Genomic DNA, 41,475 nt, shown 5'->3' with positions numbered 1-41,475 from the left:
AAATCAATATGAGGCGGACATGAAGAAATTGAAAAAAGTAGCTTAACTGGGTTGGTCAATTTTGGTTGACCACGTCAACTCAAACAAATAAATGTTAAAGTTATTTCACGAAATTGTGATTAGGGAATGATATGGACTTTCTTTTTAATGTTTTGATTTGGGTAGGCGTGGTTATTTTTGCCATATTTTTTATTGGATTTATGGCCGCTGCTAAGCTGAATAAACGCCAAGAAGAAAAACGCGCCAATCAGACGTCTGCAGAGCCTACTCGTGAAGGCGAAAAGCCGAGTAACCAAAATAAAAGTTAACCTTTCGTTCATTGTAAAACGTCAACGTTTAATAAAAACGTTCATATTTTTCACCCCTTTATATCAGTTCCCCCGTTTAGTGAAAAAGGGGGAACATTATGCAAACAACAATTTTACCAAACGCCAACCCAAAGCACTTAACACACCAAAGTGTACTACCGTTTAAAAAAGCGCCTTTCGTAAACGAGGTAAGGGCGGTGAAACTCGCTCGAGCCTCGATTACGAACAGTATTTTAGGAATGACTTATTTGTCTAGATCGTGCGCCCTAAAGGCATTTGGAAGTAACTCACCAATGGTGGTTTCGAATGTCTCGCCGTTTTGACTTACCATGGTTACGGGAGTTTCATCTGGGGCGAATTCAGCAATTTTCTGTCTGCATCCACCGCACGGAAAGCAAAACTCGTCGTTCGGGCTCGCAATAACGATATGCGAGATACGTTTGTGTCCCTGTGTGACCATATTGCCAATAGCCGTGGCTTCAGCGCATTGGCCTAATGGAAAAGCAGCACTTTCTACATTACAACCAGAGAAGGTTTCGCCACTTGGAGTAAGCACCGCAGCACCAACTTTAAAGTTGGAATAAGGTGAGTGTGAGTTTTTCTGTGCGTCAAAAGCAAGTTGTGATAGTTGTTCTAAATTATTTTTCTTCATAGCTACCTGTGTTAACCACCCAATACGCTTTACTTTTATCATCAAATGCGAGAAGGTTGGCGGCATTAGCGCCGCAACAAGCGTATACTTAATACTCAGGCGGTTTTTTCTTTTTTTATAGAATGCTTTTTTACCATGTGCAGAAACGTTAGTCTCATCTTTTTTTCTCTATTCGCTGCTATTTTAACCGGTTGTGCGCAAACACCAACTGTTTCAGAAAGACCACAAATGGGAAACCTGCTTTTAGCCGAACCTGCGCCCATTAATCCTCGTTCCGAAATGGCTATTGCTCGTTACAATCAGGTGCTTACCAGCCCTGCGTTATCAGATGAAGACAAAGCTGAACTGCACTTTCAACGAGGCATGTTGTACGACAGCGTGGGCCTATCGGGCTTAGCGCAGTTTGATTACACCCAAGCCATTAATTTAAAGCCAGATTTGGCTGAAGCCTATAATTCTATGGGTATTCACTATATTCAACAGAACGACTTTATTCAGGCTTACGACGCATTCGACTCTACGCTGGAAATCAACCCAGAGTACGATTTCGCGTTCCTAAATCGCGGTATTGCGCTTTATTACGGTGGGCGCGCCGAACTCGCGACCAACGATCTAAACCGCTTTTTTGAAAAAGATGACAGCGATCCATTTCGCGCTCTGTGGGCGTACTTTGCGCATCACGACGTGTCAGAGCTTGAAGGACAAAAATACTTAGCTTCTATTCGACCAACGCTGGACAACCAGCACTGGGCTACTACGCTGGTGGATTTGTTTTTAGGTACTGTTGATGAGAACGATGTACTTAACTCATTGTTAGACGGTGTGAAAAGCCAAAAAGCGTTAACAGACAGGTTGTGTGAAGCGTATTTTTACTTAGGTAAATTTCATACCCAGCGCGGCAACAGCGGTATTGCATCAAATTACTTCAAGCTTGCATTAAGCACCAATGTATTTGATTACGTTGAACACCGCTACGCACGAATGGAACTTAACCGTTTGCGTGAACTAGCTAGCAGCGATCTGGTTAGCGAAGAGTAAACAGCAAGCGTTATGCGAGGCTTATTTTTAGCAGTGTTCGCACTGCTCATAGTTGCGGGCGATAGCGGACGCTATGTCCCGCAGCTAATTGCTAATGCAAGCAAGGTGCTTGCGCCGGCAAGCCTAGTGTCAGATAGCGACCCAACTGAAAAGGCGAGCTCTGCTTCAGTAAATACTGCCGACGGCATGGCACAGGTTAGCGGACAGGACAGCACAGAATCTTCTCCCGACGCTCAAACTTCGGCTAATACCGAACGTTTCAATTATTCTAACTATCACCTTAAGCATGATGCACTAGCGCTACTTTGGTTAGCTGCAAAGCAGGGCAGTGAAAATGCACAGGCACGCTTGCTCGGTGAATTTGAGCGTGCGTATAACGCAGGCTTCATTGCTACTGACTATATTGATGAAACCACTGCAATCTATTTTCTAGAGAAGCTAGTTAATCTTGAAAACGCAGACGCTGCATGGCTGCTGTACCAAATATTAGGTGAAGAAGGTGCGTCACAGCGCTTTATGCGCTTAGCGGCGCTCGGCGAGGTCGCAGAAGCACAGCTTGCGTTTGCAATGTCTACCGATTCGCCAGAAAAACGTGAGAAGTGGCTGGTACGCGCGGCTTCACAAAACTACGTACCCGCACAGGCTGCATTGGCCGATTGGTATCTTCTACACGGGCAACAACAATTAGCGAAACCGCTGCTCGCAGCAACGGCAACCTTAGACATGCAGAGTGCATTTAAGTATGCTCGCCTTCTGTGGGACGAAGGGGAATTTTCTGAGGCCAAGCAGCATTTTAGCTTTGCCGCGAAGAAAGGGCATCTTCAAGCTGAAAAAGCCTTAGAGGCCATCAATCTCTACACGCCGTATTCTATAGAGCAAGCACTAAAGCAGTCTCCTTCATTTAACTGGGAGAATGAAGGGAAATGCCTTCAGCGTATTCAGCCTTTTGCTACCAGTTTAGCTACTATCATGCGTGCTCATAGTCTTTATAACTCATTCAATGACGACAAGCGCCTGCAGAACCTTTCTATTTGCCTGGCCCCGCCTATTTGGCTTAAACCCGATGTACTAAGCTGCGATCCGGATTATAAGAACGCTGGGATCTTAGGCTGTAGTATTACTCCTTTGGCAAGCATTGCGAAAAAGCAGAAATTTAGTCATGCAGTAGTAGTGGCAGAGCAGGGTAAGGCAAATGTTCAAAACGGCGTAATGTACTTAGACATCAGTGACGCTTATTCAGTGTTTGTTCATGAGCTAGCGCACTTCGCAGGCTTCGCTGACGAATATCCTATTGGCAAGGGCATGGCGAATAGGCTGTGCGATGAAGATGGAATAAGCGATTTTGCACCACCAAACCTAATCGTAGATTCTGAGTACTGGTATGCACCTCACAAAACGGTCGAAAATTGGCTAGAGATAGATCCTGCAACCATTATTGCACGCGCCAAAACGTGCACCGTATTGGGGGAAAACAGCTATAAGCCCAGCCGCAGAATTACCTTTATGGAACATCACGATAGCGGCGTGATCCCGCCTTTATATTTGGTACTGTGGCAGCAGCAGCTGGAAAAACAAAATGCCCAGCGACCTATTTCAATGAATTTCTTCCAGGCATTCCACAATAGCGGCAACCAAAAAGAAGCCGCACACTGGTTAGCTGAATACGAAGCGTTTACTGGTGGCAAATAACCATAGCTGTCATTACTAAAACAATACACTCGCCACTATTTAGCGAGTGTATCTTTAAGCTCTCTTACCCACATAGACGTTGCACCACAAATTGCTACGGGCATAACGATAAAGTTAACCACGGGAACAAGTGAGAATATATTCACCATCATTCCGAACGTCATCGCTTTCCCTTTGTGTTCGCCAAGGTGCAGGCGCATGCGCGTAAAATCTATTTTGTGGTTGTCGTATGGGTAATCGCAGTACTGAATTGCCATCATCCAGGCGTTAAATAAGAACCACAAGACTTGCCCAATAATGGGCAGGAAAAAGAACAATAACAAAAAACCAATAGCGCGAGGTAAATACCAAACGAGCTTTGTGAGTTCGCGGCCTACTGTTCGAGGAATGTCTTTAACTAAAGACATCACGCCCTCGTCACCTAAATCTTGACCCGTTAAATGACGCTCAACCTTTTCTGATAACACACCGTTAAACGGCGCTGCAATCCAGTTTGCGAGTGTACCAAAGATGAGTGCGAAAATGAGCAATACGCTGATGACTGCTAGGGGCCACAAGAAAAAGCTGATCGCTGTTTTGATCCAGCCTAACCATTCAGGTACAAGGTCAATCACATAAGCGATGCCCATTTCTATTTGGCCAAATAAGAAGTAAAAAGCCACAGAAAAAAGCACTAAGTTTATTGTTAGGGGTACAAAAACAAAACGCTTTAATCCTTTGGTTTTTATAAGCGAAAAGCCTTCAAAGAAATAATGTACACCGCCTGAACTCATTCGTACTCCTTCGCGTTTGAAACGCTGTGTTTGTTAACTATCTGTTCTATCATACGCGCTTGGCGTATTCTCTGCCTAACTCAGTGAAATGGTAATTGTTACAAGCTGTTAGATTTGGTAGAGTCGAAGCATAATAACAAAAGAATCTTCCGTGTGATTGCATCATTTCTACATCAACTGCTATTTCAGCCGATGGTTAGCTGGTTTCTGGCTAATATCAAGGCGATACCGCGTGCAGCTTTGTGTTTAAGAGGGATGATGTGTGAGGCTTAAAAAGATTAAGCTCGCGGGTTTCAAGTCCTTTGTTGAGCCAACTACCATTCCATTCCCCGGCGAAATGACCGCCATCGTAGGCCCTAACGGCTGCGGCAAGTCGAATGTCATTGATGCTGTACGTTGGGTTTTAGGTGAAAGTTCTGCCAAAAACTTACGCGGCGATGCAATGACCGACGTGATTTTTAATGGCTCTTCGTCTCGTAAGCCAGTGGGGCAATGTAGCGTTGAACTTGTTTTCGACAACAGTGCAGGGCGGATAGCAGGTGAATTTGCCAACTACAATGAGCTATCTGTTAAACGCTTAGTTACACGGGACGCCACCTCTACCTATTTTCTAAACGGCACTAAATGTCGCCGGCGTGATGTCACCGATCTGTTTTTAGGAACAGGGCTAGGCCCCCGGTCTTACGCCATCATTGAGCAAGGTATGATCTCTCGGCTTATTGAATCTAAGCCACAGGATTTGCGTGTATTCATAGAAGAAGCCGCGGGTATCTCAAAGTACAAAGAGCGCCGCAGAGAGACAGAGAACCGTATAAGGCACACGCAAGATAACCTTGAACGCTTGAATGATGTGCGCGACGAATTAGGCAAGCAGCTCGAAAAATTACAGCGTCAGGCAGCCGCGGCTACTCGTTACAAAACGCTACGTGCACAAGCCAGAGAGCTGAAAGGCCAGTTAGCAGCCCTTCGTTTTCTGAAAAATAGTGAACATATTGAAGCGCTGCAAAAACAGCAGCAATCACTCCAGTTAGAAGTGGATGACTTAGTTGCCCGGCTACAGGGCGACGAAGCTGGGCTTGAGTCGTACAAAACTAAGCAGCTGGAAACAAAACAAACGATAGATGATCTTCAGCAGCAGCTGTTTACTACCAGTAACGCAATAACGCGACTAGAGCAAAATGCGCTGCACGCAAAACAACGCAAAGGTCAGGTAGAGCAAGAGTTAGCACGAATTAGCGAGCAACACGAATTGCTTAACCACTCTATTGATGAGGCACAGGAAGCGCTTGCGGTATCAAACGAGGCGCTTGAAAACATTGAGCCTGAATTTGCCCTTAAGGAAGCAGAGTTAGAGCATGCCAAAGAGCGTTTTGAAGACGCTGAACAAGCGCTAAGAGAATTTAACGCACAAGCGCGAGCGCAAGAACAAACCTACAATCAACTTCGTCAGAATGTTCAGCAATGCCATAGCCAAATTCAGTCAACGATGAGCATGCAGTTACGCACTTCTCAGCGTATCAGCGAACTACAAGACGAGCTAAAACAGCTAGATGAAGAAGATTTTGCCAGTCAGATAACACTTTTAGAAGAGCAATGTAGCGAACTCGATTTTGACATTGATGAAGCTAAGCAATTACTTCAAGAGTCCAATCAAAAGGTGTCGCAGCAACAAGGCGAAGTCAACGCTATAGAAGCGAAGCGCCGTGATGCCCAGGGCCAGTTACAAACTGCACTGTCCACAAAAGCTGCGCTAGAAGCGCTTCAACAAGATGCCTCAAATAATGAAGACGTAACGTTAGACGGGATAGAAAAGCTGTGGCAGCAGTTTAGCTCTAACCAAACTCTTGCACCTTGCGTAGAATCGATTTTACAACACGCAAAAGACCCCGTTGTTGCCAAAAGCCATGACATACAGGCATTGCTTCAAAACCAAGATAATTTGCCAAGCGGCATTAAAGTGTTTACCGATAAGGCGTTTGTAAGCACTGCCAGATCGGGTTCATTAGCACACGCTCTATTAACTGAATCTAGCACTAATGAACCGTCAACACAGCGTGTTCCCGCATTTTTTAATGACATTTACCTTTGTAGCAACGATGACGAACTTGCGGAAACGATTGAAAGTGCTTTTGTAAGCGTTCTTGATAAAGAAGATGAACCTGAAGGCATAGCCAAGGGGTTTACTAGCGCAATCTCGCCTTCAGGGTTGTGGGCAAGTTCACAGTGGGTAGTGAAACCTGGCGAAGCAAGCGACGGTGCTTTGCAGCGGGCGAACAAAATTAAGGGGCTAGTAGACAGCATTGAAGAAACTGAAAGCCTTATAGATGAGATTGAGCATTCATTAGAGTGCGCCAAACAGGCACTTGAACAGAGCGAAGCGCAAAAGCAGTCTATTCAGAGCGCCTTGGGTGAAAAAGAAAACCAGCGCGCACAGATTAAAAATAAACTTTCTTTGCTTGAAATGCAGCAAGAGCAACAGTCAACACGCACTGCCAAACTTAATGACGAGTTAGCAAAGCAAGAGTTAATGTTAGCGAAAGAAGAAGAGCAACTAGCCCAACTTTCGGAAAAGTTAGAGCTTCAAGAGGCACAAATACTTGAACACGAAGTGCACATTGACGATGTGAACGCTAAGCGTGATGCAAATGAGCGAACTACATCAGAACTACGCGCGTTAGTTGATACATTAACATCGCAAAATCATGAGCTTGCACTTAAGAAGCAACAATTAGAGAACCATCAGAATTTATACAGTCAACAGGTTACGCGTAACCTTCAGCAGCGTGAAGAGTACATAAAAAACAAAGAAAGATTACAAAAAGAACTTACACAGCTGACGTCTCCTGAAGAAATTCAAGAAGCAGAGCTTCAGTCGCTGTTGGAAAACAAAGCGGAATTAGAACAACTGAAAAGTGCTAAGCAAAGTAGTCTTGAAGATATAGAGCAGTGGTTGCGAGAAGCCGAAAAAGGGCATCAAGCTCTGGGTAAAGACATTCAAACGCGACAGGCAAACATCGATAAACTTAATATCGATATTGAAGGCTACCGGGTACGTGCGAATACGATTTTAGAACAGCTTGATGAAACGCAGCAGTCGCTGAAGAGCATTCTAGAAACCTTACCTGAAGATGCCGAAGAGAAGCGCTGGCAAGAAGACCTTGAAAAAACGCAGGCTAATTTGCAGCGCTTAGGTGCAGTGAACTTAGCCGCAGTTGAAGAGTATGAAACCCAGTCGGAAAGAAAGTCACATTTAGATACACAGCACAACGACCTTACTGAAGCCTTGGAAACGCTACAGTCGGCCATTCGTAAAATTGATAAAGAAACCCGCACGCGCTTTTCTACCACCTTTGAACAGGTTAACGAAGACCTTAAATCGTTATTTCCCAAAGTGTTTGGGGGCGGTTCGGCGTATCTTGCGCTTACCGATGACGATTTGTTAGAAACTGGGGTGACGATAATGGCTCGCCCCCCTGGTAAGAAAAATAGTACGATTCACCTCTTAAGCGGTGGAGAAAAAGCACTAACCGCTTTATCATTGGTGTTTGCTATTTTCAGATTAAATCCGGCTCCATTTTGTTTGCTGGATGAAGTAGATGCACCATTGGATGATGCAAATGTAGGGCGCTTTTGTAACTTAGTGTCAGAAATGTCACAAACAGTGCAGTTTATTTATATCACCCACAATAAAATAGCGATGGAAATGGCCAGTCACCTCACCGGTGTTACCATGGCGGAACCGGGAGTTTCGCGCATGGTGGCGGTAGATGTGGACGAGGCTGTAGCCTTCGCAGAAGCATAACAAAGGGCGAAAGAAATTAAATGGAAGATCAATTACGTCTATTTTTACTCCTTGGAGGCACGGTTTTTATCATCGCAGTGCTTGCCCATGGTATTTGGAAAATTCGTAAAAACAGTAAGCCTTCGGAAAAAGAGCGCTTAGAGCCCCGTCAGTGGCAAGATGATAACAATGATTTCGAGTCTGACGAGCAAGAAGGCTTTGACGAGCTTGGCATTGGCGCGGTGCGCGTGGTTAGCAAATCACAAAACCAAGAGCATGAGGCTGCAAGCAACGTATCAACGAATACGGCAAATGGCCCTGCACATCACGACATCAATGAAAAACATGCTTACAGCAGCGAAGAAGCTGATGACGACGATAGCTTGTCTCAACATGCCACGTCAAAAGAGCACGGTGATGGAAAAGAGGGCGCACACGGTGAGCATGCGGGTAAACGCCCAAGCAGCGTTGGTAATTCAGCTATGCCGTCTGACGGGAAAGAAGAAGCTGAGAAAGCACCAAAGCTCTATGGCTCTGTGGTTACGAATCCGAAGCCACACATGAAAGGGCAAGCTCGTCCCGACGGCGCATCAACAAAAGGTGCTAACAGGGGCGACGAAAACCTTGCCGCGTTCCCTGAACCTCCAGGCTTCTTACTTCGTGAAGGCGAAGAGCAAGAGGAAACGTCTTTAGCGTCGCATGCTCAGCGTGAAGAAAGCGAACAGCCAAATACTCCAAGTAATCAAGAGAGAGCGGATAACGCGCAATCGCATGACCCAATTCAGAGTCAGGCGGGCGGTCATCAAGAAAGAGGGCGTGCAGAGCCAGTTCGTCCTGCACAGAAGTTTTATATCGACCCAACGCTGGAGGAAGAGCCTGAAACAGTGCAGCCGCCGGCTAAAAACGAAAGAGAAGTTGCTGATTTTAGTTTAGATGCACCCGGAGAGTCTGTTTCATCCAGCGATGTTCATGAAGAAAATGAACAGCCGCGACGTTTTGCACGTAACAAACGAAGCAAAACGCCAGTGAGAAGACGTGAAGAGCCGAATTTTGGTGACGATCAAATGCGTATTGATTTTGACACCAGCGAAGCAGCTAGCGCTGATTTTGGCGATGAAAGCTTTAGTGCTAATGAATCAGGCATTGATGGTGCTGGAAGTACACCAAAGACCGCTAAGTCGTCGATTGAACCCGAGGTTTTAGTATTAAATGTAAGAACGCCAGAAGGCGAGCCCATTTCAGGCGCTGCACTATTACCTATGCTATTAACATTAGGGTTTAAATTTGGCGATCAAGACATCTTCCACCGCCACGTAAACTCAAATGGCAAAGGGCCAGTATTGTTTAGTCTTGCTAACATGTTTAAGCCTGGGGTTTTCGATATTGATAACCTAGAGAACTTTGAAACCCAAGGTATTTCACTGTTTATGATATTGCCTATTGAGGGTGACCCTCATCAAGTGTTTAACATGATGCACAATGCAGCCCGCAAATTGGCAGATGAGTTCGGCGCACAAGTACTTGATGGGCGCCGAAGCGTATTAACGAAGCAGGGCTTACAGCAATACGTCGAGAAAATTCGTGAGTTCGAGCGCAAGCGTATGATTGCGCGCAGCTAGCGTTAATTTATCACTTGCGCCTCAATCTTGTGGATTATTCATGTAGGTGCAAAAACAAAAAAGGACTTGGCTCATACCCAGGTCCTTTTCTGTTGATTAGGGTCTATTGATCTTTGATGTATAACAAGGGCTAGCAAGCCATAGCATTGTAGCGTGGCTGTTCGTTTCACAACCTGACTGAAATAGATCAGATTTTTGCAGCCCATTTGAAACATACAGCGGCTTGGGCGAATAGGCCTTGGCAACGAATTGTAATACTTTTAACTATTTAAACGGCGTGACAACAACTCCATGTCAGATTCTTTAGAACAAGCAAAGCAACAAATAGCAACACTTCGCAACACACTTAATGAGTACAACTATCAGTACTATGTGATGGATGACCCTTCGGTTCCTGATGCAGTATATGATAGAGATATGCAGGCGCTTATTGCGCTAGAAAAACAATATCCTACGCTTCAAAGCCCAAATTCTCCCAGTCAAAAAGTAGGGGGCGCAGCGTTATCGGCCTTTGAACAAGTTACCCATGATGTTCCTATGTTGTCGCTGGATAACGCCTTTGATGAAGAATCACTGCTTGCCTTCGAAAAACGTTTAAAAGACAGACTAAAAGATTCGGCAACGTTAGATTTTAGCTGCGAACCCAAGCTAGATGGTTTAGCGGTAAGTATTCTGTATGAAAATGGCGAATTAGTGCGTGCTGCCACCCGTGGTGACGGCCAGGTAGGCGAGAATATCACGGCTAACGTGCGTACTATCTCAAATGTGCCGTTAACGCTTCGTGGTGAGCATTATCCTGAGCGCGTAGAAGTGCGCGGTGAAGTGTTTATGCCTCGTGAGGGCTTTGCAAAACTTAACGAACATCAAAAAGAAACGGGTGGTAAGGTTTTTGCGAACCCTCGTAATGCTGCGGCTGGCAGTTTACGACAGTTAGACTCTAAAATTACGGCCAAGCGCCCGCTGATGTTTTATGCTTATTCGCTAGGCGTTGTTCAACCCGAAAGTTTTGAACTGCCCACAACACACAGCGAGCGCCTTAAGCAGTTGGGTAATTGGGGGCTGCCGCTGTGCCCTGATATTGACACCGCCGAGGGCGGTAAGGGCTGCTTGGCATACTACAACCACATTTTGGAAAAGCGCGACAGTTTGCCGTATGACATCGATGGCGTTGTGTTTAAGGTCAACCGTATTGACCTGCAAAATGCCCTTGGATTTGTGGCTCGAGCGCCTCGCTGGGCCATTGCGCAGAAGTTTCCTGCGCAAGAAGAAGTGACTAAGTTACTGGACGTTGAGTTTCAGGTAGGAAGGACTGGTGCGATCACGCCGGTTGCCCGCTTAGAGCCCGTGTTTGTAGGCGGAGTTACAGTATCTAATGCTACTCTTCACAATCAGGACGAAATTTCCAGATTAGGCGTTAAAGTTGGCGACACCGTGGTAATTCGACGTGCGGGTGACGTAATTCCTCAAGTGGTATCTGTGGTAGAAGCTAATCGCACAGGTAGCGAAACTGACATTACCTTCCCAAGCCAATGCCCAGTGTGTGACTCGCAGGTTGAGAAACTAGAAGACGAAGCGGTTGCCCGTTGCACCGGTGGGTTAATTTGTGCAGCACAACGCAAGCAGGCGCTTAAGCATTTTGCTTCGCGTAAAGCATTCGATATTGATGGTCTGGGCGACAAGTTAGTCGATCAGTTAGTTGACGCTGATCTTGTGCATAGTCCCGCCGACTTTTTCACGCTTTCGTTAGGCGATGTTGTTGGGCTGGAACGCATGGCTGAAAAGTCTGCCAGTAAGCTACTGGCATCGCTTGAAGCTTCAAAGCAAACCACGCTTGCCAAGTTCCTATACGCATTGGGGATCCGTGAGGTTGGCGAAGCTACTGCGGCAAACTTGGCTGCGCACTTCGAAACCTTGGAGGCTATTCGCGAGGCGTCGCTTGAAGCACTGGTTGAAGTCCAAGACGTTGGTGAAGTGGTGGCTACCCACATTTTCAATTTCTTTAACGAGTCACACAATACCGATGTTATTGATGCGCTATTAAAAGAAGGAATTAATTGGCCAGCTATTGAAAAGCCAGATTCGGATAATTTGCCTCTTGAAGGCAAAACATGCGTTATTACCGGTACGCTTAGCGAAATGGGGCGTTCTGATGCGAAAGCCCGTTTGCAGTTACTTGGTGCAAAAGTGGCAGGCTCGGTAAGTAAGAATACCGACTTCCTAGTTGCAGGAGAAAAAGCGGGTTCCAAGCTAACCAAAGCACAAGAGCTAGATGTGGAGGTATGGGACGAAGCTGCGCTTATCGCTTTTTTATCAGAGCATGAAAAGTAGCCTGTCTGGCTTAAATTCAATAACAGAGCTCGGCGTAATGGTTTTCCTGAATAAATTAACGCCGAACTCATATTGATTGTTACCAATAAAAAACGCCACTTCTACGAAGTGGCGTTTTTTGTAATTCTTGCTCTGTCTTTTACGGCGTACTTTGTACTGAACGTTGTAAGGGGCTTGAGAAAAGGTAAACATTTCTACAAACCCTCAAGTGTAGGGCTCTCACGCTAGTGGGCTTCTTGATTCCGCATTTGTCTGCGTCTTTCCCAGGCTTTTTTCACTTGAAAGCGCCAAACCCAGTTCAAAGAGAAATAACCCGCTAGTCCAAACACGACCGAGCAAATTCCACACCCGACTAAAAATGCAGGGCCGATAGTATTAATACTTTCTACAACCCACTGCCAACTAAACTGAAATTCAAAATGCTCAGGCTTGGTCCCAAGTACAGTAGTACCAACCTTGTAAGCCCCATAGAATATAGGCGGAATAGTAAATGGATTAGTCACCCAAACAGTTGCAACAGATAAGGGCAGGTTTGCTCGAAATGGAATAGCTAAACCGGCAGAAAGCCACATTTGAAACGGTACCGGCCAAAACGCGAAAAATAAACCTATGCCAAATGCACCAGATGCAGAACGACGGTTTAAATGCCAAAGATTGGGCTCGTGCAATACGCTACCAAAAATTTTTAAAGCTTTGTTTTGCTTAATGCTTTGGTGATCTGGCAAAAAACGTCGGATAAATTTCTTAGGCATAAATATCAATGCATCTCGAAAATAAAATCAAAAAAGACAGAAAAAATAACAGTAAACGGAATTGCGCAACATGAATTTGCACCACCCACATTCACTCACTGTCAATTGCTACGTGAAAACATGGTCAATCGTATCACAATTTGCTTAAGCTGTTTTTGCGCCAGCGCAATAAGTGCAGTTTTCTGGCAAAAACTTCCAAGTACTCACAGCATGGCATTGATGATTGCCATTTTAATTACATCTGTGACTATCATTATATTCATTTCGACGACAAAACCCGCTGAACATCATGTATTTCCAGAGGAGCTGCTATGTTGGGCAGTGAGCGGACTGCTGTCTGGAGTACTTTGGGTGGCGAGTGTAGGGCATTTTTACTACGCTTGGCAACTGCCCCAAGGGAAAATTCAACAAGATGTCACAATTTCAGGTAGAGTTTTGTCGGGGGGATGTGTCTTCGGCACAGCTAGGGTACCGGAAGCGACTTATCAGTATGTTGTCGCTATTGAGTCGGTCAACCGTGAAAGCACAGCGACATTTTTAGAAAAGGGTATACTTTCCCCTTTGCCTAAGCGTGTTTTAACTAGCACGTTTAATTTCAAAGCTCGTCTTACTCACCAACGTTATGAATTCCCAAATGATCGAAAAAGCCAAGGCTTAGCCAACAAGAAAATCGCATATGCTCAACAGGGGACTATAGGCGTGCGGCCTCAATCAGTTTCTCCGTCCCAGGTGAAATTAAATTGTTTGCACAACGGCGATACCTTCACCGCAATTGTAAAACTTAAACCTGCATACGGTACGGCTAATCCTGTTGGAGCTAGCCGACAACAGCAGTTGGTTAGCCAATTTATTCATGCAACTGGCTATATCAAGTCGATAGAGCACGATAAAACAAAACATAATCACTCAGTGCGTTATGAACTTGCTACAACATTGCAGAAGCTAGACCTTGTTCATGAAAAATGGTGGCGCGCATTGCTGCTAGGGGATAAAACGGGCTTTACGTTGGGTGATTGGACGCTGTTACAACGCACCGGCACTGGGCACATGTTTAGTATATCAGGCATGCATCTATCACTTATCGCTGGGATCTGCTTATTGTTTTTTAACCCTGTTATATTTTTACTCACGCATGTTACTAGCCTATTAGGCAGAGCGAAAGATTGGTTAGTACGTTCAGCCTCCATCAACTATCCGGCAACAGGTCGAAAGAACAGAGAGCAGCAAATAAGTAAGATGTTTCAAACCAGCGCGCCCATTAGAGCCTCTGTGCTTTGTGTGCTTATCGCTGCTTGTTTTTGTTACGCGTTGCTTAGTGGAAGCGCATTGCCGGTTGTGCGTGCGCTGATACTGGTAACTATGGGGAGCGTGCTGTCTCTTTCTCGACATGCATGGCGGCCAGTAAATGTTGCGCTCACAATGCTTACTTTGAGCTTGTTGCTGTTTCCTCTCTCTATATTAAGCGCTAGCTTTTACTTGAGCATAGGGGCTGTACTGTGCATTTGGTTTTTAGTTGTTGTTTGGGGGCTACAGCGAGCACCATGGTATGTGTCTTTGTTTAAACTACAAGTAGCACTTACCGTAATAATGATGCCGCTAACCCTAATATGGTTTGGTAGCGCCAGTTTTGTTGCAGTTGTTACCAACTTAATCGCCTTGCCCGTCATATCGTTACTTTTACCTATTTGTTTAATTTCGTTGTTAGTCCTTCATTTTGCTGAGTTGCCTTTCGCACAACAAGTTACGGGCATGCTTATGCATTACAGTGATGTGTGTTTAGGGTATTTGTTATCGCTTTTGAACGTTCTTAGTCAGTTTTCTGGGAGCGCTATCAATTTTTACGTAAGTAGTGGTGCGGCACTTTGTCTAATTGTCGCTTTGTTTATTTTTCTTTTGCCAACATGGCGGTACAAAGCTATCTGCGTAGCACTTCTCTTGCTCCCATCGCTAAGCATTTTTCAAAAGTGGTTACCTATCAATGAATCGATATGGGCGCTGCATGTATTTGATGCGGGCCAGGCCAGTGCTATTGCAGTGACTGCGGGAGGTCGGGCTATGATTATTGATTCTGGCGCTCAGTTTAATGGCAATGCTCATACTGCAACGAAACACCTTTTACCTTTTTTAGAAAGTAAGCATATTTCGAATATAGATGTTGTAGTTCATACGCATAGTGACAACGATCATGCAGGTGGCGCAGTAGCCATTGAACAACACGCCTTAGCTAAAAAAGCTACTTTCTACACACCAACATTAGGTTGTGAGCGAGGAAAGCGTATACGCTGGCAGAATTTAACAATCTATTTTCTATGGCCGCCAAATGGCAACAAAGAAGACAACAATGCCATGTCGTGTGTGGTTAAAATAACAAGCGACTCTGGTAGCGTGTTAATTCCTGGTGACATTGAGAAAACAAGCGAGTACGCGTTGATAACCCGTGAAATCAAGGATGGTTTTTCAGAGAGCGCTTCAATGGATACTTTAGCGAGTTCTACAAATCTAACTGCCGACATTCTTATTGCGCCGCATCACGGAAGCAAAACGTCTTCTACTAATGTTTTTATAGAACACGTTGCACCAAAAGCTGTGATTTTTACGCAAGGTTATGAGAATCGATGGCAGTTTCCTGCGTATGTTGTGGCTAAACGTTACGAGCGTTTAGGCGTAACGCAATATTTAACAAGCTATCACGGATATATAAGCGCAACCTTCGATAAGGATTCTTTCCATATAGATTCCCAACGTGGAACGTTGAATAAACGCTGGTATTTACCAGGCATAGCACCGCGACACCTCAAAGACTAAGTAATATCGCCAAATGCCAAAAATATTAGCTTGTAACGAAACGAAGATGTGCACGAATACCTTTAAATAGGTATGAAGTGGCCACACATTATTCACTTAGTTGGCAGACTAACCAATTTTGCCGCTATATTAGTGAATTAGAGCGAGAACGAGTACAATACTTCCAACGCGTTTTTGTTAACGTTTCAAACAGGTTAAAAAAACTACATGCAACAAGCCGACAACTCGGATTATCAAATTAAACGCTTTTTACAGTACCTTAAAGCGTATAAAGTGCCTTTCGTTTTTGCCATCATTGGTATGATTGGTTATTCCGCGGTAGATACCTTCGTATTTTCCCAGCTTCAGCCAATGATTGATGAATCACTGGGGAAAAACGACCATGACTACCTGCGTCTAGCCGCATATGCGATTGTGCCGCTCTTTTTGTTACGGGGTGTTTTCAACTTTTTAGGTAGTTACACGCTAAGCTGGATTGGTGCTCAGGTGGTAATGCGCATGCGCCAGCAGTTGTTTGAAAAATACATTCATCTACCAGTGGCATTTCACGATAATCATGCGGTTGGCGGGCTTATCAGTAAAGTCACCTACGACACAGAGCAAGTGGCTAATGCATCTGGTAAGGCGCTGCTAACATTGGTGAGGGAAGGCGCACTGGTCATCGGTTTGCTGTGTGTCATGTTCTATTACTCATGGCAGCTTTCTCTCATATTTCTTTTAATTGGCCCGATTGTGGCGGTGATTGTTTCTATCGTCAGTAAGCGTTTTCGCGTTGTAAGTAAAAACATTCAACAATCAATGGGCAACCTAACATCGTCGGTAGAGCAAGCGGTGAAAGGTCACAAAGTTGTGATCATGTTTGGCGGTCAAGAAATAGAGCAAAAGCGTTTCGAGCAGAAAAACAATCACAACCGTCAACAGTCAATGAAGTTGAATGTCACCTCTATTTTGAGTGTGTCTTCAATACAAGTAATAGCGTCAATTGCCCTCGCTGTCGTTCTGTTTATTGCCAGCACGCCCGGTATGCTTGAAAAGCTTACAGCAGGCGTATTTATTAATGTGGTCTTTTGTATGGTGATGCTGCTTAAACCTCTTAAACAGCTCACTACCATTAATAACCAATTTCAAAAAGGTATGGCAGCCTGCGCCAGTATTTTTGAAATTCTTGATGAAGCAGACGAAGAAGATAAAGGGAAAACCAAAGTAGAGCGCGCAACAGGAAAAATTGAATTTGACGACGTTACGTTCTCTTATCCAGGAAAACAGACGCCCGCGTTATCGAATGTGAGCTTTATCGCAAACCCTGGGCAGTCGATTGCTTTGGTAGGGCGCTCGGGAAGTGGTAAATCGACCATCTCGTCGCTGCTTACACGCTTTTATGTACCGCAAGAAGGTGAAATTCGCTTGGATGACACGGCGCTCAACGATATTGATCTTAAAGATCTGCGGGCGCAGTTTGCCGTGGTATCGCAAAACGTTACGCTATTTAACGATACCATAGCTAACAATATTGCTTATGGTGCGCGCCAAAACGTATCACGTAAAGACATCGAGAATGCGGCAAAGATGGCGCATGTTGAAGAGTTCTTATCAAACTTGCCTGAAGGGTTAGATACGGTTATTGGTGAAAACGGCTTAATGCTTTCGGGTGGTCAGCGTCAGCGTATTGCCATTGCAAGGGCGATACTCGCCGAAGCGCCCATACTTATTCTTGACGAAGCGACATCTGCCCTTGATACAGAATCTGAGCGTTTGATCCAAGACGCATTAGAAACGCTGCAAAAACGATGCACGAGCATTGTTGTGGCGCACCGCTTGTCTACCATCGAAAACGCAGATTGCATTATGGTAGTGGAGCAGGGGCGCATTATTGAAAAAGGTAAACACAACGAATTGCTTGAAAAAGGTGGTCACTACGCGCAACTGCACGCGTTGCAATTTGGTGAGACTAAGTGAGTCAATCACAAAGCAAAACCAAGCACGATAAATGGTATTTCGGCCATCCTTTAGTGTGGCTGCTCTCACCATTTGCGCTGCTGTTCTACTTTATTTCGGCAATTCGCCGGTTACTTTTTAAAATTGGACTCAAAAAGGCCTTTAAGGTTAACGCTCCCGTGATTGTCGTTGGCAACATATCAGTGGGCGGCAACGGAAAAACGCCAGTCGTATTAGCTTTAGCCGATTATTACCAGAAGCAGGGCATTAAGGTCGGTATTTTAAGTCGTGGCTATGGCGCTAAATCACCAGAATACCCGCGATTAGTGAAAGGCGAAGATGATGCGTCTGAAGTGGGTGACGAACCTCGTTTACTGGCCATTAGAAGCCAGTGCGACGTTGTTATCGATCCAGTCCGCGCACGTGGAGCCGCGTACTTAAGTGACGAATTACACTGCGATTTAATTATTTGTGATGACGGCCTTCAACATTACGCACTTCATCGCGACGTTGAAATTGTGGTGATGGACGATAGAAAAGTAGGCAGTGGTTATTTGCTGCCAATGGGGCCACTTCGCGAAGGACAATGGCGCCTTGGTACCGTTGATGCGCTAGTACATAATAGCCGTTCAATGCCGACATTTAGCCATGCTGTAGCGCCTCAATATCTAATGACCTTAGTAGCTGGGGACTTCACCTCTGTTTCAAACAGAGTAAGAACCAGTCCCCTTGAAGAGATACAAAAAGTGCCGTGCAACGCAATTGCTGGAATAGGTTCACCTCAGCGTTTTTTCTCTCAGCTTAAAGAAATGGGTATCCAGCTTTCTTCAGCTACACCGCTGGCGGATCACCATGCGATCACACGGTCAGACATACCGAATGGCAGAGTATTAATGACAGAAAAAGACGCCGTTAAAGCTGCACCTTTTGCTCATAACGACTGCTGGTTTTTACCTGTTACCGCGCATTTAGCGCCAGACTTTTTTAATTTAGTAAATGTGAAACTTGCCAAGGCAGGTTTGAAGATCAACCAAGACGGACAGGAATAATAACAATGGCCTTTGATAAAAAGCTTTTAGAAGTTTTGGCTTGCCCAGTGTGTAAGGGAAAATTAGTTCTGAGTGATGATAGCACCCAGTTAGTGTGTCGATTTGATAGATTGGCTTTCGATATTAAAGATGGCATCCCTGTACTTATCGAAAGTAAAGCAACAGCATTGTCGTTAGACGATGTTGACGCGACACGGTAATAAAACGTTAAACTAAGTGGTAAATAAGGGCGAAATAAAGTTATGTCATTTACAGTTGTGATCCCTGCTCGATACGGCTCAAGTCGGTTTCCTGGCAAACCCTTAGCGCTTATTGATGGAAAGCCGATGATTCAACATGTGGTTGAACGTGCTAAAGAAGCTGGAGCGGATAACGTCATTGTTGCCACGGACGATGAACGTATTCAAAACGTCGTGCTAGGTTTTGCTCAAGTATGCATGACGTCTGTCAACCACCAATCTGGAACAGAGCGCATTGCCGAGGTTATCGAAAAAGAAGGCATTGCGAGTTCTACTATTGTGGTTAATGTACAGGGGGATGAGCCATTTATTCCCGCCGAAAACATCAGGCAGGTTGCAGATAATCTTGCCAATGCGCCTCAGTGTCAGATGGCTACGTTATCTACGCCTATTGAACGTGTTGAGGATGTGTTTAACCCCAATATCGTTAAGGTATTGGTAAACGAAAAGGGTGAGTCTATCTATTTTTCACGTTCTCCTATTCCTTTTGAACGCGATCACATGATGGCAAAGCCGCAATCTGCAAATACGTCGCTGTACAAACGCCATATAGGTATTTATGCCTATCGTGCTGAATACGTTAAGCAATATGTTGCTTATGCGCCTAGCTCTCTGGAGCAAATTGAATCCTTAGAACAGCTTCGAGCCATATGGTATGGCGATAAGATTCACTGTGAGGTGGCGATAGCGCCACCGCCAGTTGGAATTGATACCCCGGAAGATCTAGAACGTCTTTTAAAGACTATAAGTTAATAAGAAATGAGTGCTGAAATAGGGCTGACGCCTTGTAGTAAATTAGCAACAAGCCTTATCTAAACAGCCAGTTCTTATAAAAGGTGAGTGAAACCTTTTAAACGCATACACATAGTAACAAGGGAACCGTTATGAACGTAGTTATTACCGGTGGCAACAGAGGCATAGGCCTTGCGCTCACCAAGCAATATAAAGCACGTGGTGCGAAAGTTTATGCTACCTGTCGAAACAGTTGCGACGAGCTAAACAGTGCTGGTGTGACAATCATCAAAGGTGTGGACGTATCCCAACCAGAAATGTTGGCTGAAAAGCTTGCACCTTTAATGGACGTTAACATCGATTTGCTCATTAATAATGCCGGAGTGCTCGGACGAGAGAGTATTGACGATTGGGATCCAAATACCATCGATTATCAATTTAGGGTTAATGCATTAGGTCCATTGTTAGTTACTCAAACACTATTACCCGCAATGGCAAAAGACGGTAAAATTGCCATGATAACCAGTCGCATGGGTTCAATGGCAGACAATGGGTCAGGCGGCTACTATGGCTACCGAATGTCCAAAGCCGCACTAAACGCGGCGGGAGTTTCCATGGCGAATGATTTGAAACCCAAGGGGATTGCAGTAGGTATTTTCCATCCTGGATTCGTTCAAACAGAAATGGTGAATGGAGCGGGAGATATTGATGCTGATACCTGTGCTGAGCGTTTGTCACAACGCATAGATGAGCTAAATGTATCTAACGCAGGTCGCTTCATCCATTCAAATGGTGATGAGTTGCCTTGGTAGGGAACTTCAAACTCTTGCCGCTTTAAAGCAATAAAAAACCTATCAGCGACGAGCCTATAGGTTTTTTATTTCTTCACGTAAATAAGTGGCGTGTTAAGATTGATTTTTAAGCTGCCTTGTCAGGCCTACTATTAGTTTGCTGAATCAGCGTCTTCTTCGTCTTGGTCTTCAGACAATACTGCCCATACGTCGTGTTCGTTAGCGTGAATAACTTCAGCCCATACACGATCGCCAGGTTTTACGTCATAAACACCGTTTAAATGAACCAGACCATCAACTTCCGGTGCGTCGGCATAGGTACGGCCGACGGCACCTTCCGCATCAACGCTGTCGATAACAACTTGATATTCGTTACCGATTCTCGCTTGAAGTCGCGCTGCGCTTATTTCGCCCTGTACTTCCATAAACCGTGCAAGGCGAGCTTGTTTCACTTCTTCTGGCACTGGGTCAGGGAGGTCATTTGCTCTTGCACCTTCAACAGGGGAATAGGCGAATGCACCAACACGATCAAGCTGCGCTTCGCGAAGGAAGTCCAATAACTCTTCAAACTCTTCTTCCGTTTCGCCCGGAAAGCCGACGATGAATGTCGAACGAATGACTAATGATGGGCACTGTTCGCGCCACTTTTTAACGCGCTCTAGCACGCGCTCAGCACTACCTGGGCGTTTCATTAACTTAAGAATACGTTTGTTGGCGTGTTGAAACGGAATATCCAAGTAAGGAAGGATTTTACCTTCGTTCATTAGTGGAATTAGGTCATCCACATGCGGGTAAGGGTACACGTAATGTAATCGGACCCAAATGCCCATTTCGCCCAGCTTTTCACACAACTGTTGCATGTGTGCTTTAACCGGCATGCCGTTCCAAAAGCCCGTTCTATGCTTAACATCAACACCATAGGCGCTAGTGTCTTGTGAAATAACCAATAGCTCTTTAACACCAGCATCTTTCAAACGCTTAGCTTCATCGAGTACGTTACCCACTGGGCGGCTGACAAGGTCGCCACGCATAGAAGGAATGATACAGAACGTGCAACGGTGGTTACAGCCTTCTGAAATCTTCAAGTAAGCATAATGACGAGGCGTTAATTTAACGCCGTGATCAGGAATAAGGTCTTCAAACGGATTGTGCTGGGGTTTTGGAAGATGATCGTGTACTTGCTCAACTACCGTTTCGTAGGCATGAGGCCCCGTGATAGCCAGTACATTTGGATGAAGCTCTCTAATTTCGTCTTCTTTAACACCTAAACACCCGGTAACGATAACTTTGCCGTTTTCTTTAAGTGCTTCGCCTATAGTGTCTAATGACTCTTCTACCGCCGCGTCAATGAATCCACAGGTGTTAACGATAACCAAGTCGGCATCGTTGTAGGTAGGGACTACGTCATAACCTTCGGTGCGAAGTTGAGTAAGAATACGCTCTGAATCAACTAAGTTCTTAGGGCAACCTAAGCTAACAAAACCAATTCTGCTGCCATTGCTTTGTTGCGAAGGTTTGTTGTCACTTAATACCTTCACTGGCGTTTCTAGCGTGGTGGTTTTATTTACTACTTTGTTTGGATTAAACGTTTCTACTGTCATCTAAAATATCACCTGGAAAATGACTGAGCTTAAAATGGCCGCGGATTATACAGGAAAACACGCTTGTACGCAGTATATATAATTAGCGACCAAGATATAAATTATTGACGCATTCTCACAGTACAGCCGTAATTTAGGCACTAAACGTGAAAACAAGTGTAAACGGCCACGGGTTTCATTGTAAAAGCGGCACGAACAAGGTTTAAAAACACCTTACTCACCCCCACATTTATCACTTCTTGAAAGTAAACATATCAGAGTTGAATGCTCTTTAGGGTTCAAATTAATAAAATAGAAGTGAATGCATGCTTAAATTACCGCTAACTTTTTATGATGAGTCAGGGCGAATTCTTCCTCCCCGTTGGCTTTACAGCGTGTTTATACTTCTATGCATTGACTGGCTCGCGTTCGTCTTTTCTCTGGCTTCCCGCACTCAAACTAGTGAGCTACTTACGTTCTTTTACCCACAAAAGGAAACGTTAGGGTTGGGGTTAGCGGCAAGTTTACCTGTGTTAATTGCGTTATCTTTGGTTAGTCAACGAGATCGCTTGTGGAAAAAAGGCTTTTTAGCATGGCGCCGATGGGTTATTCCGCTGGCTCAATTGGGAGTGTTGGCATTGTTGAGTGTTCAGCTTTACTACGCTATGCATCATCACTGGGGGTTTGAAACTATTACGGGTGTAAAAATCGTTTTTTACAGTATAGCCTTGTACGCAATTTCAAAAAGTCGTCATTTAAAGTGGATGGTAGAGGATTGGGAAACACCTAACCCCTGAACCTCATTCTCCAAAAACATCTTTATTGGAAATATATTTAATGCACTCAATTGAACAGACGTTAAACTGAGTGCAAAATCTGTGAGAACGTTAGTGGCTGCGTAAGTGGTTCCCCAACGCCTGTTCATAGTAGGCAAATACGCTGATTTGACTGTCGTTAACCAGACGTTCATAGCAAATACCCGCTAAGGCATAGGTATTTTCACCAACCTGAAGAAAAACGGCAGGTGCTTTAGGATTTGACTGATCGTAAATCCATTCACCATCTAGCTGCGCTTTTAAAATTTCTCCAACGTAAGCGCCAAAGATATTACAGATGGTGAACACTGCTTCATCTTCTAACGCTAAATCGTGATATTTATCTACGAAACTAAGTAAAATGTCGTCCACCAGTGCTACGCTAGCGGGTGAGTGGTCGAGTACAATATCGAACTCATCAGTTGCTGTTACCACAGCGTCCTTCGCGCAATCTGCCATTAATTTATTGAGTTCATCAGGTGACATGTTGTTCTCCTTCTCACCGATACTTTTGTTATAACAAGCTAACGCTTAAAAAGTCGTTAAGACAAGGTGTTATAAGTTTTTGACTATTGTGCGCAAGTTATCGGCCAAAGTCTATTTTTGTCCAGTTAATCTATTTATTACACTTGCAGCGGCAAACATACCAAAGGTGGCGGTTACCGTGACCACAGCACCAAAGCCGCCTGCACAGTCTAGTCGAGTACCACCTTCCATTGCAGATTTGTTGTAACAAACCGAGCCGTCTGGTTGTGGGTAGCGCAATTGTTCTGTTGAATAGATACACTCAACGCCAAAGCGACGTTTTGGGTTTTTACTAAAATTATAGTTACGTCTAAGCTCACTGCGTAGCTTAGCTGCTAGGGGGTCTTGTGTTGTTTTAGCTAAATCGCCTTTAGTGACTTGAGTTGGGTCTATTTGACCGCCCGCACCGCCAACCGTAACAATGGGAATTTTGTTGCGTTTACAGTGAGCTATCATCGCCGCTTTAGCGCGAATACTGTCAGTGGCATCGACTACAGCGTGCATTTCTTTGGTTAAAAGCGTGGCCGTATTGTCTGGGGTGACAAAATCCTCAATACATTTCACTTTGCAAGCAGGATTTATCAAGTGAATTCTCGATGCAATGGCGTCGACCTTTGCTTCTCCTATGGTATTGGAAAGCGCGTGAATTTGACGATTTGTATTAGTTACGCAAACATCGTCTAAATCAATAAGGGTTATAGTACCTATGCCCGAACGAGCTAGTGCTTCTGCAGTCCAACTTCCCACACCGCCAATGCCGACTACAGCCACATGACTGTTGGCTAAATTATTAGTTTGCTGTGCGCCATACAAACGCACAATACCGCCTAAACGTGGATCATCAGACATGTTTCACTTCACTTAAAAATAAACTAACTCAAAGGCGTGTGATTTCACAAAAACGTTCAAACACGCTAGCAGGGCGCGCATCATCTCAAAAGTGAACACTAAAGATCAATACACTCCAGTTTTTTCGAATAATAAATCCGATTTTAAGCGACATACGTTCTACCCAATACATGTTTAAATGAATTCATTGTTTAACGAAGTAATAAAAAGGGGCAGGCATATGGGCTTACTCGTTGATGGAAAATGGCAGGACAAGTGGTACGACACCAGCAAAAATGGTGGGAAATTTGAGCGCCAAGCATCTAAATTTCGTGACAAAGTTAGTAATGAAGATGGTTCCACGTTTCCCGCTGAATCTGGTCGCTATCATCTTTATGTCTCGTTAGCTTGTCCTTGGGCCCACAGGGCGCTCATATTTAGAAAGTTAAAGGGATTGGAGGCGCATATTGATGTTTCGGTGGTACACCCTGAGATGCTTGGTCAAGGCTGGGAGTTTAAAGATTACCCAGGATCAACGGGGGATAAGCTTTATAACTTCGATTATGCGCATCAAATTTATACTAAGGCAGAACCTGAGATAACCACCCGTGTCACTGTTCCAATCCTTTGGGACAAACGAACAGAAACTATCGTTAATAATGAATCAGCTGAAATTATCCGTATTTTTAACAGTGGGTTTAATTCACTGACTGATAATGAAGACGATTATTATCCTAACGCCCAACGTGAAGAAATTGATGCCATCAACAATATGGTGTATCACGACATAAATAATGGCGTGTACAAAGCTGGATTTGCTACAACGCAAGAGGCCTATGAAGAGGCAGTAACTGCATTGTTCTGCGCCCTAGATAGGGTTGAAGAAAGGTTGAGCAAACAACGTTATTTGGTTGGCAGCAAAATAACAGAAGCTGACTGGCGCTTATTTACCACGCTGATACGCTTCGACGCTGTGTATCACGGGCACTTTAAATGCAATAAAAAACAAATTGCAGACTATCCAAATATTTACGGCTATATGAAAGAACTTTATCAAGTTCCGGGTGTTGCTGAAACGGTAAACTTCGACCATATCAAAAGGCACTATTACTACAGCCATACTATGATAAATCCAACCCAGGTAATCCCCGTTGGGCCAGAGCAAGATCTTATGTCGCCTCACGGTCGCGATAAAATGGGACGTTGAAGCACCCAAGGTCGGTAATACAAAAAGCTAAACGTGAAGCTCGTAAAAGATAGTGAAGGTTAAGATTTAAGGTAGATACACATTATGTCAGTGGAAGTGAGTGAACAAAAATCGATAGAGAAAGTGGTTACAGGTATGCCAACAAGTGATGGCGCGGGGGTGTCCCTTACACGTATTATCGGACAACCTGATCTACCTCGCCTCGATCCCTTTTTAATGTTGGATTTTTTTGGTTCAGATAATCCAGGTGAATACATTGCTGGTTTTCCACCACATCCTCACCGTGGTTTTCAGACAGTTACTTATATGCTTGCAGGAAAAATGCGCCATAAAGACTCTGTAGGCAATGAGGGGGTTATTGATGCTGGTGGCATTCAATGGATGAATGCGGGTCGAGGCATAATACATGAAGAAATGCCAGAGCAGGAGGAGGGCTTGTTACAAGGCTTTCAGCTGTGGGTGAATCTTCCGGCCGTAGAGAAAATGTCAGCGCCTAACTATCAAGACATACAGCCAGATAGTGTGCTTACAGTACACATTCAAGATGCAGTAATCAAAGTGTTAGCAGGTGAAATTGACGGTGTGAAAGGGCCTGTGAAGACAACGGCGGTTGCTCCTACTTTTTTAGACGTTGCACTACGAAGCGGGAGTTCGGAAATTGCACTGGGTTCGGATGAAGCTGCCTTTATTTATGTGTACGAGGGAAGCGTGGTCATTAATAGCGGCGAACTTAGCAAAGAAACAATTGTGTCGCAGGGAGAGCTGGGTGTTTTGTCACAAAGTGGCAAGCAGCTATCTGTATCCGCTGATACAGGTTGTAAGTTTATAGTGGTCTCAGGTAAACCTATTGAAGAGCCTGTTGTCCAACATGGGCCTTTTGTAATGAACACTCAGCAGGAAATTGTTCAGGCATTTAACGATTACCAAAGCGGTTCATTAGCAAAGTAGATACAAGGTTTGCCTGATTTGATTCGACGATGGGTAATTATCTATGCGGACTGGTAGTAGACTGGGCTTTTAGTCAATACCTCTTCATTAGGTTCAGCAAGGAGCTGCACTGCCAATGCATTTTGAAAGCGTCGCCGAAAAACATGTGCTATCACTCTTAGAATTTGAGCGTAGTAACAAAGCCTATTTTGAATTGTCTATAGCACCAAGAGAGGCAGCGTTTTATTCATTGGATGGCGTTGGCTACCACATTAGCGAATTGCTTTACTTACAACAGCAGAAAAGAGCTTGGGGTTTTGTGCTTGTTGATGAGCAACGAAATAACCAGATTGTAGCGCGTGCTAACATCAAAAATAGAGCAGGCGACAAGGCGGAAATCGGCTATCGAGTTGCAGAGAAGGATTGTGGAAAAGGCATTGCTTCTCGCTGCGTCTCATTTTTAATTGAGGAGGCCAAAAGCATGGGCATAAAATTGCTGACTGCTGAAGTCATGGACAATAACGCCGCTTCTGAAAAAGTTCTTATCAAGAATGTTTTTAGTCCAAAGCTGTGCTTTCGCCGAAAGTATCGTCATCAAGGCGCTTTCCATAACAGTATCTACTTCGAACTCGCGCTTTAAACTCATCGGTTGAAAACAGCGTTAGCAAAACGTTGTGCTGTTCAAATTGAATTAGTAATTCACTCCCTCTAGTGATTTAATATCAGTATGTCTAATCTCTTTTACGACGATAACAAAGGGGCGTATGCGCTTTTTTGTTGTAAAAAGCGATAATGTAATCATAAATAGTTAAAACACAGGGAATTTCGATCCAAATGGCAACCCCAATTACCTGCTTTAAAGCGTACGATATTCGTGGCGAATTGAACTCACAACTGACTGAAGATGTAGCGTATCGAATTGGCTATGCTTTTGCGCAAGAATTAAATGCGAAAACTGTTGTTGTTGGTAGTGATGTGCGTCTTACGTCAACACCATTAAAATTAGCGTTAAGCGCGGGTCTAATCGATGCTGGTGCAACAGTGACCGATATTGGCATGGCAGGAACAGAAGAAATTTACTTCGCTACCAAACACCTTGGCGTTGATGGTGGTATTGAAGTAACGGCAAGTCATAACCCCATTAATTACAACGGTATGAAACTAGTGAAGTCAGGCTCTGTTCCAATTAGTGGCGACACAGGCCTAAACGCGATAAAAGAGAAAGGGGAAGCACTAGAAGATAGCTTCGTGTCAGAGCGATTAGCACACTACACTGAGGGTGCGTTGATTGATGCTGATGCGTTTTTTAACGGTACGGCCCATGTAAAAGAAGACAAGCTTTCTGAGACCGATAAATATGCGGTTAAATCGTGTATGTCTGACTATGTTTCTCACATGCTTTCTTACGTTAATTTGAGCAATTTTACGCCGTTAAAAGTGGTGGTTAATGCAGGTAATGGTGCCGCAGGCCCCGCGCTAGACGCTATTGAAAAAGAAATGAAAGTGCAGGGTGTTCCGATAGAGTTTGTTAAAGTACATCACAATGCTGATGGTACATTTCCAAACGGCATCCCCAATCCATTGTTACCTGAAAACCGTGCTGACACCGCTGATGCTGTTAAAGCGTCGGGGGCTGATTTTGGCATTGCATGGGATGGTGATTTCGACCGTTGCTTCTTGTTTGACGCTGATGGTGAATTTATTGAAGGATATTATATCGTTGGCTTGCTTGCTGAAGCCTTTATCGAGAAAAACACCGACAGTAAAATCATTTATGACCCTCGCGTATACTGGAATACAGAAGATATCGTAGCGAATGCAGGTGGTACGCCCATTAAGTCGAAAACCGGCCATGCGTTTATTAAGGAGCGTATGCGCAAAGAAGATGCGGTCTATGGCGGTGAAATGAGTGCGCACCATTACTTTAGAGATTTTGCCTACTGTGATTCAGGCATGATCCCTTGGTTGTTAATTGCCGAATTGGTGTGTGTGAAAAAGCAAACACTAGCGAGTATGGTAAAAGCGCGAATTGAAGCGTTTCCATCTTCTGGTGAAATTAACAGTAAACTAAAAGATGCTGACGCAGCGCTGGAACGCGTTACAAATAAATATCAGCCACTAGCCAGCGTAATCGATACTACCGATGGTTTGGGCCTGGAGTTTGGCACATGGCGCTTTAATTTACGTAAATCGAATACTGAGCCAGTTATTCGTTTAAATGTTGAAAGTAAAGGCGACATTGCGTTGATGGAACAAAAAACCGAAGAGCTACTTTCGCTTATTCGCGCTGAATAACCACGGTACTTTTCGTTAATAACGCTAGGTCAACAGGCCCTAGATAAGTAAAAAACGAAGGCGATAATATAGTGATATTATCGCCTTTTTTGTTTTCGATATTTGAACTTGTTAAAGCTCTATTTATCAATCGCTTAAGCTGGTTATGCGTAACCGTTTTGATTGAGTTAGACACTCGCTTAATCACTGCAGGCTTTAGCCTCTATTACTTTTATTGCAATTAACTAATGTCATGCCTTTAACGCTAAGCTGTAGTAGTAACGTTATACGAGCAAGTAAATCATCCAGGCGTGACAGATAACAACGACACTTGTTAATCCCATCCGCAAGCTTATGTAACTTACAATCTGCTCTTTAGGAAGACTAAGGATAAACTTGTCGTAAATAAGTACGGCGACGTAGCTTAGCGATAACACGCCAAACACCTTCACGTCGTGAGAGAACACTAAACACAACCACCCAATTATGGTCGGCAACATAGCGACTAGCATTTGCTTGTCGTAACGTTGATTACTTATTGCGTCCCACCAATGGATACCACCAAAGAAAGACAATAGCACGGCTGAGTATTGGACAAAGTAAACGGCGCTTTGCGTAAGCGATAACAGGTTAAGCTGATAAGCCAGTGGCATAGCCACAAAAGGAATGAGACCGGCAATACCTAGAAAAACCGCTGAATAGGGCATTGTTGTTCCTTGAAGTAATCTTGTATAAACAAAAATAGCGCCTTAAAGGCGCTATTTTTACTATTAAGCGTAATACTTAGTTCAGTATTTACTAATTTACTACTTAATTGGCGTGTACTTACGCTGGTTATGACCAGTGTAAAGCTGACGAGGACGACCAATTTTTTGTTTAGGGTCGCTCATCATTTCATGCCAGTGTGAAATCCAACCTACTGTACGAGACAGTGCAAAAATACACGTAAACATGTTAGTTGGAATACCAATCGCTTTAAGTACGATACCAGAATAGAAGTCTACGTTCGGGAACAGTTTCTTCTCTGCAAAGTACGGGTCACTCAATGCAATCTTTTCAAGCTCCATTGCTACTTCTAGTAGTGGATCTTTAACATTAAGTTCGCTTAGTACTTCGTGACAACTTTCACGCATTACCGTTGCACGTGGATCGTGGTTCTTATAAACACGGTGACCGAAGCCCATAAGACGGAATGGGTCATTCTTGTCTTTAGCGCGTGCAATAAACTCAGGAATACGATCAACTGTGCCAATTTCTTCTAGCATGTTCAGACATGCTTCGTTTGCACCACCATGAGCAGGACCCCAAAGTGAAGCAACACCAGCAGAAATACATGCATATGGGTTCGCACCAGAAGAACCGGCAAGACGAACGGTAGACGTTGAAGCATTCTGTTCGTGGTCTGCGTGAAGCGTAAAGATACGGTCCATCGCGCGCTCAACAGCTGGGCTGATTTGATATTCTTCTGCTGGTACAGAGAACATCATGTTCAGGAAGTTAGCTGCATAGCTTAAGTCGTTTCGTGGATAAACAAACGGCTGACCTACATTGTACTTGTAGCACATAGCAACAAGAGTAGGCATTTTAGCAATTAGACGGTGCGCGCTGCGAATGCGCTGTTCTTCATTAGAAACGTCTAAATCGCTGTGGTAGAACGAAGACATCGCGCCAACGGTACCACATAGCATTGCCATAGGGTGGGCGTCGTTGCGGAAACCGTGGAAGAACATGTTAATTTGTTCATGTACCATGGTGTGACGAGTAATTGTCTCTTTAAATTCTTCGTACTGTTCTTTTGTTGGTGCATCACCGTGAAGAAGCATGTGACAAACTTCTAAGTAGTCTGCGTCACGCGCTAGTTCTTCGATAGGGAAACCGCGGTGTAATAATACACCTTGAGCGCCATCAATGTAGGTAATTGAAGACTCGCAAGATCCTGTCGCCATAAAACCTGGGTCGTACGTGAAATAACCGTGCTGGCCTAACGTACGGACATCGATTACATCTTGTCCTTCGGTGCCAGACAAGATAGGAAGCTCGATTTCCTTACCGCCGGCTTTAAGAATGGCTTTCTGATCTGCCATAAAATGCTCTCCTCAGAATGGTTCTGTTTGCAGCGAAAACGGACGAAAATATCCGCTTCGTTGGGAAAAGTGGGCGTATTTGTACTTTATTATGCACCAACAAGTCAATTTAATTGCATATTTGCACAATAAATATTCCGAATTGCTTAAAAAAATACTAGCAATCAGATAACGATTAATTAACTCGTTGGGATTTCACTTTGCCCGATACGGTGCAATTATCAATGGCTTTTCGATAAAGGTAAACCACCGAACGATAAATATATTAACAGGTTAGTTTAAAAAGTAACCTTTTGATGAGGAATAAATACGCATGCAGATTAAAAGTGCTTAATTTCTCGTTGTTATGCATAGTTATTCCATTTAGCTGCTGGTAAACTTCATAACACTGTAATTGCGCTCGTTTAAACGTGTTGCGCTCAATTTTGATCTCTTTTTATTCAAAATAATTATCATAAAAGTGTATATAGCGACTAAAGTCTTACTACGGCACAAAAAATTGTAATTATATACTACGCTGGATATACTCAGCGGTGCTTTAGAAATGGAATAATTATTCTGTTACAGGCATTAAAGAATAATTCACAAATTGTTAACAACTCAATGGATGAGGCAATTAACAGGTTAAAAATCGAATTCACTTACTCAGGACATAATAAACGTAAGAAATTCATTATCCCCTACGGATTAAACAGGCATACATTGTGAAAAAGCAAAGACCAGTAAATTTAGAACTCAATACTATTAAATTTCCGCCCTCTGCTATTTCGTCAATTCTCCACCGTGTAACCGGTGTTGCAATGTTCTTCGCGCTACTTTTTGTTATCTGGGCATGGGCAGTTTCTGTTCATTCGCCTGAAGGTTTCGCGGACGTACAAGCAATCATGGACGGTTTCTTTGGAAAATTTGTCGCAATTGGCACAGCTTCAGCGCTGACATATCACATTCTAGGCGGCCTAAGACACGTTGTTATGGATTTAGGTCACTGGGAAGAATTAGAGTCGGGTAACACAAGTGCAAAAGCAGTAATCGCACTTTGGGTTGTACTGACCGTAGTATTGGGAGTTGCATTATGGTAACCAACCAAGCAAGCATCAAGCGTGACGGCGTACAAGACTACGTTTCACTTCGCGCTACAGCAGCAATTATTTTCGCGTACTCGGTTTTCATGGCGTGGTTTTTTATTACCACCGATAACCTAACGTTTATCGAATGGCGAGGGTTGTTCTCTGGCCTGGCTATGAAAGTTTTCACATTGGCAGCACTAGTAGCAGTGATGATCCACGTGCGCATCGGCCTTTGGCAGGTGCTTACAGACTATGTTAAATCAGCAGGTCTGCGCGCAGGACTACAATATATCTTAAATATCATCGCGTTCGGCTATGTAGCTGTTGGCCTATTCGTATTGTGGGGAGTGTAAAATGAGTTTACCCGTTCACGAGTTTGATGCAGTAGTAATTGGTGCTGGCGGTGCAGGTATGCGCGCAGCACTACAGATTTCGCAGTCTGGTAAATCATGTGCACTGTTATCAAAAGTATTTCCAACCCGTTCTCATACTGTGTCTGCTCAAGGTGGTATTACTGTAGCACTTGGTAATTCACACGAAGACAATTGGGAATGGCACATGTATGACACCGTTAAGGGTTCTGATTATATCGGTGACCAAGACGCTATCGAATACATGTGTAAAACTGGTCCGGAAGCAATTATCGAAATGGAAAATATGGGTCTACCATTTTCTCGTTTCGAAAACGGTAAAATCTACCAGCGTCCTTTTGGCGGTCAGTCTAAGAACTTTGGTGGCGAGCAGGGCGCTCGTACAGCAGCTGCAGCTGACCGTACTGGTCACGCGCTTCTACACCTTCTTTACCAGCAAAACGTAAAGAACAAAACAAAAGTTTTCTCTGAGTGGTATGCACTTGACCTAGTTAAGAACCAAGACGGAGACGTTGTTGGTTGTACCGCGATTGATATCGAATCTGGTGAAGTAGTTTACTTCAAGTCTCGCGCAGTTGTACTTGCAACAGGTGGTGCGGGTCGTATCTACGCATCTACTACAAATGCACACATCAATACCGGTGACGGTGTTGGTATGGCACTTCGTGCAGGCGTTGCAGTTCAAGATATGGAAATGTGGCAGTTCCACCCAACGGGTATCGCTGGCGCAGGAACATTGGTAACAGAAGGTTGTCGTGGTGAAGGTGGTTACCTTCTAAACAAAGACGGCGAACGTTTCATGGAACGTTATGCGCCTAACGCGAAAGACCTTGCTGGTCGTGACGTTGTTGCGCGTTCAATGATGACTGAAATTCGTGAAGGTCGTGGTTGTGAAGGCCCATGGGGTACTCACATTAAGCTTAAGCTTGACCACCTTGGTAAAGACGTTCTTGAGTCTCGTCTACCTGGTATCCTTGAACTTTCACGTACGTTTGCACACGTTGACCCAGTGAAAGAGCCAATTCCAGTAATTCCTACTTGTCACTATATGATGGGTGGTATTCCTACCAACGTTGATGGCCAATGTCTAACGGTTGATGAAAACGGTAACGACAAGGTTGTTAACGGTCTATTTGCTTGTGGTGAGATAGCCTGTGTATCTGTACACGGTGCGAACCGTCTTGGCGGTAACTCACTTCTTGACCTTGTTGTATTCGGTCGCGCGACCGGTTTACACCTTGGTAAGACATTGTCTGAAATGGCACCAACACGCGACGCATCAGAATCTGATCTCGAAGCCTCTATGACGCGTTTCAACCGTTGGGAAAAGTCAGAGAAAGGTAAGGGCGAAGACCCAGTACAAATTAAGAAAGACTTGCAGAAATGCATGCAGCTTAACTTCTCAGTATTCCGTGAAGGTGAAGCAATGGCGGAAGGTCTTAAAGAGCTTAGCGAAATTCGCGAGCGTCTTAAGCATGCACGCCTTGACGACAAGAGCGCAGACTTCAATACCCAACGTATTGAATGTTTAGAGCTTGATAACCTAATGGAAACCGCGTACAGCACAGCAGTAGCAGCGAACTTCAGAACGGAAAGCCGTGGTGCTCACAGCCGCTTCGACTTCCCGGACCGTGATGACGATAACTGGTTATGCCACAGCATCTACGATCCGAACACTGATAAAATGCTCAAACGTGAAGTGAATATGGCGCCTAAGCTTAGGGAAGCATTCCCGCCTAAAGTGCGTTCATATTAAGAGAGGCAACGATCATGCAATTAACTTTTTCGATTTATCGGTACAACCCAGAAGTAGATGCGAAGCCTCGCATGCAAGACTACACTCTAGAAGTAGAGGAAGGTCAGGACATGATGGTGCTAGACGCGCTACTTGCACTTAAAGAGCAAGATCCGACGCTTTCTTTCCGTCGCTCTTGCCGTGAAGGTGTGTGTGGTTCAGACGGTGTGAACATGAACGGCAAAAATGGCCTTGCGTGTATCACTCCTTTATCTGCACTGGGCAAAGGTAAAATAGTAGTACGTCCACTTCCAGGTCTACCTGTTGTACGTGACCTTGTTGTTGATATGACGCAGTTCTACACACAGTACGAAAAGATTAAGCCGTTCTTAATCAACGACAGTAAGCAGCCGCCAGCGCGCGAACACTTACAGTCACCTGAAGAGCGTGCGAAACTTGACGGTCTTTACGAGTGTATTCTATGTGCATGTTGTTCAACGTCATGCCCATCTTTCTGGTGGAACCCTGATAAGTTCATCGGTCCTGCTGGTCTACTTCACGCGTATCGTTTCCTTATCGATAGCCGTGATACGGCAACTGAAGAGCGTCTTAACGACCTTGATGATGCGTTCAGCGTATTCCGCTGTCACGGTATCATGAACTGTGTAAGTGTATGTCCTAAGGGCTTAAACCCTACAAAAGCGATAGGCCAAATTAAGTCTATGCTTTTACAACGGGCTGTTTAGTACTATATTCTGATAACTTCTTAAAGTTACAGATAGTGATGCTCTAAATAGCCATCCCAAAAGGATGGCTATTTTTTTATATATTCGCTGTTATAACACTTGGTTATGCTGAGAATAACCTTATAATACATCTTGATTGTTAACTAGATTTTATAAAACGTAGCAAGGCAAATTAAATGCAAGAAAGCGTGATGAAAGCGTGGTGGGATTCCTCGCACATGGCAGGTGCCAACGCTGCCTATGTTGAAGAGTTGTATGAAACTTATTTAGAAGACCCGCAAAGTGTCTCTGAAAATTGGCGACAAATCTTCGATAACCTCCCCAAAGTCGATGGCGTAGAGTTAGAAACCAATCATACAACAATTAAAAATCAATTTAGGCAACTTGCTGCGTTAGGGCCAACCGCCCGCATGTCTAGTCCGTCTGTGCCTTCTGCAAATGTTTCAGACGACAGGCAAGTTAAAGTTCTTCAGTTAATCAATGCGTTCCGCTTCCGCGGTCATCAGCACGCAAACCTTGACCCGCTAGGTCTATGGAAACAAGAGCGTGTACGCGATTTAGAACTTTCTCACCACAGCCTTTCTGAGCAAGATTTCGATTCAGTATTCAATGTAGGTTCGTATGCCATTGGCAAAGATTCAATGCCATTGGGTGAACTGTTTAAATCGTTAAACCGCACATACTGTGGCTCTATCGGTGCAGAGTACATGCATATTACCGATACTGAACAGAAACGCTGGTTGCAACAAAAAATTGAATCTGTTCAAGCAAAGCCTGAAATTTCTCGCGACGAAAAGCTAGGAATTCTTAAAGGTCTTACTGCGGCTGACGGAATGGAAAAGTACTTGGGTTCTAAATTCCCAGGGGCAAAGCGTTTCTCTCTAGAAGGCGGCGATGCACTTATTCCTATGCTGAAAGGTTTAATCACCAAGGCTGGCACTGCAGGTACCAAAGAAGTGGTTATCGGCATGGCTCACCGTGGTCGTTTGAACGTGCTAGTTAACGTATTGGGTAAAAACCCATCGGTGCTGTTTGATGAATTTTCAGGTAAGCACGACGACTCACTAGGCGCGGGTGACGTGAAATACCACGCAGGTTTCTCGTCTGACTTCGCGACTCCAGGCGGCAATGTTCACTTAGCACTAGCGTTTAACCCGTCTCACCTGGAGATTGTAAACCCTGTAGTTATGGGGTCTGTACGTGCACGTCTTGCGCGTCGCAATGATGACACGAATACAGTATTGCCTATCACTATTCACGGTGACTCGGCAATTGCTGGTCAGGGTGTAGTACAAGAAACCTTCAACATGTCGCAAACTCGCGGCTTTGCTGTAGGTGGTACGGTTCGTATTGTGGTAAATAACCAAGTTGGTTTCACTACATCGAAGACTGAAGATACCCGTTCAACGCAATATTGTACTGACATCGCGAAGATGGTACAGGCACCGATTTTCCATGTGAACTCAGACGATCCAGAAGCGGTTGCCTTTGTTACGCAGCTTGCGCTTGAATACCGCAATAAGTTTAAGAAAGACGTTGTAATTGATTTAGTTTGTTACCGTCGTCATGGTCACAACGAAGCGGATGAGCCAAACGCCACGCAGCCGTTGATGTACCAAAAAATTAAGAAGCACCCGGTTCCACGTGTTCTTTATGCTGACCAGTTAATAGCTGAAGGTGTGATTGAACAACGTGATGCAGACCGCTATCTTGAAGAATATCGTGAAGCGCTCGACCACGGCGCGTGCGTTGTTGAAGAGTGGCGTCCAATGACAGAGCACAGCGTTGACTGGTCTCCATATCTTGGTCACGACTGGGATACGCCTTACGATGGTTCGCTTTCAGTTGAGAAGCTCAAAGAGCTAGGTGAGTCAATCACTACTATTCCTGAAGAGCACAAGCTTCAGTCTCGCGTAAACAAGCTTTACCAAGACCGTAAAGCAATGGTCGCAGGTGAAAAGCTACTTGATTGGGGTATGGCAGAGAACTTAGCTTATGCCACTATCGTAGATGCCGGCGAAGATATTCGTATTACAGGTCAGGATTCAGGCCGTGGTACTTTCTTCCACCGTCACGCGGTATTGCACAATCAAAAAGACGCATCGACGTATATGCCACTTCAGCATATTCGCGAAGGTCAGGGTGAAATTGAAATTTACGACTCTGTGCTTTCGGAAGAAGCAGTAATGGCATTTGAGTATGGTTATGCGACAGCAGAGCCTACATGTCTGACTATTTGGGAAGCCCAGTTTGGTGACTTCGCTAACGGCGCTCAGGTTGTATTTGATCAGTTCTTGAGCTCAGGTGAAGCGAAGTGGGGCCGTTTGTGTGGCCTAACCGTTTTACTTCCACATGGTTATGAAGGCCAAGGCCCAGAGCATAGTTCTGCGCGTCTTGAGCGATTCTTGCAAATGTGTGCTGACCACAACTGGCAAGTGTGTGTACCTTCAACACCCGCTCAGGTTTACAACATGCTTAGACGCCAAGTGGTTCGTCCAATGCGTAAACCACTTATCGTGATGTCACCTAAGTCACTATTACGTCATCCAATGGCTGTATCTTCGTTAGAGGAACTTGCAGAAGGCAAATTCCATAACGTAATTGGCGAAATTGATGATATCGATCCGAAGAATGTGAAGCGTGTTGTTATGTGTTCAGGCAAGGTTTACTACGATTTGTTAGACCAGCGCCGTAAAAATGAGCAAACAGACGTCGCAATCATCCGTTTAGAGCAACTTTATCCATTCCCACAAGAAGAATGCGCTAAAGTTGTGGCACAATACAGCCACGTAAAAGATTGGGTTTGGTGTCAAGAAGAGCCTCAAAACCAAGGCGCTTGGTACTGTAGCCAACACCATTTCTGGCAAGCAATTCCAGATGGTGCAAAATTAACATATGCAGGCCGTGATGCATCCTCGTCACCTGCAGTAGGTTATGTATCCGTTCACAACCAGCAACAGAAAGCCCTGGTTGAAAACGCACTCACAATTAAATAAGGAACAGTAATGACAATTGAGATAAAAGTTCCGGTTCTACCTGAGTCAGTTGCCGATGCCACCATTGCAACCTGGCACGTAAAGGCCGGTGACGCAGTTAAACGAGACCAGAACCTGGTTGATATTGAAACTGATAAAGTGGTTTTAGAAGTTGTGGCGCCAGCGGACGGTACAATTGGTGAGATCCTAAACGAAGAGGGTGCAACTGTTTTAGGCGAGCAAGTTATTGCTAAACTAGAAAAGGGTGGTGCTGCTGCACCAGCTGAAGCTAAAACGGAAAGCAAAGCGAAAGACGATTCTAAATCAGATGCGGCTCCAGCGGCTTCTGGAAAAACATCTGATGTTAAAGTACCAGTACTTCCTGAATCTGTAGCTGACGCGACAATCGCAACGTGGCACGTAGCTGTAGGTGAAGCAGTTTCTCGCGACCAAAATTTGGTTGATATCGAAACTGATAAAGTAGTACTAGAAGTTGTTGCTCCTGCAGACGGTTCTCTTGCTGAAATTATCGCAGAAGAGGGCGCCACCGTAACAGCTGAAGAAGTGATTGCTAAATTTGTAGAAGGTGCAGCAAGCGGCGCTTCTGCTCCAGCAGCGTCAAGCGAAAGCGATGACAGTGACGAGAGCAGCGATGCGCTTAGTCCTTCTGTTCGTCGTTTACTTGCAGAAAAAGGTGTTGACGCAGCTAAAGTGAAAGGCACTGGCAAAAATGGCCGTATCACTAAAGAAGACGTAGAGAAATACCTTAAAGGCGGCGACAGCTCAGCGAAGGCAGCGCCTGCTGCGTCTGAATCTGTTTCAGCTGACTTGCCAACGGGTAATCGTACCGAGAAGCGTGTTCCTATGACGCGTCTTCGCAAGACAATTGCTAACCGTCTTCTTGAAGCGAAGAACTCTACGGCAATGCTAACAACGTTTAACGAAGTAAACATGAAGCCAATCATGGATCTTCGTAAGCAGTACCAAGACAGCTTTGAGAAGCGTCACGGTATTCGCCTTGGTTTCATGTCTTTCTACGTGAAAGCGGTAACCGAAGCCCTTAAGCGTTTCCCTGAAGTTAACGCGTCTATCGACGGTGATGACATTGTTTATCACAACTACTTCGATGTATCGATTGCTGTTTCTACACCACGTGGCCTTGTAACACCAGTACTTAAAGATACTGACACACTAGGCATGGCAGGCGTTGAAAAAGGAATTAAGGAACTAGCACTTAAAGGCCGTGACGGTAAGCTGTCATTGGCTGAACTACAAGGTGGTAATTTCACAATCACCAACGGTGGTGTGTTTGGTTCACTAATGTCTACACCAATCATTAACCCGCCACAGAGCGCTATTTTGGGTATGCATAAAATCCAAGATCGTCCAATGGCAGTTAATGGAAAAGTAGAAATTCTACCAATGATGTACCTAGCGCTTTCTTATGACCACCGTATTATCGATGGTAAAGAATCAGTAGGTTTCTTGGTAACCGTTAAAGAGATGCTAGAAGATCCAACACGTCTACTTCTAGACGTATAAGACTTTCGTCTCACGGAATTGTGGTTAGGCGTTTAGCTTGTGTATGCTTGCTTTGCGCCTAACGCAACGCTGATATTTGCCCTATAATATCAGTCAAACTAATCAAGTCGCATTTGCGGCTTTTGTCTTACTAAAAATCGGATAGAAACACCATGAATTTGCATGAATACCAAGGTAAGCAGCTATTCAAAGAATACGGTTTGCCTGTTTCTGAAGGATACGCAGCAGACACTGCTCAAGGTGCTGTAGAAGCCGCTGACCGAATTGGCGGAAACGAGTGGGTAGTTAAGTGTCAGGTACACGCGGGCGGTCGCGGTAAAGCTGGCGGTGTAAAGCTAGTTAAAAACAAAGACGACATTCGCGCTTTCGCTGAAAACTGGCTTGGCAAAAATTTGGTGACTTTCCAGACTGACGAAAACGGTCAGCCTGTGAGCAAAATCCTAGTTGAATCTTGCACAGATATCGCTAACGAGCTTTACCTTGGTGCAGTAGTTGACCGTACAACCCGTCGCGTTGTATTCATGGCATCTACTGAAGGTGGCGTTGAGATTGAAACTGTTGCAGAAGAAACTCCAGAGAAAATCCTTAAAGCTGAAATCGACCCAATTGTAGGTCCTCAGCCTTATCAAGCGCGCGAAATGGCGTTTGCTCTAGGTCTTTCTGGCGTACAAATCAAGCAATTCACTCAAATCTTCCTTGGCCTAGCTAAGATGTTTGAAGAGCTTGACGTTGCGCTTATCGAAATCAACCCGCTAGTTATCAAAACTGACGGTAACCTACACTGCCTAGACGCGAAAGTAGGTATCGATGGTAACGCGCTATATCGTCAGCCTAAGCTGAAAGATATGCAAGATCCTTCACAAGAAGATGCGCGTGAAGCTCATGCTGCTCAGTGGGAACTAAACTATGTTGCGCTAGACGGTAATGTAGGTTGTATGGTTAACGGTGCAGGCCTAGCAATGGGTACTATGGACATCGTAAACCTACACGGTGGCAAGCCAGCTAACTTCCTAGACGTTGGTGGCGGCGCAACTAAAGAGCGTGTAGCTGAAGCATTCAAAATCATCCTTTCTGATGACAATGTTAAAGCGGTATTGGTTAACATCTTCGGTGGTATCGTTCGCTGTGACATGATTGCAGAAGGTATCATTGGTGCGGTTAAAGAAGTTGGCGTAGAAGTACCTGTAGTTGTACGTCTTGAAGGTACCAATGCAGAGCTTGGCCGTGAAGTTCTAGCGAACTCTGGTCTAGATATCATTGCTGCTGAATCGCTAACTGATGCAGCGCAGAAAGTTGTTGCTGCAGCGGAGGGCAAATAATGTCTGTATTAATTAATAAAGATACTAAAGTAATTTGTCAGGGTTTCACTGGCGGTCAGGGTACTTTCCACTCTGAGCAAGCAATTGCTTACGGTACGCAAATGGTTGGTGGTGTAACACCAGGTAAAGGCGGTACTGAGCACCTAGGTCTTCCAGTATTCAATACTGTACGTGAAGCGGTAGAAGCAACTGGCGCAACTGCAACAGTTATCTATGTACCAGCACCTTTCTGTAAAGATTCAATTGTTGAAGCTGCAGATGCGGGTATCGAGCTAATCGTATGTATCACTGAAGGTATCCCAACGCTAGATATGCTTTACGTTAAAGAATACGTAGAAGCGAAAGGCGTTCGCATGATCGGTCCAAACTGCCCAGGTGTAATCACTCCTGGAGAGTGTAAAATTGGTATCATGCCTGGTCACATCCACAAGCCTGGTAAAGTAGGTATTGTTTCTCGCTCTGGTACACTTACGTACGAAGCGGTTAAGCAAACCACTGACGAAGGTTTTGGCCAGTCTACTTGTGTTGGTATCGGTGGCGACCCAATTCCTGGTTCAAACTTCATCGACATCCTTCAGATGTTCCAAGACGACCCACAAACTGAAGCTATCGTAATGATCGGTGAGATCGGTGGTACAGCTGAAGAAGAAGCAGCAGCGTTCATCAAAGCTAATGTAACCAAGCCTGTTGTTTCTTACATTGCTGGTGTTACTGCTCCTCCAGGTAAGCGTATGGGTCACGCTGGTGCAATCATCGCAGGCGGTAAAGGTACTGCTGATGAGAAATTCAAAGCACTAGAAGACGCTGGCGTTAAAACTGTACGTTCACTTGCTGAAATCGGCAAGGCGCTTCGCGAGACTACAGGTTGGTAAGCTAACGCTTAACAATTTTGTGATAAAAGCCCGCTTTAAGCCTGTCTCTTGATCACAAGTCGATATCAAGAGACATGGCTAGCTCATATCCTTCAAGGATGGTTTGCAATTTGAACC

34 protein-coding genes are annotated in these 41,475 nt (G+C 44.6%); 25 read left to right on the top strand and 9 right to left on the bottom strand.

What is annotated here, in order from left to right:
• The first annotated feature begins 131 nt into the window (after positions 1-131).
• Entirely contained in the window at positions 132-308 is a 177-nt protein-coding gene (locus tag QME20_RS16815) for a sporulation YhaL family protein (RefSeq protein ID WP_239241270.1), read from the top strand.
• A 244-nt stretch (positions 309-552) separates the two neighbouring features.
• On the opposite strand, the gene cdd is transcribed toward QME20_RS16815, so the two are convergent.
• Complete coding sequence (gene cdd, locus QME20_RS16810) at positions 553-960, bottom strand: cytidine deaminase (RefSeq protein ID WP_338853617.1); 408 nt, start codon at positions 958-960, stop codon at positions 553-555.
• A 135-nt stretch (positions 961-1,095) separates the two neighbouring features.
• On the opposite strand from cdd, the gene nlpI reads away from it, so the two are divergent.
• Positions 1,096-1,998: a lipoprotein NlpI gene (gene nlpI / locus QME20_RS16805; protein ID WP_281716289.1), complete on the top strand. Its 903-nt coding sequence runs from the start codon at positions 1,096-1,098 to the stop codon at positions 1,996-1,998.
• Positions 1,999-2,010: 12 nt separating this feature from the next.
• Entirely contained in the window at positions 2,011-3,687 is a 1,677-nt protein-coding gene (locus QME20_RS16800) for a sel1 repeat family protein (RefSeq protein WP_281716288.1), read from the top strand.
• Between the two features lie 35 nt (positions 3,688-3,722).
• On the opposite strand, the gene cysZ is transcribed toward QME20_RS16800, so the two are convergent.
• A complete protein-coding gene (cysZ, locus tag QME20_RS16795; RefSeq protein ID WP_281716287.1) occupies positions 3,723-4,460 on the bottom strand; it encodes a sulfate transporter CysZ in 738 nt (245 codons plus the stop codon).
• A 262-nt stretch (positions 4,461-4,722) separates the two neighbouring features.
• Here cysZ and smc point away from each other — a divergent pair, with 262 nt between their 5' ends.
• The 3 genes from smc (at position 4,723) to ligA (ending at position 12,188) form a co-directional block, all read left to right on the top strand.
• The gene (smc, locus tag QME20_RS16790) at positions 4,723-8,262 is read left to right on the top strand and encodes a chromosome segregation protein SMC (protein WP_281716286.1); all 3,540 of its coding nucleotides are present in this window, start codon (positions 4,723-4,725) and stop codon (positions 8,260-8,262) included.
• 20 nt (positions 8,263-8,282) lie between these two features.
• Entirely contained in the window at positions 8,283-9,860 is a 1,578-nt protein-coding gene (zipA, locus tag QME20_RS16785; RefSeq protein WP_281716285.1) for a cell division protein ZipA, read from the top strand.
• 291 nt (positions 9,861-10,151) lie between these two features.
• Positions 10,152-12,188, top strand: coding sequence for an NAD-dependent DNA ligase LigA (gene ligA, locus QME20_RS16780; protein WP_061094954.1), 2,037 nt, complete (start codon positions 10,152-10,154; stop codon positions 12,186-12,188).
• Here ligA and QME20_RS16775 read toward each other — a convergent pair.
• Both QME20_RS16775 and QME20_RS16770 read right to left on the bottom strand, forming a co-directional pair.
• A complete protein-coding gene (locus tag QME20_RS16775; protein ID WP_061094955.1) occupies positions 12,171-12,380 on the bottom strand; it encodes a hypothetical protein in 210 nt (69 codons plus the stop codon). The two genes, ligA and QME20_RS16775, sit on opposite strands and share 18 nt — an antisense overlap.
• A gap of 32 nt (positions 12,381-12,412) precedes the next feature.
• Positions 12,413-12,940, bottom strand: coding sequence for a DUF2062 domain-containing protein (locus QME20_RS16770; protein ID WP_014949426.1), 528 nt, complete (start codon positions 12,938-12,940; stop codon positions 12,413-12,415).
• Between the two features lie 120 nt (positions 12,941-13,060).
• Here QME20_RS16770 and QME20_RS16765 point away from each other — a divergent pair, with 120 nt between their 5' ends.
• The 6 genes from QME20_RS16765 (at position 13,061) to QME20_RS16740 (ending at position 20,512) form a co-directional block, all read left to right on the top strand.
• Entirely contained in the window at positions 13,061-15,745 is a 2,685-nt protein-coding gene (locus tag QME20_RS16765) for a DNA internalization-related competence protein ComEC/Rec2 (protein WP_281716284.1), read from the top strand.
• A 207-nt stretch (positions 15,746-15,952) separates the two neighbouring features.
• Positions 15,953-17,701 carry a lipid A export permease/ATP-binding protein MsbA gene (msbA, locus tag QME20_RS16760; RefSeq protein ID WP_014976526.1) on the top strand — a complete coding sequence of 583 codons (1,749 nt, stop codon included), beginning with the start codon at positions 15,953-15,955 and terminating at the stop codon, positions 17,699-17,701.
• Positions 17,698-18,729 carry a tetraacyldisaccharide 4'-kinase gene (gene lpxK, locus QME20_RS16755; protein WP_061485849.1) on the top strand — a complete coding sequence of 344 codons (1,032 nt, stop codon included), beginning with the start codon at positions 17,698-17,700 and terminating at the stop codon, positions 18,727-18,729. The genes msbA and lpxK overlap by 4 nt, the downstream gene beginning before the upstream one ends.
• Before the next feature lie 5 nt (positions 18,730-18,734).
• Positions 18,735-18,929, top strand: coding sequence for a Trm112 family protein (locus QME20_RS16750; protein ID WP_014949430.1), 195 nt, complete (start codon positions 18,735-18,737; stop codon positions 18,927-18,929).
• A 42-nt stretch (positions 18,930-18,971) separates the two neighbouring features.
• Entirely contained in the window at positions 18,972-19,721 is a 750-nt protein-coding gene (kdsB, locus tag QME20_RS16745) for a 3-deoxy-manno-octulosonate cytidylyltransferase (RefSeq protein ID WP_061485850.1), read from the top strand.
• Between the two features lie 131 nt (positions 19,722-19,852).
• Positions 19,853-20,512, top strand: coding sequence for an SDR family oxidoreductase (locus tag QME20_RS16740; protein WP_014949432.1), 660 nt, complete (start codon positions 19,853-19,855; stop codon positions 20,510-20,512).
• 131 nt (positions 20,513-20,643) lie between these two features.
• On the opposite strand, the gene rimO is transcribed toward QME20_RS16740, so the two are convergent.
• Positions 20,644-22,092: a 30S ribosomal protein S12 methylthiotransferase RimO gene (rimO, locus tag QME20_RS16735; RefSeq protein WP_281716283.1), complete on the bottom strand. Its 1,449-nt coding sequence runs from the start codon at positions 22,090-22,092 to the stop codon at positions 20,644-20,646.
• Between the two features lie 305 nt (positions 22,093-22,397).
• On the opposite strand from rimO, the gene QME20_RS16730 reads away from it, so the two are divergent.
• Positions 22,398-22,868 carry a DUF2919 family protein gene (locus QME20_RS16730; RefSeq protein ID WP_014976532.1) on the top strand — a complete coding sequence of 157 codons (471 nt, stop codon included), beginning with the start codon at positions 22,398-22,400 and terminating at the stop codon, positions 22,866-22,868.
• Positions 22,869-22,958: 90 nt separating this feature from the next.
• Here QME20_RS16730 and QME20_RS16725 read toward each other — a convergent pair whose 3' ends face one another.
• Together QME20_RS16725 and tcdA are read right to left on the bottom strand one after the other, a co-directional pair.
• The gene (locus QME20_RS16725) at positions 22,959-23,372 is read right to left on the bottom strand and encodes a hypothetical protein (protein WP_281716282.1); all 414 of its coding nucleotides are present in this window, start codon (positions 23,370-23,372) and stop codon (positions 22,959-22,961) included.
• Between the two features lie 111 nt (positions 23,373-23,483).
• Positions 23,484-24,260 (bottom strand): tRNA cyclic N6-threonylcarbamoyladenosine(37) synthase TcdA, encoded by a 777-nt coding sequence (gene tcdA / locus QME20_RS16720; protein ID WP_049587860.1) that lies wholly within the window; start codon positions 24,258-24,260, stop codon positions 23,484-23,486.
• Positions 24,261-24,480: 220 nt separating this feature from the next.
• Here tcdA and QME20_RS16715 point away from each other — a divergent pair, with 220 nt between their 5' ends.
• The 4 genes from QME20_RS16715 to QME20_RS16700 all read left to right on the top strand — a co-directional run bounded on the left by QME20_RS16715 (position 24,481) and on the right by QME20_RS16700 (position 28,668).
• The gene (locus QME20_RS16715; RefSeq protein ID WP_168533534.1) at positions 24,481-25,446 is read left to right on the top strand and encodes a glutathione S-transferase family protein; all 966 of its coding nucleotides are present in this window, start codon (positions 24,481-24,483) and stop codon (positions 25,444-25,446) included.
• Positions 25,447-25,530: 84 nt separating this feature from the next.
• Positions 25,531-26,394, top strand: a complete 864-nt coding sequence (locus QME20_RS16710; protein WP_281716281.1) for a pirin family protein — start codon at positions 25,531-25,533, stop codon at positions 26,392-26,394.
• A 115-nt stretch (positions 26,395-26,509) separates the two neighbouring features.
• A complete protein-coding gene (locus tag QME20_RS16705) occupies positions 26,510-27,013 on the top strand; it encodes a GNAT family protein (protein WP_281716280.1) in 504 nt (167 codons plus the stop codon).
• 194 nt (positions 27,014-27,207) lie between these two features.
• Positions 27,208-28,668, top strand: coding sequence for a phosphomannomutase CpsG (locus QME20_RS16700; protein WP_281716279.1), 1,461 nt, complete (start codon positions 27,208-27,210; stop codon positions 28,666-28,668).
• Positions 28,669-28,931: 263 nt separating this feature from the next.
• On the opposite strand, the gene QME20_RS16695 is transcribed toward QME20_RS16700, so the two are convergent.
• Together QME20_RS16695 and QME20_RS16690 are read right to left on the bottom strand one after the other, a co-directional pair.
• Positions 28,932-29,354: a DUF3429 domain-containing protein gene (locus tag QME20_RS16695; RefSeq protein WP_014949443.1), complete on the bottom strand. Its 423-nt coding sequence runs from the start codon at positions 29,352-29,354 to the stop codon at positions 28,932-28,934.
• Between the two features lie 99 nt (positions 29,355-29,453).
• A complete protein-coding gene (locus QME20_RS16690) occupies positions 29,454-30,731 on the bottom strand; it encodes a citrate synthase (RefSeq protein WP_014949444.1) in 1,278 nt (425 codons plus the stop codon).
• Positions 30,732-31,435: 704 nt separating this feature from the next.
• On the opposite strand from QME20_RS16690, the gene sdhC reads away from it, so the two are divergent.
• The 8 genes from sdhC (at position 31,436) to sucD (ending at position 41,358) form a co-directional block, all read left to right on the top strand.
• Positions 31,436-31,810, top strand: coding sequence for a succinate dehydrogenase, cytochrome b556 subunit (sdhC, locus tag QME20_RS16685; RefSeq protein WP_014949445.1), 375 nt, complete (start codon positions 31,436-31,438; stop codon positions 31,808-31,810).
• Entirely contained in the window at positions 31,804-32,151 is a 348-nt protein-coding gene (sdhD, locus tag QME20_RS16680) for a succinate dehydrogenase, hydrophobic membrane anchor protein (protein ID WP_014949446.1), read from the top strand. The genes sdhC and sdhD overlap by 7 nt, the downstream gene beginning before the upstream one ends.
• 1 nt (position 32,152) lies before the next feature.
• The gene (sdhA, locus tag QME20_RS16675; protein WP_239219956.1) at positions 32,153-33,925 is read left to right on the top strand and encodes a succinate dehydrogenase flavoprotein subunit; all 1,773 of its coding nucleotides are present in this window, start codon (positions 32,153-32,155) and stop codon (positions 33,923-33,925) included.
• Between the two features lie 14 nt (positions 33,926-33,939).
• Positions 33,940-34,650: a succinate dehydrogenase iron-sulfur subunit gene (locus tag QME20_RS16670; RefSeq protein ID WP_012518362.1), complete on the top strand. Its 711-nt coding sequence runs from the start codon at positions 33,940-33,942 to the stop codon at positions 34,648-34,650.
• 176 nt (positions 34,651-34,826) lie between these two features.
• The gene (gene sucA, locus QME20_RS16665) at positions 34,827-37,646 is read left to right on the top strand and encodes a 2-oxoglutarate dehydrogenase E1 component (RefSeq protein ID WP_252118450.1); all 2,820 of its coding nucleotides are present in this window, start codon (positions 34,827-34,829) and stop codon (positions 37,644-37,646) included.
• A gap of 9 nt (positions 37,647-37,655) precedes the next feature.
• Complete coding sequence (gene odhB, locus QME20_RS16660; RefSeq protein ID WP_014949449.1) at positions 37,656-39,167, top strand: 2-oxoglutarate dehydrogenase complex dihydrolipoyllysine-residue succinyltransferase; 1,512 nt, start codon at positions 37,656-37,658, stop codon at positions 39,165-39,167.
• A 152-nt stretch (positions 39,168-39,319) separates the two neighbouring features.
• A complete protein-coding gene (sucC, locus tag QME20_RS16655) occupies positions 39,320-40,486 on the top strand; it encodes an ADP-forming succinate--CoA ligase subunit beta (RefSeq protein ID WP_014949450.1) in 1,167 nt (388 codons plus the stop codon).
• Positions 40,486-41,358: a succinate--CoA ligase subunit alpha gene (sucD, locus tag QME20_RS16650; RefSeq protein ID WP_012518366.1), complete on the top strand. Its 873-nt coding sequence runs from the start codon at positions 40,486-40,488 to the stop codon at positions 41,356-41,358. The genes sucC and sucD overlap by 1 nt, the downstream gene beginning before the upstream one ends.
• Positions 41,359-41,475: the final 117 nt, after the last annotated feature.

This window comes from Alteromonas sp. CyTr2 (genome assembly GCF_947311905.1).
In the GTDB taxonomy this organism is placed as follows: domain Bacteria; phylum Pseudomonadota; class Gammaproteobacteria; order Enterobacterales; family Alteromonadaceae; genus Alteromonas; species Alteromonas macleodii.
The sequence above is the reverse complement of the archived record's forward strand: the minus strand, read 5'-3'. Positions and strand labels throughout refer to the sequence as shown.

Excerpts from the sequence above, each read along its gene's own strand:
- QME20_RS16700 (WP_281716279.1), top strand. The coding sequence starts at position 27,208 with ATGGCAACCCCAATTACCTGCTTTAAAGCGTACGATATTCGTGGCGAA.
- sucC (WP_014949450.1), top strand. The coding sequence starts at position 39,320 with ATGAATTTGCATGAATACCAAGGTAAGCAGCTATTCAAAGAATACGGT.
- kdsB (WP_061485850.1), top strand. The coding sequence starts at position 18,972 with ATGTCATTTACAGTTGTGATCCCTGCTCGATACGGCTCAAGTCGGTTT.
- sucD (WP_012518366.1), top strand. The coding sequence starts at position 40,486 with ATGTCTGTATTAATTAATAAAGATACTAAAGTAATTTGTCAGGGTTTC.
- QME20_RS16740 (WP_014949432.1), top strand. The coding sequence starts at position 19,853 with ATGAACGTAGTTATTACCGGTGGCAACAGAGGCATAGGCCTTGCGCTC.
- odhB (WP_014949449.1), top strand. The coding sequence starts at position 37,656 with ATGACAATTGAGATAAAAGTTCCGGTTCTACCTGAGTCAGTTGCCGAT.
- sucA (WP_252118450.1), top strand. The coding sequence starts at position 34,827 with ATGCAAGAAAGCGTGATGAAAGCGTGGTGGGATTCCTCGCACATGGCA.
- cysZ (WP_281716287.1), bottom strand. The coding sequence starts at position 4,460 with ATGAGTTCAGGCGGTGTACATTATTTCTTTGAAGGCTTTTCGCTTATA.
- QME20_RS16705 (WP_281716280.1), top strand. The coding sequence starts at position 26,510 with ATGCATTTTGAAAGCGTCGCCGAAAAACATGTGCTATCACTCTTAGAA.
- QME20_RS16730 (WP_014976532.1), top strand. The coding sequence starts at position 22,398 with ATGCTTAAATTACCGCTAACTTTTTATGATGAGTCAGGGCGAATTCTT.
- msbA (WP_014976526.1), top strand. The coding sequence starts at position 15,953 with ATGCAACAAGCCGACAACTCGGATTATCAAATTAAACGCTTTTTACAG.
- QME20_RS16710 (WP_281716281.1), top strand. The coding sequence starts at position 25,531 with ATGTCAGTGGAAGTGAGTGAACAAAAATCGATAGAGAAAGTGGTTACA.
- QME20_RS16775 (WP_061094955.1), bottom strand. The coding sequence starts at position 12,380 with ATGTTTACCTTTTCTCAAGCCCCTTACAACGTTCAGTACAAAGTACGC.
- QME20_RS16670 (WP_012518362.1), top strand. The coding sequence starts at position 33,940 with ATGCAATTAACTTTTTCGATTTATCGGTACAACCCAGAAGTAGATGCG.
- QME20_RS16690 (WP_014949444.1), bottom strand. The coding sequence starts at position 30,731 with ATGGCAGATCAGAAAGCCATTCTTAAAGCCGGCGGTAAGGAAATCGAG.
- rimO (WP_281716283.1), bottom strand. The coding sequence starts at position 22,092 with ATGACAGTAGAAACGTTTAATCCAAACAAAGTAGTAAATAAAACCACC.
- QME20_RS16695 (WP_014949443.1), bottom strand. The coding sequence starts at position 29,354 with ATGCCCTATTCAGCGGTTTTTCTAGGTATTGCCGGTCTCATTCCTTTT.
- sdhA (WP_239219956.1), top strand. The coding sequence starts at position 32,153 with ATGAGTTTACCCGTTCACGAGTTTGATGCAGTAGTAATTGGTGCTGGC.
- QME20_RS16770 (WP_014949426.1), bottom strand. The coding sequence starts at position 12,940 with ATGCCTAAGAAATTTATCCGACGTTTTTTGCCAGATCACCAAAGCATT.
- QME20_RS16725 (WP_281716282.1), bottom strand. The coding sequence starts at position 23,372 with ATGTCACCTGATGAACTCAATAAATTAATGGCAGATTGCGCGAAGGAC.
- QME20_RS16815 (WP_239241270.1), top strand. The coding sequence starts at position 132 with ATGGACTTTCTTTTTAATGTTTTGATTTGGGTAGGCGTGGTTATTTTT.
- QME20_RS16800 (WP_281716288.1), top strand. The coding sequence starts at position 2,011 with ATGCGAGGCTTATTTTTAGCAGTGTTCGCACTGCTCATAGTTGCGGGC.
- sdhD (WP_014949446.1), top strand. The coding sequence starts at position 31,804 with ATGGTAACCAACCAAGCAAGCATCAAGCGTGACGGCGTACAAGACTAC.
- QME20_RS16715 (WP_168533534.1), top strand. The coding sequence starts at position 24,481 with ATGGGCTTACTCGTTGATGGAAAATGGCAGGACAAGTGGTACGACACC.
- QME20_RS16765 (WP_281716284.1), top strand. The coding sequence starts at position 13,061 with ATGGTCAATCGTATCACAATTTGCTTAAGCTGTTTTTGCGCCAGCGCA.
- QME20_RS16750 (WP_014949430.1), top strand. The coding sequence starts at position 18,735 with ATGGCCTTTGATAAAAAGCTTTTAGAAGTTTTGGCTTGCCCAGTGTGT.
- nlpI (WP_281716289.1), top strand. The coding sequence starts at position 1,096 with ATGTGCAGAAACGTTAGTCTCATCTTTTTTTCTCTATTCGCTGCTATT.
- ligA (WP_061094954.1), top strand. The coding sequence starts at position 10,152 with ATGTCAGATTCTTTAGAACAAGCAAAGCAACAAATAGCAACACTTCGC.
- zipA (WP_281716285.1), top strand. The coding sequence starts at position 8,283 with ATGGAAGATCAATTACGTCTATTTTTACTCCTTGGAGGCACGGTTTTT.
- tcdA (WP_049587860.1), bottom strand. The coding sequence starts at position 24,260 with ATGTCTGATGATCCACGTTTAGGCGGTATTGTGCGTTTGTATGGCGCA.
- cdd (WP_338853617.1), bottom strand. The coding sequence starts at position 960 with ATGAAGAAAAATAATTTAGAACAACTATCACAACTTGCTTTTGACGCA.